We start from the raw sequence: 56,840 nt of genomic DNA, 5'->3' as shown, positions 1-56,840 counted from the left end.
GGCGACGGCGCCTACTCGGGTGCGAGCACCACGGTGCGCAAAGATGTCCCTGCAGGAGCGCTCGCCATCACCGTGGCGCCACAGCGCAACCTGGAGGGCTGGGTCAAGGCCAACCGTCCCGGCACGCCTGCAGCGCAGGCCGCCGAGGCCGCAACCGAAGGGGAACCGGCAAGTGAATGAGATTACGACGGCGGGCGAGAAGAAGCTCGTCCTGGTCAGCGGGCGCGCGAACGCCGAACTCGCTGAACAAGTCGCAGAGAACCTGGGGACCGAGCTCCTCCCCACCGACATCTACAACTTCGCCAACGGCGAGATCTATGTCCGGTTCTCCGAATCGGTCCGCGGCTGCGACGTCTTCGTCCTGCAGTCGCACAGCGCACCCATCAACGAATGGCTGATGGAGCAGCTGATCATGGTCGACGCCCTCAAGCGCGCCTCGGCCAAGCGGATCACCGTCATCGCCCCGTTCTTCCCCTACGCCCGGCAGGACAAGAAGCACCGCGGACGCGAGCCCATCTCCGCCCGTCTCGTCGCCGACCTCTACAAGACCGCCGGTGCCGACCGCATCATCACCGTCGATCTGCACACCGCGCAGATCCAGGGCTACTTCGACGGCCCGGTCGACCACCTCATCGCGATGCCGATCCTCGCCGGCTACGTCAAGGACAAGTATCCGACCGACCTCGCCGTCGTCTCACCCGACGCCGGCCGCATCAAGGTCGCGGAGAACTGGTCGAATGCCCTCGGCGGGGTCCCGCTGGCCTTCATCCACAAGACTCGCGACATCACCCGGCCCAACGAAACCAAGGCCAATCGCGTCGTCGGTGAGGTTGAGGGGCGGATGTGCGTGCTCGTCGATGACATGATCGACACCGGCGGCACCATCGTCCAGGCCGCCGACGCCTGCATGGCCGCCGGGGCCACCGGCGTCATCGTCGTCTCGACCCACGCGGTGTTCTCCGGGCCCGCCGTCGAACGCCTGTCGAACTCCGTGGCGCAGGAGGTCATCGTCACCAACACGCTGCCGCTGACCGAGGACAAGATGTTCGACAAGCTCACCGTGCTCTCGATCGCGCCGCTCATCGCCCGCGCCGTGCATGAGGTCTTCGAGGACGGATCGGTCACCAGCCTCTTCGAGGTCTGAGCCGATACGGTCCGGGCGGGCTCGGTCTGAACTGACCGTGTCTGAACCGACCAGATCCGAACCGACCAGATCCGAACTGACCCGATCTGAACCGCGGAGGCCCGACCGGCCCTCTGACGAACCCCGAACCGCACCTGCGGTTCGGGGTTCGTTCTACACTGGAGGCAACCGAGCGAAGGGAACCGCGACGATGTCGTCTCACGATTACAACCGGTACCGCGTCGACGTGACCGGCGGGCAGCTGTCCGTCGGGGTCTGGGAGCCGATGGCCGCCGAACCCGGGCGCGTGCCCACGGTGTGCGTCATCCACGGCATCACCTCGAACCATCTGTTCTTCGCCGGACTTGTCTCCGCCCTGCCCGGGGTGCGCATCATCGGCCCCGACCTGCGCGGGCGTGCGGACTCCCGGCTGCTGCCCGGCCCCTACGGCATGGCCGTCCATGCCGCGGATGTCCGTGCCGCCGTCGACGCCTTCGCCCCCGAAGGGCCGGTGACCCTCGTCGGGCACTCCATGGGCGGATTCGTGGCGATGACCGTGGCCGGCACCGCGGCGGATGCGGAATCCTCCGCCGAGGCGGCCCGTCGTTTTCGCGGACCCGTGCTCATCGACGGCGGACTTCCCCTGCCCGTTGCCGATGCGCACGGTGATCCGCTCGATGATCTCAATGATGAGGAGCTCGACACCGACGACCTCATCGCGGCCGTGCTCGGCCCGGCCGCGGAGCGTCTGGCGATGAGCTTCGCCAGCGTCGAGGAGTACCTCGCCTTCTTCGCCGCCCACCCGGCCTTCGTCGACGGACTCGACACCGTCGCCACGGAGAGCTTCGTCTACGACCTCGCGGCCAAGGACGACCACAGCTTCCAACCCTCGACCTCGATCGAGGCGATGCAGTCCGACTCGGCCGATATGTACGCAGGACAGGACTACGTGCAGGCGCTCGAGACGGTGATGGGCGATGAGCGCAGGCAGGCCGAGGTCACCTTCCTGTTCGCCGAGCGGGATCTCGTCGCCGCCGAACCGGGGCTCTACCCTCCCGAACTGGTCGCAGACTACACGGCGAGGTGGCCGGAGATGAGCGTCATCGACGTTCCGGGCACTAACCACTACGACATACTGCTCACCGAGACCGGCCTCGAAGCCTGCGCCGAAGCGGTGACCGGCCGAATTGGAAGCGGCGAGGACTCTGCCGTAGACTGAGCTGGTTGCCTCGGCGAGGGAGACTCCTGTCTCCGTGATCGACGCGGTCCTGACCCACGCAGCTGCGCGGCCCGAACACGGGCCGATGAACGCAGCCTTCCGTGCGGATGGTGGCTGTTTCGCCGTGGTGCTGATGAATACCTCACCACGAAGGAGAGAAAATGGCTGACTTCAAACTCATCGCCGAACCCCGTGACGAATTCGGCAAGGGCGCTGCCCGCCGCATCCGTCGTTCCGGACGCATCCCCGCGGTCGTCTACGGCCACGGCGGAGATCCCGTCCATATCTCGCTCGAAGGCCACGCCACCATGATGGCCCTCAAGCACGCCAACGCCCTGCTCGAGATCGAGAGCACCGACGGCTCGAAGAACGTGCTGGCCATCGCCCGCGACGTGCAGATCGAGCCCGTCCGCCGCGAGATCGAACACCTCGACCTCATCATCGTCAAGCGCGGTGAGAAGATCGAGGTCGACGTGCCCGTCCACGTCATCGGCGAAGCCGCTCCGGGAACCATGGTCTCCCAGGAGGAGTCGACCGTCGCCATCCTGGCCGATGCGACCAAGCTGCCCGAGCTCATCGAGGTCACCGTCGAAGGTCGTCCCGCAGGCGAGCACCTGCTCGCCGGTCAGATCGAACTGCCCGCCGGTGTCGAACTCGTCGCCGATCCCGAGCTGCTCGTCGTCAACGTCTCCGAAGAGGCCGAGATGGACACCGAGTCCGATGCGGATGAGACCGACGAAGAGACCGCAGAGGGCGAAGAGACCGCAGGCGAGTCGTCGGAAGGCGACTCCGAAGGAGATGAGTCCTCCGACGAGGAGTGATCTCACTCATCTGCTCCCGCGCATCGGCTGCGCCGATGTGGGGGACGCAGCCTGAGTCGAGAGTTCGGTGGGTCGTTGAGTCAACGGCCCACCGAACTTGTTCCACAAGCATACGAGGAGTGAAGGACGGCGATGACGAACGAAGCCTGGCTGGTGTTCGGTCTGGGCAATCCGGGCCCGAAGTACGAATCGACCCGCCACAACATCGGGCAGATGGTCGTTGCCGAACTCGCTCACCGCATCGGAGTCACCCTCACCCGCACGAAGCTGCGCTCGAACGTCGGCACCAGCCGGCTGCCGACCGGCACAGTGCCCGGTCTGCCCGGACCGCGGGTGGTGCTCGGCACGTCGACGGGGTATATGAACGAGTCGGGCGGACCGGTCAGACAGCTCGCCGACTTCTACTCGATCGCACCCGAGCGCATCATCGCCGTCCATGACGACGTCGACATCCCCTTCGACACGATCAAGGCGAAGCGCGGCGGGGGAGAGGGCGGCCACAACGGACTGCGCTCGATGACCTCGGTGCTGGGGACGAAGGACTATCTGCGCATCCGCGCCGGGGTGGGGCGACCGGTCGGTCGGCAGGACACCGCCGACTACGTGCTCAAACCCTTCTCCAAGGACGAACGGACCACGCTGCCGATCTTCGTCTCGGATCTCGCCGACGCCGTCGAGATGCTCATCAACGAGGGCCTCGAGGCGGTCCAACAGCGATTTCACTCGCGCTGAGACAGGCGCGGGGAACGGCTGACCGAGCCCGCGATCGTCACTTCTTCGTCGCGGCGAGCTCCGGGCGCCTGCGGTGGAGCAGCCACGCGGCGAAGACGCCGCCGGCGAAGCCGAACAGGTGGCCCTGCCAGGAGATGCCGTCGCCCTGCGGGAGCATCCCGAAGACCATCGAGGCGCCGTAGGTGACGAAGACGATGAGGCCGATCGCGAAGTAGATGATCTTGCGGATGACGTCATCGGTGAACCAGGTGCGTACGGCGAGGTAGCCGAAGAACCCGAACACGATGCCCGAGGCGCCGATGATGTGATGTCCGGGCCAGGTCGTCAGCCACGCGCCGAGGCCGGAGGCCAGTGCGGTGATGCCGGTGACCAGCCAGAATCTGCGGGCGCCTTCGAAGGCGATGAACAGTCCGAGGACGAGGAACGGGAACGTGTTGGCCATGAGGTGGCCGAAGTCCGAATGCAGCAGCGGCGAGGTGACGAGGCCGTAGAGCGAGAGCGGGTTCCACGACTGCAGGCTGAGGACATCGAGGTCGGCGGGCAGGATCGCATCGACGATCTCGACGACCCACATGATCGCCAACAGCACGATGACCGGGACGAAGCGTGAGAGGTGATGGTTGCGGTCGACGGTGGTGCGCAGCTGTGCGACCTGCGGTGATTCCGAGGAGGGGGATTCGGTGCCGAAGAGGAACTGGGATTCCGCTGCGGAGAAGCGATGGGACTGTTTGGAACTCATGGTCCAATTGTGGGTCATGAAGATTGGAGAACCCCGAAAAACCGGGGGTGCCGGACAATCGTGACCGATCCGTTAACCCTGTTACAGACTCGAGATGTTCGGGCCTGCGCACCCCTGAACCGCCGTTCGTGAGCGCAGAGAATCACCCGCACCCGGTCAGATCGAACCGACCGCACCCGGTCGGATCGATTCGGTCGTTCCCGGGTCGGATCGATTCTGTCGATCCCGCTCGGATCGGATCAGCCGTTTCCGGGCCGCACCCGAGTAGAGCCGAGCGTCTCGCCGTCGTCATCGAGGGCCTCGACGATGATCCGCGATCCTTCCGGTTCGACATCGGCGGCGGTCTCGAAGCCCTGACGGTCGACGACGGCCGTCTCATTCAGATTCTCTTCGTCATCGCCGCTGAGGATCCGCCAGGCCGCCACGTCCGTGGCACCGTTCCAGCTCATGTGGATCCGCGTCACTCCCGCCTCGGGCTCGGACTTCGTCGCCGTCGGCGGTGCCGTGGGCCTGCCGTGCCAGTCGAAGCGGTAGGCCCGGTAGTTCGACCCGCCGGTGAAGGTGAGATCTGAGAGCAGCTGCCCGTCCTTCGTGAACTCCGAGACGTAGGGCTGCGAACCCCACCCGACGACGACATTGCCGTTGTCGAGTTCCTGCAGATTTCCCTGACTGCCCGAGGACCGGTCGTCGGGGGCCGGATACTCGGTGACCACCTCGGCGCGTCTGCTCTTCTCATCCACGTCGAGTCGCAGACCCCTGGTGTCCCCGAGACGCGGAGCCGCATGATTGTCGAACAGGGTCAGGGTCCCGTCGTCCTGACGTTGGGCATCGTGCTGCCAGGCGAAGGTCGCACCCTCGCTCATCTCGAAGTCCGTGGCCTTGCCGCCGAGGACCCAGTTGAGATCGGCCGACTCCCGGTCGAGCTGGTACACGGCATGGGTGTTGCGGGCGGAGACGAGGAGGGACTTCCCACCGTCGTCGTCGGACACGGAATTGAGGTGGATGTAGTCGAAGGGTTCCTCCTCAGTGCCTTCCCCGTCCTTGAGTGGGGCCTCCGACTGATCGACGGGAACGTCGCCGAGCGAGCGCCATTCGAAGAGGGGCTTTCCGGTCTCGATGTCGACCTCCTGGACCACACCTTCCCAGACCCAGCCGTCGGTGGCCCCGCCGACAGAGCTGAGATCGGTCTGCGTCTTGATATAGGAGAGCAGGAGCATCGTGTCGTCGTCGGTGATCGTCGTCTCGTGCAGATCGGAGGTGTCCGTGGGCAGCTGACCGCCCATGCCGACGCGGGCGATCTCCTGATAGCTGTCGTCGAGCACGACGACCTCCCCGGCCGTGTGAGGGGTCTCCGCCAGACCCTCCCACCAGGTGAGCACCGGCTCATCCTGGTACTCCTGGACCCGCAGGTCCCACATCTGTCCGGAGTTCCCGCGGATCCAGAGGGGGTCGCCCGCGGAATCGAGGATGAGCCCGCCGACCCAGGAGGTGTCATCGGCGTCGGTCTGACCCTTCGGGGCGATGAAGGTCTCGAGCTCCTCGTCGTCGGACGGCATGGTCGTCGAGTCGATATCGACCTTCGGCGGGTCGAGCTCAGGGCGGGTGTGGAAGTCCCAGCGTTCGGCGACAGCGACCTCGTCATCGCCCTCGGCGGTGCACCCGGACAGCAGCAGCGCCGTCGCGGCCAAGCCCGCAAGGACGGTTCTCGTTGTGACCATGGTCTCATCCTCACACGTTTCGCTCCCGGCTTAGAGTCCAGTACCCGCCCTCCCGCGCCGAGGTGGTCCGCCTTTGCCGCGCCTGCGCGGTGTCCGTGCCGTGGACTAGAATCGTGTGGTGCTCAACGGACTCGATCTCACACGCCGCAATCCGACCATCACCCGCCTCGTCGAAGCATTCAACGATGCGAGCACGACCGGCGGAACGATCGACGCGATCAAGGGCCTGTGGCCTTCGATCCTGCGCCGCACCGTCCTGGCCGGTGCCGAAGGGCAGGCCTCCTCGGCGCCTCAGCTCATCGTCACCGCGACCACGCGAGAGGCCGAGGACCTTGCCGCGTCCCTGGCCGACTGGGTTCCGGAGTCGACGATCGCGGTCTTCCCCAGCTGGGAGACCCTGCCGCACGAGAAGCTGTCCCCGCGGTCGGACACGGTGGGCCAGCGCCTTGAGATCCTCCGCCGCCTGGCCCATCCCGTTCCGGGCCGGGAGCTGACATTCATCATCGCGCCGGTGCGCGCCTTCCTCCAGCCGCTGGCCAAAGGCCTCGGGGACATCGAACCGGTGGAGCTGGCCGTCGGTGACGACTGCGAGATCGAGGGCCTCGCGCAACGGCTGACCGAACTCGCCTACTCCCGCGTCGACATGGTCTCGCGCCGAGGGGAGTTCGCGGTGCGCGGCGGCATCGTCGACATCTTCCCGACCACGGCCGATCACGCCCTGCGCATCGAGTTCTTCGGCGACGAGGTCGATGAGATCCGCGAATTCTCCGTCAGCGATCAGCGTTCGATCCCCGCCGAGGAGGGTGATCGACCCCTGCAGCTTTCGGCCCCGCCCTGCCGGGAGCTGCTGCTGACCGAGTCCGTGCGGCAGCGCGCGGCCGATCTGGCCCCGAGCCTGCCGGCGGCGGCCGACATGCTCGAGAAGATCGCCGGCGGCATCGCCGTCGAAGGCATGGAGTCCCTGTCCGCCGTGCTCGCCGACGGTATGGAGCCGATGATCGCCTTGCTGCCGGCGGCGACGAAGATCATCGTCACCGAGCCCGAACGCGTCGAAGCCCGCGCGGCCGATCTCGTCGAGACCACGAACGAGTTCCTCGAGGCCGCCTGGTCGGGCGCCGCGGGCGGGGGAGAGACTCCGATCGACCTCTCGGCGGCGACTTTCCGCACCTTGGCCGAGATGGAGGAGGGGGCCGGCCTGATCGGTCTGGCCTGGTGGCGCCTCGGCGGCTTCGCCACCGATGAGGAGCTCGTCTCGCCGACCGAGAATGTCTTCGCGATCCCCGCACGAGCCCCGAAGGGCTACGCAGGAGACGTCGAGGCGATCCTCGCCGATGTCAAAGGCCTCGTCCACGAGAAGTGGCGCATCCTCGTCCTCACCGAGGGTCAGGGTCCGGGACGCCGCATGGTCGAGGTGTTCTCCGAAGCCGGAGTGCCCGCGACCTTCGTCGACGATCCCACCGACCTCCCCGAGGCGCTGGTCACCGTGACTACGGCCGCGTCCTTCGGCGGCTTCGTCTTCGACGACCTCCGACTCGCGGTGCTCACCGAAGCCGATGTGCTCGGCCGCGCGGCGGCCACTTCGACGCGGGACATGCGCCGACTGCCCACCCGGCGCAGGCGCAACCAGGTCGACCCGCTCAACCTCGCTCCCGGCGACTACGTCGTCCACGACCAGCACGGGGTCGGCAGATTCGTCGAGATGACCCAGCGGACCTCGGGTCGGGGTGCGGACAAGCACACCCGCGAATACCTCATCATCGAATACGCCCCGGCCAAGCGCGGCCAGCCCGGGGACCGCCTGTACGTGCCCAGCGACGCTCTCGACCAGGTCAGCCGCTATGTCGGCGGGGAGAGCCCGAGTCTGAACAAGATGGGCGGCGCCGACTGGCAGACGACGAAGGCCAAGGCGCGCAAGGCCGTCAAGGAGATCGCCGGCGAACTCGTCCGCCTCTACTCGGCACGTCAGGCCACGGTCGGCCACACCTACGGCCCCGACACTCCCTGGCAGCGGGAGCTCGAGGACGCCTTCCACTATGTGGAGACCGCCGACCAGCTCACGACCATCGACGAGGTCAAATCCGATATGGAGAAGCCGGTCCCGATGGACCGACTGATCTGCGGCGACGTCGGCTACGGCAAGACCGAGATCGCGGTTCGGGCGGCCTTCAAGGCGATCCAGGAGGGCAAGCAGGTGGCGGTGCTCGTGCCCACCACCCTGCTCGTCCAGCAGCACTATGAGACCTTCGCCGAACGCTATTCGGGGTTCCCAGTCACTGTGGGGGCGCTCTCACGCTTCCAGACCAAACAGGCCTCGGAGAAGGCCAAGGAGGATCTCGCGGCGGGCACCCTCGACCTTGTCATCGGCACCCACCGGCTGCTCAGCGGCGAGGTGCGGTTCAAGGATCTCGGGCTCGTCATCATCGATGAGGAGCAGCGCTTCGGCGTCGAGCACAAGGAGACGCTCAAGGCGCTGCGCACGAACGTCGACGTGCTCGCGATGTCGGCGACCCCGATCCCGCGCACCTTGGAGATGGCGGTGACCGGGATCCGTGAGATGTCGACCCTGGCGACTCCGCCCGAGGAGCGCCACCCGGTGCTGACCTATGTCGGTAAACGCGAGGACAAGCAGGTCAAGGCTGCGATCCGACGCGAACTCATGCGCGAGGGCCAGGTCTTCTACATCCACAACCGGGTCAGCGACATCGAGTCTGTGGCCGGCCACCTCGCCGAACTCGTTCCCGAGGCGCGGATCGCCATCGCCCACGGCAAGATGAACGAACACCGCCTCGAGCAGGTCATCGTCGACTTCTGGGAGAAGAAGTACGACGTGCTCGTGTGCACGACCATCGTCGAGACCGGCATCGACATCGCGAATGCGAACACGCTGATCATCGACCATGCCGACCGTTTCGGCCTCTCGCAGCTCCACCAGCTGCGCGGTCGGGTGGGACGCGGCCGGGAACGGGCCTATGCCTACTTCCTCTACCCGCCGGAGACGCAGCTGACCGAGACCGCCCACGATCGGCTGACGACCCTGGCCGCCCACACCGAGCTGGGTGCGGGCATGCAGGTGGCGATGAAGGACCTCGAGATCCGTGGGGCCGGCAACCTGCTGGGCGGTCAGCAGTCCGGACACATCGAAGGGGTCGGCTTCGACCTCTATGTCCGGCTCGTCGGTGAGGCGGTTGCGAAGTTCCGCGGCGAGGACACCGAGCCCGAAGCCGATATGCGCATCGAACTGCCCGTCGACGCTCACCTGCCCGCCGAGTACGTCGATCACGAGAGGCTGCGACTCGAGGCCTATCGGAAGCTTGCGGCGGCGGCGAACGAGCAGGAGCTGCAGGAGGTCCTTGACGAACTCGTCGACCGCTACGGTCCCTACCCGGAGCCGGTGGGCGTCCTCGCCGACGTCGCCCGGCTGCGGATCCGAGCGAAGGCCTCGGGCGTCAACGACATCGTCAGCCAAGGCAACTTCATTCGCTTCGGACCTCTCGAACTCGCCGATTCCCAGGTCGTGCGGCTCAAACGCCTGTACCCGAAGTCCCTGCTCAAACCCGCGATCCGGTCGGTGCTGGTGCCCAAGCCGAAGGCCGGCAGCGGTTTCGATGCGAAGGAGATGACGGACTCGGACATCCTGCGCTGGGCCCATCAGTTCCTCGACGCGATCGTGCCCGTCGTCGCCTCCGAGGCGGTCGAGGCCGGTTCGGAGTGACCGAGCGATCTCGACTCTCCTGAGGGTGGGCGGGCTCGACCGGCCGCTGCTGTGACCGCCACTGCGGTCGGCGGTCGCGGCGGTCTCTGAGAAGTCGATGGCTGTTCGCACGCGATTTCCCCCGGGCGTGCGTTCATGGCGTAGAGTGCGAAGCACGGGAAAATCCGCTCCATTCGACCAAGGAGATCTGCCATGGGCGTTGACGACAAGTTCGAGAACAAGGCCGAAGAGTTCGGCGGCAAGGCCAAGGAGACCGTCGGTGACGTCACCGGCGATGACGAGCTCAAGGCCGAAGGCGCGACCGATCAGCTCAAGGCCAAGGCCAAGGATGTCGGTGAGAAGGTCAAGGACTTCGGCGAAGACGTCAAGGACAAGTTCACCAAGTAATGAAGAAGTCGGCCCCCATCGCAGCTGCGATGGGGGCCCTTCTTGTCAGCGGACCGATGACCGGAGAGATTCGGGCGAAGTCGGTGATTCCGATGATTCCGGCGGTGTCGGAGGGAAGGGAACGGACGTGAGCCAAGCGCGGACCGACGGCGTGATCGAGGCGATGGCGACCCTGCGCAGGCGCTGCCCGTGGTCGAGCATCCAGGATCACACGAGTCTCGAGAAGTACGCCCGGGAGGAGACAGAGGAACTCGTCGAAGCCCTCGACCGCTTCACCGCCGAGGCGAGTGCAGGCAATCGGGCGGCCGTGGTCGAAGAGCTCGGCGACGTCTTCTACCAGGTCCTCTTCCACTCCGCCCTGCTCGACGAGAGCGACTCTCAAGACTACGGACACACATTGGGTCTCATCCTCGACGGCCTCGAGCAGAAGCTCATCCGCCGGCATCCGCTGGCCTTCGGCGATGACGGCAAGGACGGTGAGATGCCCGCGCTCGAGTACGTTGAGCGCGAATACCGACGGATCAAGGCCGAGGAGAAGACAGCGGGGGAGACGCAGCGGTGAGTCTGGAGCGAATCGATATCGAGGGCACCTTCAACTTCCGTGACATCGGTGGTTCCCCCACCTCGGCGGGGGATTCGACCGTCAGCCGAGGAAAGATCTTCCGCGCCGACGGGCTCGCCCAGCTGACCGATCGGGCACGGGCGGATCTCGGGTCCTTGGGTGTCGGCACCGTCGTCGACCTCCGGGACATCGGGGAGAGGTCGAAGCTGCCGGATGCGCTGACCGGACTCGACGTCGAATACATCGAACTCCCGATCTTCGGTGACCACTTCTTCCCCACCACACCGCTGAGTCGGGAGGAGATGAAGGCCGCGGCGAAGGCCACCGGGATGGACCTCAGCGACCGCTCGCTCGGTCGAATCTACGATCTGATGATCGCTCACTTCGGCGACAGGCTCGCGCTCGCCGTCGACACCGTCGCCGCACATGCAGAGACGGGAGTGGTGTTCCACTGCTCGGCCGGCAAGGACCGGACCGGCATGGTGGCCGCGTTCCTGCTCGACCTCCTCGGCGTGGGCAGGCAGGACATCATCGAGGAATACGCGATCACCTCCACGCATCTCTCCGGTGGCTTTCTCGAGTCGATCACCAGGAACTTCTCCGATGCCGGCATTTCGGGCAATCTCGCCGAGACCGCGACGGCGGCACCGCCGGAACTCCTCGATCGGATCCTCGACCAGCTCGCCGACGAGTACGGTCCCCGCGGTGTCGAGGATTACCTGCTGGCACACGGGATGGACCCCGCGACCCCGGACCGGCTGCGGTCGGCTCTGCTCGGGCCGGCGGCATCCGCGGAACCGGCGTGAGCCCGGCGGCGCGGTGCATTAAGCTGTTCGACAGGCACATGTTCCCCATGTGAAACCAATTGCGAAGGAGTAATCAGTGGCTGAGATCGTTGCCGCAAACGCCCGTGAAATCCTGGATTCCCGGGGAAATCCCACCGTCGAGGTGGAAGTGCTGTTGGCCGATGAGTCCGTCGGCCGTGCCGGAGTTCCCTCCGGCGCATCCACAGGTGAGTTCGAAGCCGTCGAACTGCGCGACGGTGACCCGGAGCGCTACCTGGGCAAGGGCGTCGCCAACGCCGTCGAAGCCGTCGTCGACGAGATCGACGAGGTCATCGTCGGCCTCGAAAGCGACGATCAGCGCCTTGTCGACCAGGCCCTGATCGAGCTCGACGGGACAGACAACAAGTCCCGACTCGGCGCCAATGCGATGCTCGGCACCTCCCTGGCCGTGGCCCGTGCGGCCGCCGTGTCCGCGGACCTTCCGCTATACCGCTACCTCGGTGGACCGAACGCCCATGTCATGCCCGTGCCGATGATGAACATCCTCAACGGCGGATCCCACGCGGACTCCAACGTCGACATCCAGGAGTTCATGATCGCTCCGATCGGTGCGGCGAGCTTCCACGAGGCCCTGCAGTGGAGCGTCGAGGTCTACCACGCGCTCAAAGGCGTTCTCAAGGACCGCGGACTCTCCACCGGTCTCGGCGATGAGGGCGGCTTCGCGCCGAACCTCGAGTCCAACGCCGCCGCTCTCGACCTCATCCTCGAAGCCATCGAACTGGCCGGCCACCGTCCCGGCCGTGACATCGCCGTCGCTCTCGATGTGGCCTCCTCGGAGTTCTGCAACGACGGCGTCTACGACTTCGAAGGCGGGAAGAAGACCGCCGAGGAGATGGCCGCCTACTACGAGGAGCTGCTCGCCAAGTACCCGCTCGTCTCGATCGAGGACCCCCTCGACGAGAACGACTGGGACGGCTGGGCGACGCTGACCGCATCGATCGGTTCAAAGGTCCAGCTCGTCGGCGACGACCTGTTCGTGACCAATCCCGAGCGCCTGCAGCGCGGCATCGACAACTCGACCGCGAACTCGCTGCTGGTCAAGGTCAACCAGATCGGCACCCTGACCGAGACCCTCGATGCCGTGGCCCTGGCCCAGACCAACGGGTACACGACGATGATCTCGCACCGTTCGGGCGAGACCGAGGACACGACGATCGCCGATCTGGCCGTGGCGACCAATGCAGGTCAGATCAAGGCCGGTGCTCCTGCCCGGTCAGAGCGTGTGGCGAAGTACAACCAGCTGCTGCGTATCGAAGAGCAGCTCGGCGACGCCGCCCGCTACGCCGGTCGCGGCGCCTTCCCGCGCTTCGACGGCTGAGGCGATGCCGCGGCTGAGGCGATGCCACGGGTCGTTCGGGGCCGCAAGCCGCGGTCCTCACGCCGCGCCGTGTGAGCTTCTAGCCGCATAACCTACCGCGAGTGACATGTCCTACGGGTGCAACTGTAGGACGTGTCACTCGCGGTTTTTGTCGTTCACGCGGGAGCCTTTCGCGACGAGGCGATGGCCCGTGAGATTTCGAAGAATCTGGCGTCTCTGAACAGCTCCTTCCAGCTGACCCTGATGATCCGCCACCCTCGATCGCGGAGCCACTGCTCACGGCGTCGCTCTTTCTCGAGCTCATCGCGAGGGACGCCCGAGCCGAGGTAGAGCTTGCCGATCCCGTCGATCTCCACGATGAGGCGAGCTGCCTGATGGCAGAAGTCCACGCGAATGGTTCGGCCCAAGGATTCGGCCCAGAACTTGACCTGGGGTTCCATGCCGCGGATGCCGTGCTGATAGAAGCGCACCGCGGCGATCGATTCCGCAGGCGATTCGCGCCGTGCGTCGGCGAGTTCGAGAGCCAGCACAGTCTTCTTCGTATTGCGCTTCTCACGGCACTGAGCCAAGACCACACGGATCCTCTCCTTCGTCGTCATCTTTCGGTGCAGCGCATCGTCGAGCATGGTCACCGAGATGTCGAGGCCATAGCTGCGTGCGACATCGACGAGGGTGCGCTCGAGCGTGGTCACTTCGCCGCCGTCGATCATTTGGTGGTGTGATCGGGGAATCATGCCGCCCCGGACATGAATGCTCTTGAACCGGCGATTGATGCCCAGCCGCATCACCTCGGCTTGCCGGGTGACCGGGTAGGCGACAGGCAGACCGTGGATGAGAGCGGCGGAGATATGTGAGAAGATCTCCGGCTCGCGAGAGGAGTCCGGATCGTCGCTGTTGCGTCGCTGTCGGACGGCGAAACGCGCCATCACCGAGGCGTTGAGTGCCGCGGTCTCGTCGCGGATGTCTCCGTATTCCTTAAATGGTTCGTGGAGATTGGCCTCGATGCTCGCCCACAGCGGTCGATGAGCCTTCTCCTCGCAGACGTGTTTGACGAGGTACACGCCGTAGGAGAGTCGACGGAGGCAACACCATTGTGCGCGGCGGATGTCTCGATGAGTGAAGCCGAGCCGGGTGATCTGGTGAGTGCGCAGCAGTTTGTACATGGTCCTAAGGTGCATCAAACGGCAACGAATGGCAATGAAAACATATAAAACTGTGGATAAGTTTGTGGAAAACTGGTATGCGGCGGGGTGGTCGTGAGGTGGGTTGTGCGAACGTCTTCGCGGCCGAATGGCGTCGTGCCTCGGTCATTTGGAGTGCTTGTGAACGGCATACCTACTTGAAAATGACATAACCTACCGGGGGCCCGCGAGGTTATGTCACATGTGTGTGTTTATGCGGCGCGCAGCGGCGACGACGATCGCAGCTACGCGACGCGCGCAGCGGCGGCGACGCGCACGATGACCGCGACGCGCGCGAGGCCGTGAGGGAATCGAACACGCCACGCGGCGCAAATCCTCGCACCTTCACCCGGGGCACGGCAGACTTGGATGTGTTGCGTCCGCCTTCCCCATCCCCGGCCGCAGAGGAAAGAGTCATGGTTCCGAGCAAGCCCAGAAGAAGCGCCCCCAAATCGGCTCCGGGCAGAGCCACTCCCCGTCGACGCCCGACACCGGTCGTCGAGGCCGACACCACCGCCGAGGTGCACCGCCGTCGGCTCTCCTGGCGCACCGGAATATTCCTCGCCGTCATCGCCATCGTGCTCCTGGCATTCCTCTCACCCATCAACTCCGCACTCAAGCAGGCCCAGCAGATCGCGGCCCTGAACAACGAGATCGAAACCACGAAGTCCGAGGTCCAGAGCCTCGAGGAGAAGAACGAGAACCTCAAGGACCCCGACTACATCAAACGCAAGGCCCGCGAGGACCAGTACTACGTGGAGGAGGGGAAGAACGCAGTCATCGTGACGAACCAGGAAGCCATCGAGGATGACGATTCGGATACGGATCGCCCGGTTCGCAAGCAAGCCTGGTACCTTGAGTTGCTGGAGTCAATTCAAGAGGTCGGCAATACAGTGGAGAAGGGCTGATGATCACAGACTGCACCGAGGCGGATTTCGCGAAGCTCGAGGACCAGCTCGGACGCGTTCCCCGCGGAGTGGTCGGCATCGCCGCACGCAGCACCTCCGGTGACCCGCTCGTGGTGGCGACCGCGCCCCGCCTCGAAGACGGCACTCCGTTCCCCACGACCTTCTACCTCACCCACCCGGCCTACGTCGCCGAATGCTCGCGCCTCGAAGCCTCCGGAATCATGGCCGAATGGACGACCGAGCTGAGCGAGGACGAAGAGCTCTCCACCGCCTATGCGCGGGCCCATTCCGCCTACCTCGCCACGCGCTCCGAGATCGGTGAGAAGGCGGGAATCGCCGAGGTGGTCGAGATCAAGGACTACTCCGCCGGCGGCATGCCCACCCGGGTCAAATGCCTCCACGCCCTCGTCGGGCATTCCCTGGCCGCCGGGCCGGGAACCAATCCGATCGGCGACCGTGCGATCTCCTTCATGACCGATGTGCCACCTGTCTCCGAGACGAAAGAGTAGGACACTCATGCGTGTAGCCGCCTTCGACTGCGGAACCAACTCACTCCGCCTGCTCATCGCCGATGTCGCCGAGGACGGCACCCTGACCGACCTGCGTCGGGAGACCCGGATCGTGCGTCTCGGCCAGGGGGTCGACGCGACGGGGGAGTTCGCTCCGGAAGCGCTCGAACGCACCTTCGCCGTGGCTCGGGAATACGCCGAGGTGGCCGCGGAGTATGCGCCGGAGAAGCTGAGGTTCGTCGCCACCTCGGCGAGTCGAGACGCACGCAACCGTGACGAATTCTTCGCCGGCATCTTCTCCATCCTCGGCGTCGTCCCCGATGTCGTCACCGGCGACGAAGAGGCACGCCTGTCGTTCCTCGGCGCCACCGCAGACCTGCCGACCGAAGCCGGCCCGTTCCTCGTCATGGACCTCGGCGGAGGCTCGACCGAACTCGTCCTCGGCACCAGGGACGTCGAGGCCGCCGTGAGCATGGACATCGGCTCGGTGCGACTAACCGAACGTCACATGCCCGTGGAGACGCCGAACGACGAGCAGATCCGAACAGCATTGACCGACATCGACGCGCAGCTCGACCAGGCGGCGCAGGTCGTCGATTTCGCAGCCCCGCGCACGTTCATCGGTGTCGCCGGGACCGTCACCACCATCACGGCCGGAGTCCTCGGTCTCGACAGCTACCAGCGGGAGAAGATCCACGGGGCCCGTCTCAGCGTCTCGGACGTCGACGCCGAGGCCCGGCAGCTGCTGAGCCTGGACCGTGAAGCCCGGGCAGCGCTGCCGTATATGCATCCCGGACGCGTCGACGTCATCGCCGCCGGCGGACTCCTGTTCTCCCGGGTCATCGCCCGGATCGCCGAGGCGGTCGAGGCCGGCGGGGGAGACCTCGACATCATGATCTCCGAAACGGACATCCTCGACGGCACAGCGCTCGATCTTGCGCGCTCGCAGTCGTGAAGCCGAACCGGCCCTCGATTCTGCGTTCCCGCGCCTCACGTGTGAGTCGCGGGAACGTCGCTGAACGGAGCACCAGGCTCACCGTGATCGGGACCCTCGTCCTCGGACTCGTCATCGGCACGACGCAGCCCGCCCTGGCCGCTCCCGAGGCAGGCCCGGGGCAGTGGTTCATCAAGGACTACGGCATCGACAAGATGTGGAAGAAGTCGACCGGCAAGGGTGTCAAGGTCGCTGTCATCGACTCCGGAGTGAATTCCGACCACGAGGACCTCGAAGGAGTCGTGAGCAAGGCCAAGGACTTCAGCGGACTCGACAAGGACGGGACCACCCCGATCGGCGGGAAGTCCACGATCCACCATGGCACCGCGGTCGCCGGTGTCATCGCCGGCCAGGGCACAGGCGCCGGGCCGATGGGCGTAGCTCCCGATGCCGACATCCTCTCGGCCTCGATGTGGTTGGGCCCGGACCGGCCGAAGGAGTCGGGGTCCACCCGAGAACAGGCCGACAAGGCGATCCGCTGGGCCGTCGATTCGGGCGCCCAGGTCATCAACATGTCTCTGGGCTGGGACGACCCGGCCTGGCCCGAGAGCTGGGACGAGGCCTTCGCCTACGCGTATGAGAAGGACGTCGTCATCGTCGCCTGCGTCGGCAATGCCTCTCAGGGAGCGACGCAGGCCTGGTCGCCCTCGACCGTTCCAGGCGTCATCGGCGTGGGCGGCCTCGGTGAGAACGGCAAGGTGCTCGCCGACTCGACGGCCCCCGGAACCGCAGTCGACCTCATGGGACCGGCCGCCGACATTCCGATCCCGTACTACTCCGGAGGATACGCGGAGGGTCAGGGCTGCTCCTTCGCCTCTCCCGTGGTCTCCGGGGTCGCCGCGCTCATCCGCGCCGATGACCCGGACCTGTCCGCCGACGAGGTCCGTGCCAAACTGCTCTCGAGCGCCGAGCCTGTCTCCGGGCACAAAGGCACGAGCAAGAAGGACAAACCCGATCCGATCGTCGGCTGGGGGCGACTCGACCCCGAGGCGGCGCTGAAGTCCGATGTCCCGAAGTCCGTGCCCTCGGCCGAAGAGGAACTCGCCGACTGGGTGAAGATGCACCGTCGCGGCGATGCCGACTCCACCGAGACCGAAACGGCTTCCCCGGCCGAGGATGAGAGTCCGAAGGCGGTGGCGCCCACAGACGTCGCGGCCTCGGAATCGACTCCGAAGCTCGGCTTCTCCGTGTTGGCCGCTGGTGGGTTGGTCGCGGTGGTGCTGCTCGTGATCTCGACCGTGGTCTTCCTCCGCCGCCGCAGGTGATTCGAGGCCCGCTGCCTCTCCTGCGCGAGCGGTCCGCGGCCCGAGCTGACGCTTCCGGTGCCTCTGATCTGGGGGATCGGCATCCGTCGCAGAAACAATTAGTGAAAGTTTTCACAAGGGCCTAGGATGGGGATATGGCACTCATCAGAAACTCAAAACTGCGTCCTCGAATCCTCGTCGTCGGTGGCGGCTACCTCGGTCTCGTCACCGCACAGAATCTGTTGAAGAACCTCGGACGGGGCGAAGCCACCGTCACCGTGGTCGATCCCAACCCGTACATGACCTACCTGCCGTTCCTCCCCGAGGTGGCAGCCGGTTCGATCGAACCTCGCCACGCCGTCGTGCCGCTGCGCCGCAACCTCAACGGCGCCGAGGTCATCACCGCCAAGGTCACCTCGATCAACCACGCCGACAAGTTCGTCACCGTTGAGCCTGAGAACGACGAGGCCTTCGAGCTCGACTACGACCACATCATCATGGCCGCCGGCTCCGTCGCCCGCGCCCTGCCGATCCCGGGTCTCAAGGAGCACGCGATCGCGCTCAAGCGCATCGAAGAAGCCGTCGCCCTGCGTGACCACCTCCTCTCGCGTCTGGCCGATGCCTCGCTGATGGAAGATGACGAAGAGCGTCGCAAGGCACTCACCTTCGTCTTCGTCGGCGGCGGCTTCGCCGGCATCGAGCTGCTCACCGAGCTCGAGGACGTCGTCCGTTCCGCCGTGGCTCAGTACGAGACGCTGACCGAGGCTGATGTGCGCTTCGTGCTCGTCGAGGCCCTCGATCGTGTGATGCCCGAGGTCGGCGAGGCTCAGGCCCGCTGGGTCGTCGAGCACATGCGCGAACGCGGCATCGACGTCTACCTCGAGACCTTCCTCCAGGACTGCACCGACAAGCACATCAAGCTCTCCAACGGTGAGGAATTCGACGCCGACACGATCGTCTGGTCGGCCGGTGTCAAGGCCAACCCCATCCTCGTCGATTCCGATCTGCCCCTGGACGAACGCGGTCGCGTGACCGTGCGTGCCGACCTCCGCGTCGAGGGAGACGACGGCGTCGTCGAGGGCGCCTGGGCGGCCGGCGACAATGCCGCCGTGCCCGATCTCTCCGGTGGCGGCGTTGGCGGCTACTGCGTGCCCAACGCACAGCACGCCGTGCGTCAGGCCCCGGTGCTGGCAGCCAATGTTCTCGCCGCTCTGCGCGGAGAGACCGAGTTCAAGCAGTACTTCCATAAGACCATTGGCACCGTCGCTGGCCTCGGACTGTACAAGGGCGTGTCCCAGATGGGCGACTTCGAGGCTCGCGGAGTCCTCGCCTGGCTCATGCACCGCGCCTACCACGGCTACGCGATCCCGACGGTCGACCGCAAGGTCAAGGTCTTCGGCAACTGGATCATCAATGCCGTCGTCGGTCGCGACAGCATGCCGCTGGCCGATCTCGATGTGCCGCGGAAGAACTTCGTCGAGGCGGCGAATTCGAAGCCGGCACCGAAGAAGGAAACCGCAAAGGCCTGATTGCGTGAAATCTCAGCCGGGCCCGCTCGGCTGAGAACTCTGATGAACCGCGAAACGCCGGGGATGCTCAAGCAGCATCCCCGGCGTTGTCCGTCTCCGCGATCAGTTGGCGACGGTGAACCTCGCGTCGATGTGCGCAGGTGTGACGATCTCATCGACCATCGCCACGGCGAAGTCCTCCGCTGAGATCGAGTCTCCCGCGGGGACCTCGAGTTCGGTCTTGTAGCTGCCGGTGCGCTCACCCGGGCCGATCTCCGGTGCGGGGGAGATGAGCGTCCACGGTGACCAGCTGCCCTCGCGCAGCAGTTCGAGTGCACGGGTGCCGGTCTCCGATTCCGTCTTGTATTCGGCCGGGAATCCCTCGGTGTCCTTGAGCATGGTGTCCCCGACGAAGAGGGAGCCTGCTCCGCCGACGACGAAGATGCGGGTGTCGCCGCTGGCCTCGGCCAGCGTCTTGAGGGCGTCGAGCCATTCCTGGTGGTCTCCGCCGGCACGGCTGGGGCCGGTGGTCGAGACGATGACATCGTGGTCGGCGGCTATCTGGGCATCGAATTTCGCATCGCCCATATCGCCCTGCAATGAACGCAGAGCTCCGGGAACCTCGGCACCCGAGCGGGTGATGGCGGTGACTTCGAGTCCGCGCTCGGCGGCTTCCTTGGTGACGCGGGATCCGATCATTCCGGATGCTCCGAAGAGTGCGATCTTCATGTTCGTTCCTTTCCTGCGGCTGCGCTGTCGCGGTGCCGCCGAGGTGGGTGCTTGTGCCTGACATCACGACACTATCGTTTGGATACCGAGTACCTCAAAGATACTATTGGTTCATGACCATGAATGTTTCCTGGGAAGGCGATGCCTTCGATCCGGACTGCCCGACCCGAGTCGTTCTCGATCGGGTGGGAGACAAGTGGACGGTGCTCATCATCTTGATCCTCGATGAAGGTCCCAAGCGGTTCAACGAGATTCGCCTGGCGATCGGCGGCATCACTCCGAAGGTGCTCACTTCTACCCTGCGCTCGCTCGTCGCCGACGGGCTGGTGACCAGGGAGGTCTTCGCCGAGGTGCCTCCACGTGTCGAATACGGCCTGACGGATCTGGGCCGTTCCCTGCTCGAGCCGGTCGCGGCCCTGAGCAAGTGGGCCGAGCGCAATGTCGCCTCGATCGAAGCGAACCGCGAACTCAGCGCGTCATGATCTCGCCGAGGACGGTGACGAACTCACGGAGCTGACCGGCCACCCGGTAGACGCGGGGAGACCCCGAGTAGACCCAATTGTTCGTGATGATCGAGGCGCTGCCGCCGTTCGTCGCCGTCTTGAACTCGGAGACATCGAGCGTGGCCAGTGGATCATCGATGAGACGCTGTCTCAGCTGAGGCGTCATCTGAACCCAGTGGTCGGCGGCCTCGTAGCCGATCTCGACCCAGTGGCCACCGGATTCGCGACAGGCGTGCGGGCGGCCGGCGAGCGCGTCCCTGACCGAGGGAGGACTCCCGGAGGCGCCTGGTTCGCCGGATCCTGCGGACGACGCGGCATCCGGGGACTCGGAATCGAGGACGACGGCCGGTCCGGCCGTGCTGGGGATCGCCCGGTCGTCAGCGCCGTCAAGCGAGCGGACTGTGAAGCCGGGGGCGAGGAGATACAGTGCCATGCGTCGATCATGCCGCAGGAGAGGGCGGTTTGCGAAGCCGACCGGGGATCGGCATCAGTCTCGTCTCCGGCAAGGATCGCGACCCGCTGGGGGAGTCGTCCGCGACGATCGTGGTCCCCCCACTGGGACTCGAACCCAGACTGAATCGATTTTAAGTCGACTGCCTCTGCCGATTGGGCTATAGGGGGAGGTGCCAGCACTCACTGTATAACCAAATCCCGCCTGCCGCGATCTGAGACGCGCGGACCCTGTGCGCGGCGGCGGACTACCCTCGAGCCTATGACCGAGACTCCGCCCAGCAGACAGGCCTGGGTGATCCTCGTCATCGGGGTGCTGACGCAGATGGCGGCCACCGTCGCCATCACAGGCCCGGCCTTCCTCATCCCGCACATGCACCGTGACCTCGGCTATACCCTCACCCAAGCCGGGACCGTCGCGGCCGCACCGAGCTTCGGACTCATCCTCACGCTCATCGCCTGGGGCGCCTTCGCCGACAGATACGGCGAACGCCTCGCAATGACCTTGGGCATCGGACTGACCGCTGTCGCCACGGCGTTGGCCCTGCCCATCGCAGGCTCGCCGATCTGGCTGATCATCGTCATCGCCGCCTCGGGAGCCGCGGCGGCCTCCGTGAACTCGGCCAGCGGACGCGTCGTCATGGGATGGTTTCCCCGGCACCGCCGCGGCCTGGCGATGGGCATCCGGCAGATGTCCCAACCCCTGGGGACGAGCGTGGCCGCTCTCGCAGTCCCGCCGATCGCGGCCGCCGGCGGGTTCTCCGGCTATCTGTGGTTGATCATCGGCGTCACCGCTGCGATGACGCTCGTCTGCTGGGTGCTCGTGCGGAATCCGCCGCGCACCGAAGCGACCCGCACCGAGGTCACCGATGCCGAGCCCGAATACGAGAACGAATCGGAACCCGATCCCGCGCTGGGACGCGAGGATTCCGCTCAGGCGGGGGCCGCCTCGGCGGGGGAACCTGCGTCGGCGGACCTGGGCAGGACCAACCCCTACCGAGCCGATTCCTTCCTGTGGCGGATCCACGGAGTCTCCGCGCTGCTGGTCATCCCGCAGTTCGCCTTCTCCACCTACGGCCTGATCTGGCTCATCGCGAACCAGCACATCAGTGCCGGAATCGCAGGCGGCATCGTCGCCGCCTCCCAGATCGTCGGTGCGTTGGGTCGCATGGTCATCGGGGGACTCTCGGACCGCTTCTCCTCACGGGTCGGACTGCTGCGCATAGTGGCCGTCGCGGCCGCCGTGCTCGTCGCGGCGATCGCCCTGATCTCGCTGACCCCGATGCCGGTCGTCGCGGCCATCGTCTTCATCCTCGCCTCGACGGTGTCGGTGGCCGACAATGGTCTCGCGTTCGCCTCGGTGGCGGAGGCGGCCGGCCCGCGCTGGTCGGGCAAGGCGATGGGGGCGCAGAACACGGGGCAGTTCGTCATGTCCGCGATCCTCGGGCCCGGATTCGGCGCCCTGGTCACGGTCTTCGGTTACCCGCTGTCGTTCGGAATCGTCGCTCTCGCCCCGCTGATCGGGCTGGGAATCATTCCTAAACGTGACGTCGATCGCATAACCTGATGTTCACCTCGGCGCGTTACGTTGCCGAGGTGCGAGAGCACGACGACGGCGCGAGTGCGTTCGGCGTCGGGGATGAGAAGGAGAGATCTTGTGAACAACCTGCTCCAGGAGAATCTGCGGGAGTACATCGACAAGCTCCGGCTCGAGGGCTACACGGTCCAGGACAGCCACACCACGGATCCGCACCTCATCGATCCGTTGGGGCGGGCGGTCGAAACCTGGCGTGAGGGCTACCCGTACTCCGAGCAGATGAACCGTGAGGACTACGAGCTCGAGAAGTATCAGCTGCAGGTCGAACTCCTGAAGTTCCAGTACTGGGGGCAGGACACGGGCTCCAAGCACGTCATCCTCTTCGAAGGCCGCGATGCCGCCGGCAAGGGCGGAACGATCAAGCGGTTCACCGAACATCTCAACCCGCGAACGGCGCGCGTCGTGGCCCTGAATAAGCCGTCCGACACCGAATCCGGACAGTGGTACTTTCAGCGCTACGTCAGTCACCTGCCGACCGCCGGTGAGATCGTCATGTTCGACCGTTCCTGGTACAACCGGGGCAATGTCGAACGCGTGATGGGCTTCTGTAGCGACGACGAGTACGAGACGTTCATGGAGCAGGCCCCGGTGTTCGAGAAGATGCTCATCGATTCGGGCATCCATGTCACGAAATTCTGGTTCTCCGTGACTCAGCGAGAACAGCGCACACGGTTCGCGATCCGCCAGATCGATCCCGTGCGGCAGTGGAAGCTCTCGCCGATGGACCTCGAGTCGCTCGACCGCTGGGACGACTACACGAAGGCGAAGGAAGAGACGTTCCGCCGCACGGACACCGACCACGCCCCGTGGGTCACGATCAAGAGCAATGACAAGAAGCGGGCCAGGCTCAATGCGATCCGCTACTTCCTCAACCAGTTCGACTACGAGGGCAAGGACTCCTCGGTCGTCTATGATGCCGATCCGCTCATCGTCCGTCGTGGACGGGACGCCGTCGACGACTGAGCGCAGGTTCGGCCGGTGCAGCTTCAGTCCGGGGGCTCGGGGTCCTCGTCATCGGACTTGGAATCCCCGCCGCGGACGTCCGGGCGTTCCTCGGACGCACGCGTGTCTTCGTCCTTGGCCGCGTCGACGTCGCCGTCGATATTGACACCGTGTTCGGATGCGATGCGGTCGAGCTTCTGCTCCGGAGTCTCATCCGGTGAGCCCGAATCCATGGCCGTCGTGGACTCGTCCTCGATCTCATTCGACTCGCCCGTGGGTTTCGGCGTGTTCGTCTCGGCATTCATGACTCTGCCTCCTGTTCGCATGGACTCATCGTTCGGCATGGACGGTGGGTTTCAGATTGGTCGCGGATCGGGTGCAGACATCGTGCACTGTGGCCTCTCCGCTGTCTTCCGACGCTAGTCTCCTTCGCCCTGCGCATCAAGATATCGACGGACGGCACAACGAATTGTCATCCTGTGTGCATCGAGCGGACAGGACCACCAGCGCGGATGTACGCTGCGGCTTCGGCCGGGCGAACGGAACTCGGCCGGGCGAACGGAACTCGTCCGGGCGAAAGGAACTCGAGCGAGACTCGGCCGGGGGAAAGAAATTCGGCCGGGTGGAAGGGGAAAGACCACCCGGCCGGGATTATGGGGCGGGCCGAAGCCCGCTGATTGCTCAGACTCGAAGCAACTCAGGCCTCGGCGTCTCGCAGCGCCTTCCGACGTGCGCGGCGCTTCTTGTGCCCGGCGAAGCTGAGGCAGAAGAGGACGATGGCGAGGAGGACGAAGAGTCCGCCGCCGCCGATGCCGGCATCGACCCAGAACTGCGGCGGGAACAGGCGGATGAGCGAATCATCGGAGTAGAACTCCCAGGTTCCGTCCTTGAAGAAGATCGAGTGGAAGCCGCGGAAGAAGCTGTCCCAGCCGAGCACTGCGACGACCGCGATCGCGGCCATGAAGATGATGCTGAAAATCGAGCCGAGGCGGACCCCGGTGTGGATGCCCATTCCGTTCCTCCGGCACATGTAGAGGCCGAAGAGGATCGCTCCGATGAGCCCGATCAGGGCAACGAGGTAGAGGAGCGAGATGAGGCCTTTGACATCGGCCATGTGGTTGAGCTCTTCGGAGATGAAGATCGGCTCGCCGTTGGGCATGATGACGTCGGCGAGGTAGCGGCGAGAATCCAGATTGTGCAGATAGTCGATGACATAGGTGCCGTAGTGCTCGCGGTCGGCCTCACCGAAGCCGAACTGATCGGCCGGGAAGCCGGGACGGAAGTACTCGAACTTGAGGAACAGTCCCGAGGCGACGAAGCGCACCGCCAGGGCCAGCAGGATGAACGGGGTGGCGAGCATGATCCAGATCGTGCCGATGACGTCGAGCGCGCTGCGGCGACGTTCGGGAACCTCGGGTTCGTGGGTGTCCCTCTCCGTCGCAGCCTTGGTCACGGCCGCCCATTCCGCTTCGCTCATCACCGCGGTGCGACCGTCGCTCGGAACCTCACGGGTCCGGGCGACCTCGGCATCGGGGGCCGAGGTGCTGTCGGCTCCGTGCCCGGCGTAAGCGGGTGTCGCCGAGGCGGCGGGATGAGGGTTCGACGAATGGGCAGGGGTGACGCGAACCGGGCCGGTCGAGGGCTTCGCATCTGCGGAATGCTTCGGGCCCTCCTCGGCGATGGGATCGGTGATCGGGTCGAACGCCTCGGTGTCGGTCGAGGGATCGTTGGCGGCCTCCAGAGAGGACCGCGACTGCTTTTCGGCAGCACTGCCCGACCCTGAGCTCATTCGTCTGCTCAGAAGGTCTTCGGTCTCGTTCTTCTCGTCTCCAGCCACATCCCCATTGTCAGTGACCCCACCGTCCAACCGGGGGAGGACACGCCACAAGGGCCGATATCGCCGAGGTTGGGCCCGGGACCGCGCGGAACCGGGCTAACCGAGGAGCGCGGCGACGATGACGAGGGCCGGGACGGCGAGGACCGTGGTGATGAACACGGCATCGCGCATCAGCGCCTCGGACTGCCGGTACTGCATCGAATAGATGTAGACGTTCTGCGCGGTCGGCAGGGCGGAGGTGACGACGATGGCGAACAGGTCGATGCCGTCGTAGCCGAGCAGCGGACCGCCGATGACCCAGGCGATGACCGGCTGGAGGACGAGCTTCGCGAACGTGATGTAGCCCAGCTGGGACCGGGTGCCCTTGACCGGCAGGGCCCAGCCGTCCTTGAGGGAGATCCCGAAGGCCAGGAGCGCTCCGGGCACGGCCGTGGCTCCGATCATGTCGATGGGTTCGAAGACGAAGCGGGGCAATTCGAAGCCCGTCGCCGAGGCGGCCACTCCTGCCGCTGCGCCGAGCACGATGGGATTCTTGATGACCTGCAGCGGCGCCGAATACCAATGCGAGTCGTGCTGCTTCTTGCCTGCACCGTCGAGCACGGCCATGCCGATCGGGGCGAGGATGAGCAGCTGGAACAGCAGCACGGGAGCGACGTAGCCGATGTCGTGGAGGACGTAGGCGGCGATGGGGATCCCGAGGTTGCCGATGTTGACATAGCTGGTCGCCCAGGCCGAGAACATGGCCTCGCCGGTGCTGCGTTTGCGGATCCAGCGGGTGAGGACGAAGAGGAGGAGACCGACGACGATCGCCGAACCGCCGGTGGCGAAGAGGGCGGTGTTGAAGATCAGCCCGAGGTCGGTCTCGGAGACGGTGACGTAGAGCAGGGTCGGGGTGCCGGCGTAGAAGACGAGCTTCGCGATGACCTGCTGACCGTGCGGTCCGAGCACGCCGGTGCGGCCGAGGATGAACCCGACGAGGATGACTCCCGCGATGACGGCGAAACCTTCGAAGACAGCCAGCATGGCCTACCCGTGGCCCTCGCTTTCTTAGAGCAGTGGAAGTTGCCTAACTGCGCAGCTGTGGTCTGAGCTGCGATGAATGGAGCGGCGGCTCAGTTCGCGTCGGCGGCATCCGAGGCCAGGTAGGCGGCCGCGGCGCTGACCGCGCTGACGGTGAGCACCGAGGGCCAGGCGCCGATCTTCTTCGCCAGGGGATGAGAGGCGCCGAAGCCGCCGAGGTAGGCCAGTCCGAGGCCTGTGGCCACGGGCCAGCCCTTCTTCACGTACCACGAGCGAGCGGCATAGGCGCCGGCCGCCGCGAGCACGACACCGCCGAGCGGGCGGATGCCCGTTTCCCGGGCGGTGAGGAAACCGCCGACGAGTCCGACGGCGACGAGTGGAGCGGTGGAGACTTCGCGTGCATCCTTCATGGCCACCAGTCTAGGCAACGCCGCCCGGCGACCGAACGGCGGTCTCACAACGAGGAACGCAGGATCGCTCCGCACCGCTCGCGTGAACGGTGCGCATGAGCGGTTCGCGCGGGCCGCTCGGGTGAGGGCGATCCGGTTCGGGCGGGCACGATCCGGCTCAGGTGAGGGCGATCCTGATCACCGAGGCGATCCCGAGGGCGGCGACGAGGCACACCGAGGTGGCGAGGAAGAGCACGGCCATCGGCGTGGGCCGGCCCCGCTCGGCCCGAATCGAGACCGAACCGAGCCGGTAGCGTCTGACCTGCATCGCGATTGCGGTGATCGCCAGGCCGAGGCAGATGACGAAGATCGCCACCGACAGGCCGCCGAAGACGTGGATGAAGCGGATGAAGAGGAGGCTGACGACGGTCATCGTCAGACTCGTGCGCAGCCACGACTGGGTGGTGCGCTCGGGTTGAAGACCCGGATCCGCGTGGGGCTGCGGGTGCCGGGGCGGGGGAGTGCTCACAGCAGTCCGGCGAACACCAGCACGAGGAGTCCTGCCCCCAGCGCCGAGGCGAGGCTGACGATGGGAATGATCAACGGCAGCGGCAGCGAGGTCTTGTGCCGCATCGCCGATTCGATCCGGTACCAGCGGAAGGCAGCGCCCGCGGCGAGGATGAATCCGATGACCATGAGGACGATCGACAGGGTCGCCCGCAGGCCGGGAGTGAAGATCGCCGAGGTGAATGCTTCGACCGCGATGCCTCCGCCGATGAAGGCCAGAGCGGTGCGGATCCAGGACAGGAAGGTCCGCTCGTTGGCGAGCGTGAAGCGCGGATCCGGGTCCTCCCCGTCGGGGAAGATCCTCCGGGCGATCCGGCTGCGTGAATCGTCTTGGGTCACACCTCGAGGATAACGGCAATTCGGTCCGCGTGTTCGCCGGACCCGTTCGACGGAGCTGTTCCCCGGGGCCGATGATTCCGGCAGACTTAAGCCATGGTCGACGATGACGCGATGAAGACGGTGCTCGCAGCCTCCCTGGCGACGGCACGGAGCAGCCTGCTGTTCAAGCTCGATGGGCTGAGCGAACGCGAACTGCGACTGCCCAGGACCCCGACCGGGTTCAACCTCCTCGGCGTCGTCAAGCACATGTCCCAGGTCGAGATCGGCTACTTCGGCGACACTTTTGATCGGCCCTGGCCGAACCGCGCCGAGGTGGTCACCCTCGTACAGATCGACGCCGATCCGCAGGCCGACTGGTACGCCACCGAGGCAGAGACCGCCGAGTCCGTGTTCGACCTCTACCGACGCGTGATCGAATTCGTCGAGACGAGCGTCGACTCCCTGCCCCTCGACGCGGTGGGCACTGTCCCGCATTGGTCGGCACCGGAGAACAGCGTCACCCTGGGCCAGATCATGGTCCACGTCCTCGTCGATCTCACCCGCCACCTCGGGCAGGTCGACATCATCCGCGAATCCATCGACGGCCAGGTCGGTCTCAGCGCCGCCAGTCCCAACATGCCCAAGGGCCATGACTGGGACGCGTACTCGCAGAAGCTGCGCAGGATCGCCGAACGCTTCTGATCCTCCAGCCGCTAAACTTGAAGGGCAATGGCAGAAGAGAACCCCACCCCGTCGCCTCGGACCTCGGAATCGAGCACTCACCAGCCGCCTCGGCGCAGGAAATCCGGCCGTGGCAAGCCGCGCCGGAAGACCGGTGCCGCGCACCATCATGAGCGCCGTGCCCGCCTCAAGGCTGCCCGGGAAGCTGGACAGGTCGCGATCACCTACCCGGCCGAACTGCCGGTCAGCGGGGCGAAGGACGAGATCGCCGCGGCGATCCGGGACAACCAGGTCGTCATCATCGCCGGTGAGACCGGCTCCGGCAAGACCACCCAGCTGCCCAAGATCTGCCTCGAACTCGGCCTCGGCGTCAACGGGCTGATCGGGCACACCCAGCCTCGGCGGATCGCTGCGCGCACCGTGGCCGAGCGTATCGCCGATGAACTCGGCGAGGAGCTGGGATCCACGATCGGCTACCAGGTGCGCTTCACCGCGCAGGTCGCCGACTCCACCCGGGTCAAGGTGATGACCGACGGAATCCTGCTCTCCGAACTCTCCCGCGACAAGCTGCTGCGCGACTACGAGGTCATCATCATCGACGAGGCGCACGAACGCAGCCTCAACATCGACTTCCTCCTCGGCTATCTCAAGGAGGTGCTCGGCAAACGTCCGGACCTCAAGGTCATCATCACCTCGGCGACGATTGACCCCGAGTCCTTCTCCGCCCACTTCGACGATGCTCCGATCATCTCCGTCGAGGGCCGAACGTACCCTGTGGAGGTCCGCTACCGTCCGCTCATCGACGAGACCGATGACGACGACGTCGACGGATCCGGGGAGTCGGGCAGCTACGAGACCGGCGTGGAGGAGCAGACCGAAGGCATCATCTCAGCCGTCGACGAGCTGACCGCCGAAGCACCCGGGGACATCCTCGTCTTCCTCTCCGGAGAGCGGGAGATCCGCGACACCGCCGATGCGCTCGAGGCCCACCTGCGGAAGAAGCCGAAGCTGGGCAGCTGGGAGGTCGTGCCGCTCTTCGCCCGACTCTCCGCCGGCGAGCAGCAGAAGGTGTTTCGACCCCACTCGCGCCCGCGCATCGTGCTGGCCACAAACGTCGCCGAAACTTCCCTGACGGTGCCCGGCATCAAGTACGTCATCGACGTCGGCACCGCCCGGATCTCCCGGTACTCCAACCGCACCCGAGTCCAGCGTCTGCCGATCGAACGCATCTCCCGGGCCAGCGCGAACCAACGCAAGGGCCGCTCGGGACGTACGAGCGAGGGCATCTGCATCCGCCTGTACTCGGAGTCCGACTTCGAGGCCCGGCCCGAGTTCACCGACCCGGAGATCTTGCGCACCAACCTCGCCAGCGTCATCCTGCAGATGGCGGGCCTCGGCTTCGCCTCCAGCGACCAGGAGATCCTCGAGTTCTCGTTCCTCACCCCGCCAGAGGCCAAGGCCGTCCGCGACGGGCGGACGATGCTCGCCGAACTCGGGGCGCTGACCAGCGACAAGACCGGCACGATCGCGGTCACGGAGATCGGGCGGAAGCTGTCCGTGCTCCCGATCGATCCGCGCCTGGCTCGGATGGTCATCGCCGGCGCCGAGGCGGGATGCGGGGGAGAGGTCACCGTGATCGTCGCGGCCCTGTCCATCCAGGACCCCCGCGAACGCCCGACCGAGGTGCGGGCGGCCGCCGACGAGAAGCACGCCCGGTTCACCCACCGCGGCAGCGACTTCCTGTCACTGCTCAACCTGTGGAACTACCTCGAGGAGCAGCAGGCGGCGCTGACGAGTTCGAAGTTCCGTCGCCTCTGCAAGGCCGAGTTCCTCAACTTCGTGCGGATCCGCGAATGGCAGGACCTCGTCGGTCAGCTGCGGTCGCTGCTCGGCTCCGCCGGCATCCGCGTCGACCGCTCCACCTGGCGCCCCGAGCGCAGCCAGGAGGCTGCCGGTGATCCCGGGGCCGACGAGGCCACCGGATCGGGCAAGTCCGGGAATGCTGCCTCAGCCGGCGCAGCGGTGGCGGCTCGGTCCGCAGGCGGTGCGCGGTCGCGCGGTGCTGGGTCTACCGGTGGCGCGTCGACCGGTGCTGGGTCGTCCGGTTCCACGTCGACTGGCGCCAGGCAAACGGCCACGGGTGCGAGCGGCAAGATCGGATTCGCCGAGCTCAGCGCCGCCAAACGCAGCGCCAAGAAGAACGGCGGCGCCGATGACGGCAAGGGTGCTGCGCAGGCGGTCGCGAACGTCAAACTCGACCCCCATGCGGCCGCGATCCACCGCGCGCTGCTGGCCGGACTGCTGTCGATGATCGGCTCCCGCTCCGAGCGGCAGAAGGACTACCAAGGTGCCCGCGGCACCCGCTTCGCCATCTTCCCGGGCTCGGGCCTATTCAAGGTCAAGCCCGACTTCGTCATGGCCGCCGAGCTCGTCGAAACCTCCCGGCTGTGGGCCCGCACCGTCGCCGCGATCGACCCGGACTGGGTCGTCGAGGCCGCCGGTGACCTCGTGACCCGGCAGCATTCCGACCCGCACTGGTCGAAGAAGGCCGGATCGTCGATGGTCTACGAGAAGATCTCGCTCTACGGGGTGACCCTCATCAGCGACCGTCGAGTCGGCTACGGAGCCATCGACGCCGAAGCGGCCCGCGACATGTTCATCCGCAAGGGGCTCATCGAGGGCGACTGGAACGAACGCTTCGGCTTCCTCGAGCACAATGCCGAGGTCATCGCGGAAGCGGAGGATCTCGCTTCCCGCACCCGCAACCGCCGAGTGCTCGACCAGGACGATGCCCTCTTCGAATTCTTCGACGAGCGGATTCCGGCCACAGTCACCTCGGCGGCGGACTTCCGGTCGTGGTGGAAAGGACAGAAACGTCGGGACTCGCACCTGCTCGACCTGACCACAGCGGTGCTGCTCAGCGACGACAGCGAGGAACTGACCGCCTCGGCGGCCTCCGACTTCCCACTGGAATGGGAACTGGCAGACGGCACCCGGGCCAAACTCCGGTACTCCTTCGACCCCGGCAGCACCGAAGACGGAGTGACCGTGGAGATCCCCGCCGAGGCGGTGCCGCTGGTCGACCAGGACGAATTCTCCTGGCAGGTGCCCGGCTTGCGGGAGGAACTCGTCGGTGCCTATATCCGCTCGCTGCCGAAGGGCAAGCGCCGCTACTTCGTGCCCGCTCCCGATGTCGCCCGCGACATCCTGCCCAGCCTCACGCCGTACCGGGGGAGCCTGCCCGAGGTGCTCGCGGCACATCTGAGCGAGCGTGCCGGTGGGGGAGGCCTCCACGACCTCGTGCCGATCACGGTCGCCGCCGATGATTTCGACCGGGACCGGATTCCGCCGCATCTGCGGATCCGCTTCCGGGTCATCGACGGGGGCCGAACCGTGGGCGTCGGCGAGGACCTCGCCAAGGTGACGACGAAGGCGAAGCCGCAGGTGAAGAAGGCGCGGGCGAAGCAGCTCGACTTCTCTCCGCGCACCGGGCTGAGCACGTGGAGCTTCGGCACCCTGCAGAACCCTGACGAGGCCGAACCGGGCGCGATCCCCGGACTGGCTGATCGCGGCACCCACGTCGATCTCGTGGCCTTCGACACGGCGGCCCAGGCCAGGGCCGCGAGCCGGGAGGGACTCATCACCCTGCTCGGGCTGCAGGCGAACGAGGCGCTGAAATACCTGCGGGACGGGCTGACAACCGAGGAGAAGCTCGTCCTCGCCGGGCACCAGAAGTTCGCGGACGAACTGCTGCAGGCGTTGCTGAGGGTCGGCATCCGTGGTCTTGTGGCCGAGCACGTGGGGCCCGTCGAAACCACGTGGGTCGGTGATGCCGAGGCTTTCGCGCAGCTGAGCAGATCCGTTCAGGCGGGGCTGCCCGAGCTGTGCGTCGCGCTGCTGCCGTCCCTGCTCAAGGCGCTGCGGGCGGCGACCGAACTCGACCGACTGGTGTCGAAGGCCTCGTCGTTGGCGATCCTGTCCAACCTCGCCGATGTGCAGGCTTGGCGTGCCTCTCGGGTGTCCGGACCGGCGGTGGCGGCGCTGACGCCGCAGCTGCTTCGCGACCTGCCGCGCTGGGTGCAGGCCGAGGACGTGCGCATCGGCGGAATGCAGGATTCTCCGATCCGGGACAAGCAGCTCATGGACCGTGTCACCGGCAGTCAGGACGCCGTGGACAAGAAGGTGGCGAATCGGTTCCCGGAGCTTGCGAAGGCCGACTGGTCGCAGATCCTCGTCGCGCTTCCGAACGATTGGAGTGAGGTGCTCACCATGGTCGAAGAGTTGCGGGTGAGTCTCTACGCGAATTCTCTGGGTACCGCACACCCCGTGTCGGAGAAGCGCATCGCGAAGGCCCTCGCGCAGCTCTGAGCGTCGTGGTGGCGTCGCAAGCTCCCGCGCAGCGTCGCTATAACCTACAGCGAGTGACACATCCGAGCGGTGCTCCCGTAGGGTGTGTCACTCTCGGGGCGTTACGGCTCAGTAGCGGGGCGTTACGGTTCAGTAGTAGCCGAAGACGAGCCACCACAGCGGCATGATTCCCGCGGCGAGAAGTGCCGCGCCGGCCCACCAGAGGCGCCACTTCCACGTGCGGCGACGGCTGCCGATGAAGAGGAACGCGAGCCAGAAGATCACGCAGAAGGCACCTGAGAGGCTGAGCAGCACCATTGCGGTAGCCTCCAACCCCGAGGTGCCGATGTCGAAGATGTAGCTGGTCACCTGCGCGATCGAGAGCGAGAACATGATCGCCAGGGCAAGGCACGGGATCCCGAGCAGTGCGGCGACGATGAGCGGCAGGGCCTTGAGCCACCGTTCCTTCGGTTCGGTACGGCCCGCGTAATCAACAAATTCCTCAGTCATCGCCCACCAGCATAAAGGCGGAATCCGACAGGATGCTGGATGCGTCCGCGGCGTCGTTGCACCGCCGCGGAGTCGTCGCAGGCACACGCCGTGTGGCCGTGCACGGTCTCTGTGACTGACCGGACACGCGACCGGAGGCGCGGCCGGGTGGAGAAGGGCGATAGGATATTGCGGTGACTTCCGGCCAGTATTCCGATAAAGACATTCGAACCCAGGCGGCCCGCCGCCGCACGTTCGCCGTCATCTCCCACCCCGACGCGGGTAAGTCGACGACGACCGAGGCGCTCGCCCTGCACGCCCGGGCGATCGGCCAGGCGGGAGCCACCCACGGCAAGGCCGGCCGACGCGCCACCGTCTCCGACTGGATGAAGATGGAGCAGGACCGCGGGATCTCGATCTCCTCGGCCGCCCTGCAGTTCGAATACCGGGACGCGGTGTTCAACCTCGTCGACACCCCCGGCCACGCCGACTTCTCCGAGGACACCTACCGCGTCCTCTCCGCCGTGGACTGCGCCGTCATGCTCATCGACGCCGCCAAAGGCCTCGAGGCGCAGACGATGAAGCTCTTCGAAGTCTGTGCCCACCGCAACATCCCGATCATCACCGTCGTCAACAAGTGGGATCGACCGGGCCTCGACGCCCTCGAACTCATGGACGAGGTGCAGGAGCGCACCGGCCTTCTGCCCACCCCGATCACCTGGCCTGTCGGACAGTCCGGAGACTTCCGCGGTGTGCTCGACCGGATCACCGGCGACTACACGAAGTACACCCGCACCGACGGCGGGGCGACCATTGCCGGGGAGGAGACCTTCCCCGCAGAGAAGGCCGCCGATCTCGAAGGCGATGCCTGGTCGACGGCCGTCGACGAATCCGAGCTGCTCGACATGGAAGAGCAGAACCACGACCAGCAGACGTTCCTTGCCGGTAAATCGACCCCGGTGATGTTCGCTTCCGCGGTGCTCAACTTCGGTATCCACAAACTCCTCGACATGCTCGTCGACCTCGCCCCGGCCGCAGAAGCCCGCGAGGACAAGAACGGCGAACCGCGCCCCGTCGACGCCCCGTTCTCCGGCTTCGTGTTCAAGGTCCAGGCCGGCATGGACTCGAATCACCGCGACCGACTCGCCTACATCCGCGTGTGTTCCGGAGTGTTCGAACGCGGCAGCGTGCTCACCCACGCCGCCACCGGCAAGCCCTTCGCCACGAAGTACGCCCAGCAGGTCTTCGGCCGCGACCGCGACGTCGTCGACGAGGCCTTCCCAGGTGACGTAGTCGGTCTCGTCAACGCCTCCGCCCTGCGGGTGGGTGACTCCCTCTATCTTGAAAAGAAGGTCGAATTCCCCGGCATCCCGACCTTCTCTCCCGAACACTTCATGGTCATCCGCGCCAAGGACTCCTCGAAGTACAAGCAGTTCCGCCGCGGCATCGAACAGCTCGACCACGAAGGTGTCATCCAGGTGCTGCGCTCCGACCTGCGCGGCGATCAGGCGCCGGTGCTCGGAGCGGTCGGACCGATGCAGTTCGAAGTCGCCGAGGACAGGATGGTCAACGAGTTCAACGCCCCGTGCGCGCTCGAACGTCTCAACTTCTCTCTGGCCAGGCGCACCACCCCCGAGTGCGTGTCCACCCTGTCCCGGGAACGCTCCGTCGAGGTCCTCCACCGCTCCGACGGAGAGCTGCTGGCCCTGTTCTCGGACCGCTGGCGCCTGCACGGAGTGCAGAAGAATCACCCTGATCTCGTGCTCGAGCCGCTCGTCGTCAGCTGATCGGCCGCACCGTGATCCCCTGGGCCGCGGGGTCCGGGCGATCACATGCCTCGCCACTTTGACGAGGAGTTTAAGATGAATAGTCGGGTCTGGTCGAAAACCTGACCCCGTCAGGAATATCCGAGGTTCGAAACCCCTTGAATCCTCGGGACACTTGGCACTCGGGGAGACCCGAAACAATAAAGGAGAAGTCACAGACGTGGGAACGAAATCGATTCGAGTCGCGATTGCCGGATTGGGCAACTGCGCCTCATCCCTGATCCAAGGTGTTGAGTACTACCGGAATGCGGCTCCGGGGACGAAGGTGCCGGGTCTCATGCATGTGGAGTTCGGGGATTATCACGTCGGTGACATCGATTTCGTCGCCGCCTTCGACGTCGACGGCAAGAAGGTCGGATCCGACATCGCCGAGGCGATCACCGCCAGTGAGAACAACACCATCAAGCTCGCCGACGTCGAACCCACCGGCATCGAGGTGCTGCGGGGACCGACCCTCGACGGACTCGGCGAGTACTACCGCGAGACGATCGTCGAATCCGACCGCGAAGCCGTCGACGTGGTCAAAGCTCTCAAGGACGCCGAGGCTGACGTCCTCGTCTGCTACCTGCCCGTCGGATCGCAGGAGGCCGTGGAGTTCTACGCTCAGGCCGCCATCGACGCGAAGGTCGCCTTCGTCAACGCCCTGCCCGTGTTCATCGCCGGGACGAAGGAATGGGACGAGAAGTTCCGCGCCGCCGGCGTCCCGATCGTCGGCGACGACATCAAGTCCCAGATCGGAGCGACCATCACCCACAGGGTCATGGCCAAGCTCTTCGAAGACCGCGGAGTCGTCCTCGACCGCACCTACCAGCTCAACGTCGGCGGCAACATGGACTTTAAGAACATGTTGGAGCGCCAGCGACTCGAATCGAAGAAGATCTCGAAGACCCAGGCCGTGACCTCGAACACCAACGCCCAGCTGGCCGACCGCGACGTCCACATCGGACCCAGTGACTACGTCGAATGGCTCGACGACCGCAAATGGGCTTTCGTCCGCCTCGAGGGCCGCAACTTCGGTGACGCCCCGGTGTCCCTGGAATACAAGCTCGAGGTCTGGGACTCCCCGAACTCGGCCGGAGTCATCATCGACGCCGTCCGCGCCGCGAAGATCGGCCTCGACCGCGGCATCGGCGGAGCGCTCATCTCCGCGTCGTCCTACTTCATGAAGTCACCGCCGGAGCAGACCGACGACGACTCCGCCCACGAGGCCGTCGAGGCCTTCATCCGCGGAGACATCGAACGCTGATCCCACACTGACGGCAGCGCACCGACTCAGCGCGCAACGTTCACGGAAGCCCCGCCTCGGCGGGGTTTTCCGTCCCCGCCCCCGCAGCCGATCGAGCCCCCAGGTGAGCAGGCCGACTACGGCTCCGACGATGGTGCCCGTGAGCAGGCTCGAACCGATGGCGAAGACGCGGACGATGAGGCTCGAGAGGCCGGGATCGAGTCCGGCGAACCTTCCGCCGAGGCGGGGCAGGGCACCGTCGAACTGTGCAGTCCAGAAGAGCTGATGTCCCACGGCGAGGACGAGACCATAGATGATCCCGACGGTCAGGAGGGTGAGGAAGGCGTTCGGCACTCTCGCCCACAGGGTCACAAGCACCCAGACGAGCAGCGGGACGGCAACGAAGAGCGCGTTGATTCCCGTGCCCTCGCTGATGATGCCGAGGTCGTGGAGGACCATGCGGGGCGCGGCGAGCAGAGCCAGGGCGATGATCGCCCAGACCGGCAGGCCGAGTCGCCGAGGTGGTCGTGAGGTCTCATCGGGGGTCCGGTGGCCGTCGGAGGAGTGGCCGTCCTGAGGGCCGTCGAAGGCGGGATGTGCGCTCATGTTCCGAGCCTAGGGAGGCATACCCCCGGACACAGTCGCCGAGGAGCGACAGTGCTGTGCGCCGCTCGGCGACATCCAGAATATGAGATTCCTTTGTTGCAATCGATCCTGTCCATAGACTGGTGACTTCCCGCGTGATCGCGCTCACAGAGCGAATCGCGGCCTGGGGCGCCCACCGGTGCCGACACGACCGAGGAGAACCCATGTCGAGCAACTCCGCCGCCGTCGACGAGAAGTCGAACGCACCCTCCGACCTCAACTGGCTGATGCGCCTGTTGGTCATCATCGAGAGGGCCGGCAACAAGCTGCCTCACCCGTTCTGGCTCTTCCTGTCGCTGGCCGTGATCGTCATGATCCTCTCGTCGATCTTCTCCGCCACCGGGCTCAGCGCGGTCAATCCCGCCACCGATGAGAAGGTGACGGTGACCAACCTCTTCTCCACGGAGTCCCTGCGCGAGATCGTCGCCGGAGCGACGAACAACTTCGTCACCTTCCCACCGCTCGGGCTCGTGCTCATCGTGCTCATCGGCGTCGCCGTCGCCGAACAGTCGGGGCTCATCCCGGCGATGCTGCGCGGGAGCATCGCCGGCGCCTCGCCGAAGTGGATCACCTTCATCGTCGCCCTCGCCGGAACCGCCTCGTCGATCGCCTCCGACGCCTCGTACATGATCATGATTCCGCTCGGCGGACTCGCTTTCAAAGCGGTCGGCCGTAACCCGCTGCTCGGCTGCCTCGTCGCCTATGCGGCCACCTCGGGCGGCTATTCTGCGGCTCCGATGGTCAACTCGCTCGACACGATCCTCGGCGGACTCTCCACCTCGGCGGCGCAGATCATCGACGCCGACTATACGGTCAGCCCGGTCGCGAACTTCTACTTCAACTTCGTCTCGATGTTCGTCGTCGCCGCTGCCGTCACCCTCGTCACCGAACTCCTCCTGTCCAAGCGGGCAGACCAGATCGAACTCGACGCACCCGATGAGAACGATCCCGAGAACTTCGACGTGAAGATGGAGCTCGACGCCAACGAGAAGCGGGGCATGGTCTTCGCGGTCATCAGCATCGTCGCCTGCGCGGCCATTCTGTTCTTCCTCGCCCTGCCCGCTGGCTCCTTCCTCCGCGACGAAGCCGGCGGCTTCGGACCCGAGTCGGGGCTGATGGCGGGAATCGCGGCCATCATCGGCTTCGGTTTCTTCATCGTCGGCATCGTCTACGGCTACGCCACCGGATCGATCAGGAAGACCTCGGACATTCCGGACATGATGGGCAAGGGCCTGCTGCCTTTCGTCCCCGTCATCGTCCTCTTCTTCGCCGCCAGCCAGTTCCTCGCCCTGTTCAAGATGTCGAGCCTCGGCGAGATCCTCGCCATCCGCGGTGCGGAGTTCTTCGGTTCGCTCAACACCGGGCCCTTCATCATCCTCCTCGGCGGGTGGCTGCTCGTGGCCTTGGGTGCGATGTTCCTGACCTCCGGGTCGGGGCTGTGGACGCTCATGGCTCCGGTGCTCATTCCGATGTTCATGCTCCTGTCCATCGCCCCGGAGACCACCCAGGCGCTCTACCGGATCGGGGATTCGACGACGAACATCATCTCCCCGATGAGCCCCTACTTCGTCGTCGTCCTCGGCTTCATTCAGCGTTATAAGCGCGATGCCGGCATCGGCACAGTCCTCTCGTTCACGATTCCGCTGTCGTTCGCGATGTTCATCTTCTGGGGGCTGCTGTTCTTCATCTGGTGGGCCACCGGAATCCCCTGGGGACCGGGCGCGGCCACCCACTACCAGATGGGCTGATCCCGACCGCCGGAATCGGTGGCTGCGCGGCGGCTATCAGCAGCGCCGTCCAGGCGCGACTGCCCCGGGGAATGCCGGGCATTACGATCGTGCAACGCTCGCCGTTCGGGGCCTGGGAATTTCAGTGTCCGCCCAGGTGTTATCGCTAGACTTGAACCGTGAATCACCACTCGCGTGACACCGCGTCACCGCGAAGTCTACTCAGATCGAAAGGATCTCGACCGTGAGTAACCCCATGATGAACCGGGCGATCAACCAGGGCGCCCAGGCGGGCCGCAATCAGCCCGTCATGTCCGATCAGGAACTCAACAACCTGTTCAATCAGCCGGCAGCGGAGAACCGCAACGCCGGACCGCAGGTCGCCGACCGTGCGATGACCTACGACGATGTGATGATGAAGACCGGCATTCTCTTCACCATCCTCCTCGCCGGTGCCGTGCTCGGCTGGTTCGTGCCGGTCCTCGCCTTCCCCGCGATGCTCATCGGCCTGGTCCTCGGCCTCGTCAATGCCTTCAAGAAGGAACCGAGCAAGGCGCTGATCATCGGCTACGCCGCGTTCGAAGGCGTGTTCCTCGGCGGGATCTCCGGAATCTTCGAGAGGATGTACGACGGCATCGTCATTCAGGCGGTCCTCGCCACCCTCTGCGTCTTCGGCGTCATGCTCGCCCTCTTCAAGTTCAAAGGCGTGCGCTACGGCTCGAAGATGAAGAAGTTCATGTTCATCGCCGTCGGCGGTTATGCGATCTTCTCGCTCATCAACTTCGGCATCGCCATGTTCACCGGAACCGGAGGAGCCCGCAGCATCGAGGTCTTCGGCATTCCGCTGGGAATCATCATCGGCATCGTGGCCACCGTGCTCGCCGCGATGACCCTGATCATGGACTTCCAGATGATCGAAGAGGGCGTCAAGCACAAGATCCCGGAGAAGTACTCCTGGATGTGCGCCTTCTCCCTCATGGTCACCCTCATCTGGCTCTACATCGAGATCCTGCGCCTCATCTCCTACTTCAGGAACTAGGCCGGTCGCCGGTCGAAGCAGCAAACGCTTCGTCCGCAGCACCACGTCCTCAGGGCGGATTCCCCTTCGGGAGTCCGCCCTGCGGCGTTTCCGGGGAGACAGCGTGTGCAGAACTCCGAGGAGACAGCGTGTGCAGAACTCCGGAGGGATCGTGTGCAGAACTCCAGATCGCTGTGGAGAATCGGCTATTGCCTGTGATCACAGGCTTGCCTAGGGTCGGAGCAACGAGGTTGCCCGCCGTCACCGAGGCTCGGCTGCCTCGAAACTGAGAGCGAAAGGACCATTCGATGACGAATCCGATGCGCGGCGTCTTCGCCGTACCGACCACCCCCTTCGACGAGGACGGAGAACAGCACCTCGACCGACTCGCCGCCCGGGTCGACGAAGTCCTGGGCACCGGCGTCGAAGGCATCCTCTGCCTCGGCGCCACCGGTGAGGCCCTGGCACTCAGCGACGCCGAACGGGAGGCCCAGATCCGGGCGATCGTCGACGCAGCCGGAGGCCGCGCCAACATCGTCGTCGGCTGCATGGCCTACACGCCCGCGCAGATGAGCGAACACATCGCGAACGCGCAGGCGTGGGGCGCCGATGCCGCCATGATCACTCCGCCCTTCTACGGCGGCCTCGAACCCGACTCCGCGACCGCCGCCCTGCACCAGGTGATGACGAACTCGCCGCTGCCGGTGATGGTCTACAACAACCAGCATTCGACCGGCACCGATCTGCTCCCGGAGCACCTGGCCACCCTCGCCGACACCGGGGCCCTCTGGAGCGTCAAGGAGACCTCCGGGGCGGCCACCCGAATCCGCGAGCTGCGCCGCGAACTCGGCACCGAGGTGGAGGTCTTCGTCGGGGCCGACGGAATCGCCCTCGAAGGCTTCAGCCAGGGAGCCAGCGGCTGGGTGGCCGCCTCGGCGTGGCTGCTGCCCCAGCAGTGCCAGACACTGTGGGCACACGCCCGGGACGGACGCTGGGCGGAGGCGATCGAGCTGTGGAACGGTCTGTCCGACGCGCTCGCGCAGATCGAGGACAACCCTGCGTTCATCTCTCTGATCAAACAGTCGCTCAGCCGCCGCGGCATCGACCAGGGGCCGGTGCGCCCACCTCTGCCCACCGCCGATGCCGAATCGCTCGAGGGCCTGCTGGCAACGATCACCGCGCTCGAGGAGGGACTCTGACATGGCTGACTCAGACACCGGCCGACAGGCACTTTCCACCATCATCGACAACAACCTCGGCGTCTTCACCGACGGTCGAGCGACCACCGGGCAGGGCCCGGCACTCGACCTCATCGCCCCGGCGAACGGCGAGCTCATCGGCACGATCAACGAAGCCTCCGAAGACCAGCTCGACGCCGCGGTCGCCTCCGCCCGCCGGACCTTCCGGGAAGCATCCTGGGCCGAGGACGGAGATCAGCGGGTGCAGGTGCTCCGCCGCCTCGCCGACCTCGTCATCGACAATGCCGAACAGATCGCCTACCTCGACGGAATCGAGGCCGGCAAGGTGTTCGCCGGCAGCGTGGCCGAAGACGTCGAGGACGTCGCCGCCAACCTGCGCTACTGTGCCGATCTCATCTCCCGCGATGACGGCCGGCACCTGCAGGGTCCGGACGGCTGGGGCTGGGTGCGTTCGGTGCCGATCGGCATCGTCGGTGCCATCCTGCCCTGGAACTACCCGATCGCGATGCTCGGCTGGAAGGTCGCACCGGCGCTGGCGGCCGGAAACGCGATGATCATCAAACCCTCCGAGGATTCCACGCTCAGTGCCCTCCACTTCGCCGGACTGGCCAAGGAGGCCGGAGTCCCGGACGGACTCTTCCACGTGCTCATCGGCACCGGGGCGAACATCGGGGCCGTCATGGGACTGCACCCGGACATCGACGTGCTCACCTTCACCGGATCCGGGCCCGTGGGACGCTCCTTCCTCGAGTCCTCCGCACGGTCGAACCTCAAGAAGGTCTCCCTCGAACTCGGCGGACGTGCGGCCTATATCGTCGATGCTGAGTTCGCCTCCGACTTCGACGCCATCGCCGCCGACATCGCTGGAGCCGCCTTCGGCACGAGCGGACAGAACTGTACCGCCGCCTCCCGGGTGATTGTCGTGGGTGACGATGACGCCCGGTTCGACGAGTTCCGGACCGCTCTGATCTCCGCCGCCGAGGCGGTCACCGTCGGCGATCCATTCGCCGACGGCACCGACATCGGCCCGGTCATCAACGTCAAGGCCCGCGACAGGATCACCGCCTGGGTCGACGAAGCCGTGGGCAAGGGCGCGCGGATCCTCAACACCCGCGCCGAGGTGCCCACCGCGGGCACCTGGTATCCGCCGACGGTCATCGAGGGCGTGCCCGATGACAGCGAACTCGGTCGCGGCGAGATCTTCGGACCGCTCACCCAGCTGCTGCGCCGGTCGACTCGCGCCGAGGCGGTGGCCGCGATCAACGACGAACCCTTCGGACTGGCCTCGAGCGTGTGGTGCGAGGATCTGGGGACCGCGAAATGGTGGGCCGATCGCATCCGCGTCGGCACCCTCGCGATCAACGGCTACAGCGAAGGCACCGCGGCGACCCCGTTCGGCGGACATCGCCAATCCGGATTCTGGGGACGGGACAACGGCCCCGAGGCGCTCGACACCTACCAGGAGACGATGACGGTGTGGATCGCCCCGAACTGAGCCGGATCCCGCCCGGACCGACCCCGCCGGCGACTGACTGAACCGGAACCCGCCCGAACCGGGACCGCCCGGAGCGGGCCCGCCGTCGATCGACTGAACCGGTCACCGCGGGACCTGGCAGCCGCCTCGGCGGGGTAGAGTCGAAGACCGAACCCGAGACGAGGAGGAGCCGACATGGGAGTCGACGCGGAAGACGTGCGGTACTTCCACGTCCTCGCCCAGGCCGGCACCCTCGTCCGGGCCGGGGAGGAACTCGGGGTCGATCACACAACGGTGAGCCGGCGCGTCCAACGACTCGAACACGCCCTGGACCAGCGACTATTCACCCGCACCCGCAGCGGGTGGGCGATCAATTCCAATGGGGAGAGGCTGCTGCCTGCGGCTCGGATGGTGGCGCTGGGCAGCGACGCTTTCTCCACCGGGGATCCGACCCGGCTGGGACCCGAGGAATGGACGATCCTCAGCCCCGACGGGTTCGCCGCCAGCGTGCTCACTCCGGCGAGCGCCCAGCTGTTGGCCACCGAGGCCGTCGCCCTCCACATCCTCTCGGCACCTTCCCTGGCCTCCCGCGAGGGCAATGCCTTCGACGTCGCCATCGTGCGCTCGCAGCCGTCCTCGTCGACGGTGCGGGCACGCCGGCTCGCCGACTACGAGATCGGGGTCTTCGCGCACAGAGACTATCTGCACAGACATCGGCCGATCACCGAGCCGGCAGACCTCGACGGACATGTGCTCGCCTGGTACGCCGATGATCCCATCGCCGGAGTCCCCGAATTCGAGGCGCTGCGCCCACAGCTGCCCACTGAGATCCGACTGCAGTCGAACAACCTCAACGTCCATGAGCAGGCGGCCCTGTCCGGAGTGGGCCTGGCGATCATGCCGACCTACACAGCGGCCCGCCACGAATCGCTCGTGCGCGTGCTGCCCGAGGCCATCGGCTTCCGCGGCCACTACTGGGCGGTCGTGCCCACTACCCAGCTGCGCGAGCGGACCACGCAGCGCGTGCTCGACTTCCTCACCGCCGCAGTCGCAGCCGCCGGTCTCGAACGAACGGAACTATGATGGCCCCATGACTGAGACCGCGGACATCGAGACCGAGATCCGGCGTCTGCGTGTGCGCATCATCGGACTGACCACCGTCCAGCTCGCCGAGGCGGGGGAGAATTCCCCCGTCGCTGACTCAGGTGAGCGGCTGAGCAGAAGAGCGACCATCGCCGAGGCGCTCGCCGAGTTCTCCGCGATCGGCTCCGAGGGCCGGCCGGTTCCCGAGCTGAACGACGAGAGTCTGCCGGACCAGGTCGTCGTCCTCCTTAGCCACGGTATGCGCACTGCTTCCGAGCTGACCGAGCCCGATCGTGAGGAGATGCTCGCCGCACTCCTCGACGCCGCCGTGCGTCTGCGCCGGGCACTGGCCTGAGGCCCGCGATGAGCGCACACCGACTGCCGATCTTCATCCTCGCAGGCGCCGTCGCCACCCTCATCTACTTCGGCGCGGCCGAGTTCATCGCCGCTGCCGTGGCGGTCACTTCGGCGCCGCTGCTCATCCTCGGTCGGGCCGTCATCCCGCTGACCCCGACAGCTCTGATCAAGGTCGCGATCGCGCTGTTCGGCACCCACGACAAGTTGGCCCTCGTCATCACCATTGCCGTGGTGGGCACGATCCTCGGCGGCCTCATCGGGTGGATCGGTCTGCGCCGGCGCGGGCTCTCACTCGTCCTACTCATCGGCTTAGGGATCCTGCCGCTGGTGCTCACCCTGGGCACGGGCGGAGGGGTCATCGACATGCTCCCGACGCTCGGGGGAGTGGTGCTGGGAACTGCGGGCTTCCTCGGGCTCATCCGCCTCGGCGACCGGGGGACGGCGGTCTCGGAAGGGACGTCGGTTTCGGAGGGGGAGCAGGTGGAGGAGCCTTCGGCCCCGGACGGGGCGCCGGACCGGCGGACCTTCTTCGGTGTGGCCGGCGGGCTCGGTGCCCTCGGCATCGCCGCGATCGCCGCCGGACAGTCGACGGCGGTCCTGGCCAGGAGTGCGGCAGGCACGGTGACGAAGCTGCTGCTGCCACGGCCGGCCACCTCGGCACCGGAGATTCCTGCCGGTGCCGATCTCGACATCGACGGACTCGCCCCCATCGTCACCGCCAGGGATGACTTCTACCGCATCGACACCGCACTCATCCCGCCGGCCGTGTCCGCGCAGACATGGTCGCTGCGCATCCACGGGATGGTCGAGGAAGAGGTCACGATCACCATGGATGAGCTGCTGGCCCTGCCTCTCGAAGAGCACTACTTGACCCTCACCTGCGTCTCGAACGAGGTCGGCGGAGACCTGGTCGGCAACGCGAAGTGGCTGGGCTATCCGGTGCGCGAGCTGCTGGCCCGGGCCCGACCGCAGGCCGGAGCCGATATGGTCCTCTCGACCTCCGATGACGGGTTCACCGCTTCGACCCCGCTCGAGGCGCTCACCGATGACCGGGATGCGCTGCTTGCGGTGGGGATGAACGGTGATCCGCTGCCGCGCGAGCACGGATTCCCCGCCCGCCTCGTCGTCCCCGGACTCTACGGATTCGTCTCGGCGACGAAATGGGTGACCGAGCTCGAGGTCACCCGGTTCGCCGACAAGCAGGCCTACTGGACGACACGAGGCTGGTCTACGCACGGGCCGATCCTCGTCGCCTCCCGTGTGGATGTGCCGCGCGCCGGTGCCCGCGTCGAATCGCGCGACGGCGGCGGCATCGTCACCGCGGGCATGGCCTGGGCACAGCACACCGGGATCGCCGAGGTGCAGGTGCGCTTCGATTCCGGTGACTGGCACACCGCCGAACTGAGCGAGGAGCTCACCGTCGACACCTGGCGGCAGTGGCGATTCGTCGCCGACGATCTCGACAAGGGCACCCACACGGTGACCGTGCGCGCTACGGATGCCGACGGCAATGTGCAGATCTCGCAGCACCGTCCGCCGATCCCCGGCAGCGCCACAGGCCTGCACGACCGTCAGTTCACGGTGGTGTGAGCGCGAGAAGTCTGTGAACCGCCAGGTGGGTGCTGTCCTCAGCCCCAGTTCTTCGCATCTGAGATGCAGAAGGGGTGCCCGGCGGGATCGAGGAGCACGACCCAGGTCTCACCCGGCTGTGGTTCGGCCCGAGCGGCACCGAGTTCCACACAGCGAGCGGCCGCGGCTTCGACGTCATCGGCGGCGAGGTCGAGGTGGAACTGCTTGTGCCCGTCGTCGGGCCAGTTCGGCTTCTTGAAATCGGGAATCGTGCCGATGCCCAGCGCGTGGCTGGGTCCGGCGAGCATCGCATAGTTCTCGTCGGAATGGACCAGCGGCCACCCCAGAACCTCGGCATAGAAGCGTCCGAGCTCTGCCGCATCGGGAGCATCGAGGGTGACCATGGCCAGTTTCGCGACCGGCGCCGACTCGGAAGCGGGAGCGACGGGGGCGTCTTTCATCTCTGTGTCAGTCATGTCTGCCATTCTGGTCCCATGGACGATGTCGTCGATAGGAAAAACCCGCCACTCGTGACCCGCGCCCCCGATCACTTCTACGGTCGCGTGCTCAGACCGGGGGAACTGCTCGACCACGCCCGCTATTCGACGGTGCGGGTGGTCCCTGAGACGCTGCGGCCCTTCGTCAAACGCTTCTGGGCGGTCGACTGGGACCTGGAGCCCGGCGAGAAGTATCAGACGGCCACGGTCTCCGAACCGACGATCAACCTCACCTTCGAATACGGCGACATCCGCCGAGCGTCGACGACCGGCCCCGGAGCCTGGATCACCGGACCCATCACCCTGCACCGCTTCGACGTGGGAATCTATGGTCGCGGCGGGGTGTTCGGCGTGAACTTCCACCTCGGCGCGACCCTCGCGTTCTCGGACCAAGCTCCGTCCGATCTCCGAGAGAAGACCGCGTCCGGCAGCACATGGTTCCCGCAGATCGAGGATGACCTCGACCTCGCCGAGGTGCTCGTCGGTCCCAGCCCACCCGACGTGTCCCATCTCGCCGAGGCGGTCGAAGCGTGGCTGCTCTCGCGCCGTCCGCAGGTCACCGACAGTTACGCCCGCTTCCGCCGAGTCCTCGAGGTGCTCGAGGACCCCGCGGTGATCAGTCTCGGCGAGCTCTCGAGTCGGGTCGAGATGAGCGAGCGCTCACTGCAGCGGATGTTCGACCGTTACTGCGGAGTGGGGGTGAAGAAGCTGCTCACCCGGGCCCGCGTGATCGACGCCGTCTCCGCCCTCGACCGCGGGTGGGACGGCACGTTCGCGGAGCTGGGAGCCGGCCTCGGCTGGTTCGATCAGTCGCACTTCAACTCCGATTTCCTCCGCATCACCGGGTACCGGCCGGGGGAGTATGTGCAGCAGATCAGGCGGTAGCCGGACGCCAGGTGTGCGGCGGCCCGGTACGTGGCGGCTCGGCCCGGTGCGCGGCGGCCAGGTGTGTGGCGGCCCGGTCGCGGCCCGCTCAGTCGAACGTGCCCGTGACCAGCAGCTGTCCGTCCCTGATGGTCTGTCGGCCCAGGGCAAAGGCATGCCGGATCGAATGGTCGGCATCGAGGAGCAGCAGATCGGCGTCATGACCGGGCGCGATCCGACCCTTGCGGGAGAGTCTGAGGGCATCGGCGGTATTGGCGGTGACGAGGGCGAGCGCCTGGGACACGTCCAGCTCGAGGGAGTCGGTGCAGGCCCAGACCTGTTCGAACAGAGTCGACTGGTTCGCCACCGCCAATTCGACGAGCCGCCCCCGGTCATCGAACTTCGGCAGGCTGCCGTTGGCGTCGGAGGACAGCGTCAGCTGGTTCAGGTCGCCGCCGAGTTCGCGGTACCTTTTCACCGATTCCACGGTCGAGGCTCCGGCCGTCATGTCGACGAACGCCCCTTTTGCCGCCAGGTCCACGGCGTCGGCGAGGAGCTCATCGTCTCGGGTGATGTGGGTGGCATAGACGGCCGGAGGCGCGATCGGATACTCATCGAGGAGTCGGTGCAGCGGGGCGAGCCGACTCGCATGCGATCCGACGTGGAAGTGGGTGACTCCGGCCTTGCCGCTGAGCAGCCCGCCGACATGACATTGGCTGACGATGTCGGCCAGCGCCTCGATCGTCGGTTGGAAGGAGCGGCGTTCGGAGACCGCGATCTCCCCGGCGCCGATGACCTTGTCGATGAGCACGATGTCATCGACGACCGAACCGGTGATCGTCCGTGCCGGAAGCTGGTAGCTGCCGGTGTAGACGAAGGTGGTGATCCCCTCCTCTTCGAGGCCGCGGGCCTTGGCGATGAGGTTCCCGTGGGAGCGGGTGACGGAGTCGGTGCCGAGGCAGCCGACCACGGTGGTCACTCCGGCACCGATGATGTCGGTGATGGTGATCTCGGGAGTCCGCGACGCATATCCGCCTTCACCACCGCCGCCGGTGATGTGGACATGCGGATCGATGAGACCGGGGGCGGCGGTGAGTCCCGAGGCGTCGATGATCTGAGTTCCCGGCACCTTCTCGAGCGCCTCCACGGCTTCTGCGGTGAGCTCGCCGAGGTGGGAGATCCGATGGCCCTCGACGAGGATGTCCTGCCGTCCCATCCGTTCGGGAGCATAGGTCTCCGCCCCGCGGATCACCGTGACCATCGGACCTCCTCGTTGCGTTCGCGGCTGAGCCTCAGCCGGGGATGATTCCCTTGCCGTCGACGCGGGGGATTGCCGCGAGCAGTTTTTGTGTGTACTTGTGTTGCGGATCGTTCCAGATCTGCTCGGTCGACCCTACCTCGACGATGCGTCCGGCCTCCATCACGGCCACCCTGTCGGCGATGTCGCGGACGACTGAGAGGTCGTGGCTGATGAAGATCATCGAGGCCCCGGAGTCGATGGCCAGATCCCGCATCATCCGAGCGATCCTCGCCTGCAGGAACGCATCGAGGGAGGCAATCGGCTCATCCCCGACGAGCGCCTTCGGCCCGGCGGCCAGCGCCCTTGCGATCGCGATCCGCTGGCGTTGGCCGCCGGAGAAGGAATGGGAGTATCGCTGGGCGGAGTCGAGCGGCAGATCGACCGCCTCGAGCAGGGATTCGACGGTCCACGTTCCACCCGGGTCGAGTGCGAGGGCATCGCTGAGCTGGTCGCGGATGCGCCGGCGCGGGTTGAGTGAGGCGTACGGGTTCTGGAACACCATCTGGATGCCGAGGAGGTGCTTCGGGCGTCTGCCCAAGCCCAACGGCTTCACCGGGTGCGCATCGAAGGTGATGGCACCGCCCGCGGGCTTCTCAAGTCCGCAGATGAGTTTGGCCAGCGTGGACTTCCCGCAGCCCGATTCCCCGACGAGACCGAGCACTTCGGAACGACCGAGGTGGAGGGAGACGCCGTCGACGGCGCGAAAGCGTCCGCCGCCGCCGAGCTTGTATTCGCAGGAGACATCGTCCAACTCGAGCAGGTGGTGTGTCTGCGCCGGAGGGCTGTCATGGTTCGGGTTCCGGTCCAGGGTTCCCGGCTCCGATGTGCTCGTCATTGTGAGACCTCCGCTCCGGGCAGGGATTCGATGAGGGAGCGGGTGTACTCGTGCTGCGGGGCGGTGATGACCGCCTCCCGGTCTCCGGCTTCGACGACGACTCCCTCCTTCATCACGACGATCGTGTCCGCGACCGAGGACAGGACGCCGAAGTCGTGGGTGACGAGCAGGACCGCGAGTTCGAGGTCGTCGCAGAGTTCACGCAGCAGCCGCAGAATCCCCGCCTGCACGGTGACATCCAAGGCGGTGGTGGGCTCGTCGGCGATGAGCACCTTCGGATCGCAGATGATCGCCGAGGCGAACGCGATCCTCTGCAGCTGCCCGCCCGAAAACTGGTGCGGGTACTTGCCCACAGCCTCGGTGGGGTGGGGCACCTTCGTGCGTTCGAGGATGTGCACGGCCCGTTCGCGGGCTTCCCTCTTCGAGACCTTCTGATGGTGTCTGAGGTGGTCGGTGATCTGGTCGCCGACGGTGAGCATGGGATGGAATGCCGAGGCGGGATCCTGGAAGACCATGGACAGCTGCACTCCGCGCAGTCGGTTGTGCGCCTTGGCCGGCATGTTGACGAGTTCGACGCCGTCGAAGTCGATGCTTCCGCTCAGCTGGGCACCGGCAGGGGAGAGGCCCATGACGGCCAGTCCGGTCTGGGTCTTGCCTGATCCGGAGGCTCCGGCGACACCGGTGATACGGCCGGCCTCGAGGTCGAAGGAGACGTCCTTGAGGATGTGCTTGGTGGTCTTGCCCGTGGTCACGGACAGGTTGAGGTCTCTGATGCTGATGACGCTCATGAGGTGGTCTCACCCACTTCCTGTGCGGTGTGCGGGTCGAGGGTGTCGCGGAGGCTGTCGCCGATGAAGTTGAAGGCCATGACGATCGTGAGGATGCACAGGCCGGGGAAGAAGGCGATCCACCAGGCGGCGAACTGGGAGACTCCCTCACTGATCATCGCTCCCCAGTCCGGAGTCGGTGGGACGACGCCCAGAGACAGGAAGGACAGACCCGCCATGGTCAGGATCGCCGATCCGACATCGAGGGTGGCGAGCACGACGACGGGGGAAACGACGTTCGGGGCGATCTCGCGGGTGAGTGACTTTCCGGCGCTGAATCCGAGGAGCCTGCCGGCGATGACGTATTCGCTGTTGCGGGCCGTCATCACCAACGACCGGGTGACACGTGCATACGAGGGCCAGGAGACGAGCAGGATCGCGATGATCGCGTTCTTCAGACCCGGTCCGAGGGCGGCGGCGATGACCATGGCGAGGATGATCGTCGGGAACGCGAAGACGAGGTCGGCGATGCGCATGATGATCTCGTCCACGGCTTTGCCGAAGTAGCCGGCGATCGCACCGAGGACCGAACCGAGAACGGCCGAGCAGATGACGACGAATACGGCCGCCGGCAGCGTGGTGCGAGCGGAGACGATGATGCGGGAGAACACGTCTCGGCCGAGGGTGTCGGTGCCGAGGATGTTCTCACCCCCGGGCGGTGCCAGCCGGGAAAAGCTCTGGGCGAGCGGATCGAAGGGGGCGATGAGCGGGGCGAAGATCGCCAGGAGCAGCCAGACGGCGAGGATGACCGCACCGACGAATCCCAAAGGGGTGCGCAGGGACTTCGGGAACCGGATCGTCCACCGTCTGACCCCGGGGTCGACGGGATTGCCCGGATTTCCGGGGCTTCCGGGATTGCCGGGAACCGCCTCGGCGCCGGGGTTCGTGTTCGTCGGCGGCTGTTTGGGTGTGCCGATGCTCATCGCACCCTCACTCTCGGATCCACGAAGCCGTAGATCAGGTCGACGATGAAATTGACGAGGATGTAGACGATGCCGATGACGAGGCCGACGCCCATGATGACGGGCAGGTCGAGTGTCGTGGCGCCGCGGAACGCGTATTGGCCGATGCCGTTCCAGGCGAACACGGTCTCCGTGAGCACCGCCCCGGAGAGCAGGGACCCGAAGGCGAGGCCGACGACGGTGATGATGGGGACCAGGGCGCCGCGGAAGATGTACTTGAAGACGACGGTGCCGGTGGGCAGCCCCTTGGCTTTGGCCGCGGTGACGTAGTCGAGCCTGATGACGTCGAGGACGCTGGATCGGCTGAACCGGGTGAGCAGGCCGATGGTGAACAGGGCGAGCACACAGGAGGGCAGGACGAGGTGGCCGAGCGCGTTGGTGAACGTGGCCATCTGCCCGGAGAGCAGGGCGTCGACGGTGTAGAGTCCGGTGACCTTCGGCGGGGGAGTGATCCACGGGTCGAGGCGTCCGGCGCCGGGGACGACGCGGAGTTTGAAGAAGAAGACGAAGTAGCCGACGGTGGCGATCCAGAACGTCGGCGCGGAGATGCCGATGAGGCTGAGGGTGCGGATCGCGTGGTCGAGGATCGTGTTCTGCTTGAGTGCGCTGAGGAGTCCGAGGAGGAGGCCGAGGATGACGGAGATGAGGATCGCTCCGATGCCGAGTTCGATCGAGGCGGGGAAGACCTGCCCGATCGAGTCGAGCACGGGTGTGCGCGTCTGATTCGAGACACCCAGATCACCCTGGAGCAGATTGCCCAGGTAGGTGAAGTACTGGACGATGAGCGGCTGGTCGAGGCCGAGCCGCTCCCGGGTCTGGGCGACGATCTCCGGGTCCGCGGCGGCCCTGTCGCCGAGGATCGCGGCGACCGGGTCGGTGGGGACGAGGTTCGTGAGCAGGAACGTCACGATGGTCACGCCCCAGATCAGGAGGATCGAGATTCCGATCCGCACGAGGACGTATCGCAGCAGCGGGTGGATCTTCGGGGGTCTGATCCGCTGCGCGGCGTCACCGGCGGAGGCACCCGGACCGGGCACCGCCTCGGCGAGGGTCGACCCTTCGTTCGCGGCTTCCGCCATCCTCACTCGGCCTGAGCGAAGTCGAACGAGGTGTCGGCGTTGGAGACGTACTTCTTCACGCTGTTGCCGACGACGATGGTGTCGACGGGCTGTACCAGCGGAATCCACACACCGGTGTCGGAGAGTGACTTGTACATCTTCGCGTAGGCATCGCCGCGCTTGTCCTCATCGGCCTTCTCGGCAGCCTCGGCGAGCTTCGTGATCTCCGGTGAGGCGTCCTTGTCCCAGTTGACGCGGTCGGCGACGCTGCCGCCGGGGACGAAGACGTTGTAGTTCGACGGATCCGGGAAGTCCGCGCCCCAGGTGCCGATGCCCATGGGCTGCTCGCCGGCACGGAAGCCGTCGAGCTGAGTGGCGCTCGGTGCGGGTTTGAGGGCGAGGTTGATGCCAGCCTCCTTGAGCTGAGCCTGCAGCGTCTCGGCCAGCTGGGCGAGGTCGACGCCGTTGACGGACTGGTCGCTCGAGTAGTGGAAGGGGATCTCCTCGCCGTCGTAGCCGGACTTCTCAAGGAGTTCCTTGGTCTTGTCGAGATCGCGTTCGGGTGCCTGATCCTTCGGCACGGCGCCGTTGAACTCATTCGGTACGAGACCGGCCATGCGCTGGGCTCCGTCTCCGGAGAGTTCGAGGATCTTCTCGTAGTCGATGGCCGAGGTCACGGCCATGCGGAAGTCCTCATTGGTCGTGATGTCGCTGACCTTGTCGTCCATATTGTTGAAGATGTAGAGGCTGCGGGTCGAGGGCAGCGAGGCCTTCTGCGCCATGCTGTCATCGATCGAGTTCGCCTGGTCGGAGTTGAGGTCGTAGGCGACCTGGGCCTGCCCGGACTGGATGTCGGTCAGCTGCGTTTCGGCCGAGACGTTGCGCAGGACGATGCGCTTGTACTTCGGCGCCGGACCGTTGTAGTTCTCGTTGGCGGTGAGCACGACCTGACTGTCCGGGTCGTAGGTGCCGATCTGGTACGGTCCCGAGCCCTGTGAGTTCTCGTTGAGGAACTGCTCCGCTTCGTCCTTCTCATCGGTCGTGCCCTTGTTCTCTTTGACGACCTTGGAGTTGACGATGCCGATCGAGGAGTTGGGGAGGATATAGGGCAGTGCCGGGTTGGGCTTCTCGCTCTTGAGTTCGATCGTCTCGTCGTCGACCTTCTTCACGTCGACCCCGTCGAGGAAGAAGGAGGGATTGCCCTTGAGTCCCTGGAGGCGCTCGAAGGAGAAGACGATGTCATCGACGGTGACGGGATCGCCGTTGGAGAACTTCGCGTCCTTCTGCTTGAGCTTGAGCGTCATCGTCTTGTCGTCATCGGACATCTCGAAGGAGCAGAGACCATCAGTGGGCTTCGTGAGGTCGCCGTCTTCGAATTCGAGGGCGGTCTGATAGACGGCGTTGTCGATCGTCGACCCGGTGAACTCGAACTGCCGATGGGGATCGATGGTCGTGAGGCTGAACGCGGTCTCGGCGACGAGGGTGTCTCCGGCTCCACCGGCCTGATCGTCGTCGCCTCCGCTGCAGGCGGCCAACCCCAGCGTCAGGGCCAAGGTGGAACAGATCGCGACAGTCGCTCGAGCCAGACGCCTCATGATGTGATCTCCATAACAGTAGGTGTTGTCAGTCACATTAGAGATGTTTGGCTATCTGTGCAATTCAAGTTGCCACAACGCTGAGGACGCTCGGCTGTGCGATTCCTCCAATGGAGTCACAGGTCAGAGGCGGTGAACTGGGGTGAGACGAACAATCCGCTCACAGTCTGGGGCGGGCTCCCGTCGACGAAGTGTCCGCGCTCGCCGCCTGGAGCCCGAGGGCCGGATCGGTGGCCGCGAATGAGCCCGCGACCGCCTCGGCGTCCCAGGTGCTGCGCTCCATATCGGGGATCGCGCGTTCCATGGTCGCCTGCCAGTCGCGGTGCCACTGTCCCGGGAACGATCGCCGGAGCAGATCGAGCATGATCGGCACGGCCGTCGAGGCGCCGGGGGAGGCCCCGAGCAGTCCCGTCATCGACCCGTCGGCGGAGACGATGAGTTCGGTGCCCTGTTGGATCACGCCGATCCGCTTCGGATCGGGGATGACCAGCTGTGCCCGCTGACCGGCGGGGACGAGCTGCCATTCGTTGAAGCGGGCGCGGGGGAAGTATCGGCGCAGACTCGCGAACTTCTTCCGCGGACTCGCGGCGAGCTCTCCGATGAGGAAGCGCACGAGATCGAGGTTCTGCAGGCCCGCGGCGGCGATGACGTGGAGGTTGTCCCGGCGCAGGGTGGTGAAGAAATCGGTGAGCCTGCCATGTTTGAGCAGCTTCGTGGAGAACGTGGCGAAAGGGCCGAAGAGCAGATGCTCCTGCCCGTCGATGACACGTCGGTCGAGATGAGGCACCGACATCGGGGGAGCCCCGACGGCGGCCTGACCGTAGACCTTGGCTTCGTGGCGGCCGACGACGGCGGGGGTCGAGGAGCGGTAGAAGGCCGCGCCGACGGGGAGGACCGCATAGCCCCTGACCTCGGGAATGCCGGCCTTCTGCAGGAGTCTCAGCGCAAAGCCGCCGGCGCCGACGAACACGGTCTTCGCCCGGATCGAGAATCGCCCGCGCGGGGCCGACCCGGTGATCGTCCAGCCGGCGTCGTTCGAGCGCAGGCCGGTGACCCGGTGTTCGAGGTGCAGTGCGTTCCCCGCCGAGGTGTCGGCTGCGGTGCTGGTTGGGCCGCCGGTCGGGGCGCCGGCTGAACTGTCGGCAGGAATGCGGGCGTAATCCCCTGTGATGATCCTCGTCAGCGCCCGGGTCAGGGCACCGAAGTCGACGTCGGTCCCGCGGGGATGGCGGGCGGCGGCGATCGGCTCTCCGTCGTCGGCCCGACCCTCCATCGTCAGCGGTGCCCAGCCGGAGATGACCTCGCGGTCCTCCGTGTACTCCATGCCGGAAAACAGCGGATCACGGCGCAGGGTCTCCACCCGATGCCGCAGATAGGCGACGTCGTCGGCGCCGAAGACGAAGTTCATGTGCGAGGTGGAGTGGATGAAGTCCGCGGGGTCGAGCAGACCGCGCTCGGCCAGGTGTGCCCACCATTGGCGGCTGAGGTGGAACTGGCCGGCGATCGCTGCGGGCTTCGTGCCATCGGCGGGGTCGGCCATGTAGTTGAGTTCGCAGAATCCCGAGTGTCCGGTGCCCGCGTTGTTCCAGGGATCGCTGCTCTCTCCGCCGATCTGTTCGGCGGCTTCGAGCATGACGATGCGCAGATCGGGGTCAAGGAGGGTGAGCATCGATCCGAGTGTGGCCGACATGATCCCGCCGCCGATGAGGACGACGTCGGCCTCAGGGATCGGGGTCATCTGTGCTGCGGTGTGAGTGTCCATGGCTTCACGATGCCTCCGGCTGATTCATCCGTCTAATGAAGAAAGTGGACGATATGATCGATATATGGATGATCTGCTTCGCGGTCAGTTCCCGCAGCTCTCCGTCCTCGTCGAACTCGTCCACCAGGACGGGCACATGACCGAGGCGGCCGCCTCCCTCGGCATTCCCCAGTCGACGGCCAGTCGACGCCTCCATTCGCTCGAGGACCACCTCGGCGTGGCTCTTGTGGTTCCCAGCGGGCGGGCGCTGTCTCTCACGCCCGCCGCCCGTGAGCTCGCCGCTGCCGTCCGTGCACCGCTGCACGAGATCGGCACGGCGCTGGCCGACCTCGCCGAGGCGGCCGATCCCGACCATGGGGTGATCAGGTTCGGATTCCCGCTGACGATGGGCACCGGGGTGATTCCGGATCTGCTCGCGGAGTTCGCGGCGGTGCACCCCGGCATTCGCCTTGACCTCAAGCAGGCTCACGGTGCCGAGCTGGTGACGGATCTGCGGCGGGGCGATCTCGACCTGGCGATGATCATTCCGCCGCCGGCCGAGATGCCGCACGAGGTGCTGGCCCGGCAGACCATCGTCGCCGCGCTGCCGGTCACGCATCCGCTGGCGAAGCGCAGAAGCATCGACCTCGTGCAGCTCGCCGACGACCGGTTCATCGCCAATCCGGACACGTACAACCTGCGCCGGCTCACCGATCGGTGGTGTCGGCAAGCCGGCTTCGCCGTGCAGGTCAAGACCGAGGTCACCGAGTTCCAGACCATCCGCGAATTCGTCAGTCGCAGTATGGGCGTGGCACTGCTGCCGCGTTCGGGTCGACCACTCGACGGCCTCGCCGAGGTGGAGCTGCGCGGCTCGGGCTACGTCCGTGAGGTTTCCCTGTGCTCAGCCGTGCGCAGGCCCGGCCGGGTGGTCGAACGGCTGCGGGACTTCATCCGGGATCGCGCAGGGGAGTGAGAGCAGCGGCATCGAAGCCAACCGCGCGTCAGAAGTGCAGGCGTAACGAACTAGTCCTATACGCAGGGACTTCTGGCAAGCGGTTGAGCCGGAGCGGCACCTGCAAAGCGCCCAAGCAGCCGCGCCCGTGACCCTACGCCCGGGAGCGGGCCAGCAGGTAGACGAAGTAGGGTGCGCCGATGAGGGCGACGATGAGACCGGCCGGGATCTGCGCGGGAGCGATGATCGTGCGCCCGATTGCATCGGCGATGACGAGGCCGAAGGCTCCCAGCAGCATCGCCACCGGGACCACACGTCCATGCTGTGCCCCGACCAGGGCGCGGGCAGCATGCGGGGCGACCAGCCCGATGAATCCGACCACGCCGACGGCCGAGACGCTCACGGCGGCAAGCACCGCGGCGGTGATGAGCACGCCGAGACGCACGGGTTCACGGGCCACGCCGACCAACCTCGGCGTGTCATCGTCGAGAGCGAGCAGGTCGAGCTCACGGGTCCACACGAACGCCAACGGCACGGCGACGACGAGGACGAGGGCCACGGGTGCGACATCGGACCACACCCGGCCATAGGTCGATCCCGACAGCCACGTGAACAGGGTCGGGGTGTCCCACGGGTTGGCGCGGATGAGGAAGAGCGTGGTCAGGGAGGTGAAGCCGTACCACATGCCGATGCCGAT

The 56,840-nt window shown here is 66.1% G+C and carries 53 protein-coding genes and 1 tRNA gene (2 of these 54 cut by a window edge); 31 read left to right on the top strand and 23 right to left on the bottom strand.

The features are described 5' to 3' along the window. From glmU to pth, 5 genes are all read left to right on the top strand, one after another. Positions 1-180, top strand: partial view of a bifunctional UDP-N-acetylglucosamine diphosphorylase/glucosamine-1-phosphate N-acetyltransferase GlmU gene (gene glmU / locus ACH82I_RS04910; RefSeq protein ID WP_413335896.1) — the end only. Its footprint begins 1,278 nt before the window's first position; only the last 180 of its 1,458 coding nucleotides appear in the window; its start codon lies off the left edge, out of view; the stop codon is at positions 178-180. Further along, on the top strand, positions 173-1,144 hold the full coding sequence (locus tag ACH82I_RS04905) for a ribose-phosphate diphosphokinase (RefSeq protein ID WP_230743440.1): 972 nt from the start codon (positions 173-175) through the stop codon (positions 1,142-1,144). Before glmU ends, ACH82I_RS04905 begins: the two co-directional genes overlap by 8 nt. Before the next feature lie 190 nt (positions 1,145-1,334). Further along, positions 1,335-2,342, top strand: a complete 1,008-nt coding sequence (locus tag ACH82I_RS04900) for an alpha/beta hydrolase (protein ID WP_413335894.1) — start codon at positions 1,335-1,337, stop codon at positions 2,340-2,342. 161 nt (positions 2,343-2,503) lie between these two features. Further along, positions 2,504-3,163 (top strand): 50S ribosomal protein L25/general stress protein Ctc, encoded by a 660-nt coding sequence (locus tag ACH82I_RS04895; RefSeq protein ID WP_413335893.1) that lies wholly within the window; start codon positions 2,504-2,506, stop codon positions 3,161-3,163. Between the two features lie 132 nt (positions 3,164-3,295). Further along, positions 3,296-3,895, top strand: a complete 600-nt coding sequence (gene pth / locus ACH82I_RS04890) for an aminoacyl-tRNA hydrolase (RefSeq protein ID WP_230743443.1) — start codon at positions 3,296-3,298, stop codon at positions 3,893-3,895. A 37-nt stretch (positions 3,896-3,932) separates the two neighbouring features. On the opposite strand, the gene ACH82I_RS04885 is transcribed toward pth, so the two are convergent. Together ACH82I_RS04885 and ACH82I_RS04880 are read right to left on the bottom strand one after the other, a co-directional pair. Further along, entirely contained in the window at positions 3,933-4,634 is a 702-nt protein-coding gene (locus tag ACH82I_RS04885; RefSeq protein ID WP_413335890.1) for a rhomboid family intramembrane serine protease, read from the bottom strand. A 239-nt stretch (positions 4,635-4,873) separates the two neighbouring features. After that, positions 4,874-6,352, bottom strand: coding sequence for an arylsulfotransferase family protein (locus tag ACH82I_RS04880; RefSeq protein ID WP_413335888.1), 1,479 nt, complete (start codon positions 6,350-6,352; stop codon positions 4,874-4,876). A 115-nt stretch (positions 6,353-6,467) separates the two neighbouring features. Here ACH82I_RS04880 and mfd point away from each other — a divergent pair, with 115 nt between their 5' ends. The 5 genes from mfd (at position 6,468) to eno (ending at position 13,176) form a co-directional block, all read left to right on the top strand. Next, positions 6,468-10,064 carry a transcription-repair coupling factor gene (gene mfd, locus ACH82I_RS04875; RefSeq protein WP_413335885.1) on the top strand — a complete coding sequence of 1,199 codons (3,597 nt, stop codon included), beginning with the start codon at positions 6,468-6,470 and terminating at the stop codon, positions 10,062-10,064. Positions 10,065-10,256: 192 nt separating this feature from the next. Next, complete coding sequence (locus ACH82I_RS04870; protein ID WP_230743447.1) at positions 10,257-10,451, top strand: CsbD family protein; 195 nt, start codon at positions 10,257-10,259, stop codon at positions 10,449-10,451. Between the two features lie 127 nt (positions 10,452-10,578). Beyond that, the gene (locus ACH82I_RS04865) at positions 10,579-11,013 is read left to right on the top strand and encodes a MazG nucleotide pyrophosphohydrolase domain-containing protein (protein WP_230743448.1); all 435 of its coding nucleotides are present in this window, start codon (positions 10,579-10,581) and stop codon (positions 11,011-11,013) included. Then, on the top strand, positions 11,010-11,819 hold the full coding sequence (locus ACH82I_RS04860; protein ID WP_413335883.1) for a tyrosine-protein phosphatase: 810 nt from the start codon (positions 11,010-11,012) through the stop codon (positions 11,817-11,819). The genes ACH82I_RS04865 and ACH82I_RS04860 overlap by 4 nt, the downstream gene beginning before the upstream one ends. 76 nt (positions 11,820-11,895) lie before the next feature. After that, positions 11,896-13,176, top strand: a complete 1,281-nt coding sequence (gene eno / locus ACH82I_RS04855; RefSeq protein WP_413335881.1) for a phosphopyruvate hydratase — start codon at positions 11,896-11,898, stop codon at positions 13,174-13,176. Positions 13,177-13,331: 155 nt separating this feature from the next. On the opposite strand, the gene ACH82I_RS04850 is transcribed toward eno, so the two are convergent. Beyond that, entirely contained in the window at positions 13,332-14,339 is a 1,008-nt protein-coding gene (locus tag ACH82I_RS04850) for a DUF559 domain-containing protein (protein WP_413335879.1), read from the bottom strand. Positions 14,340-14,773: 434 nt separating this feature from the next. Here ACH82I_RS04850 and ACH82I_RS04845 point away from each other — a divergent pair, with 434 nt between their 5' ends. The 5 genes from ACH82I_RS04845 (at position 14,774) to ACH82I_RS04825 (ending at position 19,541) form a co-directional block, all read left to right on the top strand. Then, on the top strand, positions 14,774-15,265 hold the full coding sequence (locus ACH82I_RS04845; protein WP_230743452.1) for an FtsB family cell division protein: 492 nt from the start codon (positions 14,774-14,776) through the stop codon (positions 15,263-15,265). Further along, complete coding sequence (locus tag ACH82I_RS04840) at positions 15,265-15,774, top strand: DUF501 domain-containing protein (RefSeq protein ID WP_230743453.1); 510 nt, start codon at positions 15,265-15,267, stop codon at positions 15,772-15,774. Before ACH82I_RS04845 ends, ACH82I_RS04840 begins: the two co-directional genes overlap by 1 nt. Before the next feature lie 7 nt (positions 15,775-15,781). Beyond that, entirely contained in the window at positions 15,782-16,729 is a 948-nt protein-coding gene (locus ACH82I_RS04835) for an exopolyphosphatase (RefSeq protein ID WP_413335876.1), read from the top strand. 83 nt (positions 16,730-16,812) lie between these two features. After that, positions 16,813-18,033 carry a S8 family serine peptidase gene (locus ACH82I_RS04830; RefSeq protein WP_413335874.1) on the top strand — a complete coding sequence of 407 codons (1,221 nt, stop codon included), beginning with the start codon at positions 16,813-16,815 and terminating at the stop codon, positions 18,031-18,033. 134 nt (positions 18,034-18,167) lie between these two features. Next, on the top strand, positions 18,168-19,541 hold the full coding sequence (locus ACH82I_RS04825; RefSeq protein ID WP_230743456.1) for an NAD(P)/FAD-dependent oxidoreductase: 1,374 nt from the start codon (positions 18,168-18,170) through the stop codon (positions 19,539-19,541). 102 nt (positions 19,542-19,643) lie between these two features. Here the strand turns inward: ACH82I_RS04825 and ACH82I_RS04820 are convergent, their stop codons facing one another. Beyond that, a complete protein-coding gene (locus ACH82I_RS04820; protein ID WP_413335871.1) occupies positions 19,644-20,249 on the bottom strand; it encodes an NAD(P)-dependent oxidoreductase in 606 nt (201 codons plus the stop codon). A 113-nt stretch (positions 20,250-20,362) separates the two neighbouring features. Here ACH82I_RS04820 and ACH82I_RS04815 point away from each other — a divergent pair, with 113 nt between their 5' ends. After that, the gene (locus ACH82I_RS04815) at positions 20,363-20,731 is read left to right on the top strand and encodes a winged helix-turn-helix transcriptional regulator (protein ID WP_413335869.1); all 369 of its coding nucleotides are present in this window, start codon (positions 20,363-20,365) and stop codon (positions 20,729-20,731) included. Here ACH82I_RS04815 and ACH82I_RS04810 read toward each other — a convergent pair. Both ACH82I_RS04810 and ACH82I_RS04805 read right to left on the bottom strand, forming a co-directional pair. Next, on the bottom strand, positions 20,718-21,185 hold the full coding sequence (locus ACH82I_RS04810; RefSeq protein ID WP_413335867.1) for a hypothetical protein: 468 nt from the start codon (positions 21,183-21,185) through the stop codon (positions 20,718-20,720). The genes ACH82I_RS04815 and ACH82I_RS04810 overlap by 14 nt on opposite strands. Before the next feature lie 111 nt (positions 21,186-21,296). Then, a tRNA-Leu gene (locus tag ACH82I_RS04805) sits at positions 21,297-21,373 on the bottom strand. A gap of 91 nt (positions 21,374-21,464) precedes the next feature. Between ACH82I_RS04805 and ACH82I_RS04800 the strand changes: the two genes are divergently transcribed. Together ACH82I_RS04800 and ppk2 are read left to right on the top strand one after the other, a co-directional pair. Further along, positions 21,465-22,769: an MFS transporter gene (locus tag ACH82I_RS04800; RefSeq protein WP_413335865.1), complete on the top strand. Its 1,305-nt coding sequence runs from the start codon at positions 21,465-21,467 to the stop codon at positions 22,767-22,769. A gap of 90 nt (positions 22,770-22,859) precedes the next feature. Next, a complete protein-coding gene (gene ppk2, locus ACH82I_RS04795) occupies positions 22,860-23,762 on the top strand; it encodes a polyphosphate kinase 2 (RefSeq protein WP_413335863.1) in 903 nt (300 codons plus the stop codon). 23 nt (positions 23,763-23,785) lie between these two features. Here ppk2 and ACH82I_RS04790 read toward each other — a convergent pair whose 3' ends face one another. The 6 genes from ACH82I_RS04790 to ACH82I_RS04765 all read right to left on the bottom strand — a co-directional run bounded on the left by ACH82I_RS04790 (position 23,786) and on the right by ACH82I_RS04765 (position 27,893). Next, a complete protein-coding gene (locus ACH82I_RS04790; protein ID WP_230743460.1) occupies positions 23,786-24,046 on the bottom strand; it encodes a hypothetical protein in 261 nt (86 codons plus the stop codon). A 392-nt stretch (positions 24,047-24,438) separates the two neighbouring features. Then, positions 24,439-25,578, bottom strand: a complete 1,140-nt coding sequence (locus ACH82I_RS04785; RefSeq protein WP_230743461.1) for a TIGR01906 family membrane protein — start codon at positions 25,576-25,578, stop codon at positions 24,439-24,441. Between the two features lie 96 nt (positions 25,579-25,674). Continuing rightward, positions 25,675-26,601 (bottom strand): AEC family transporter, encoded by a 927-nt coding sequence (locus tag ACH82I_RS04780; protein ID WP_230743462.1) that lies wholly within the window; start codon positions 26,599-26,601, stop codon positions 25,675-25,677. Between the two features lie 89 nt (positions 26,602-26,690). Further along, a complete protein-coding gene (locus ACH82I_RS04775; protein ID WP_230743463.1) occupies positions 26,691-27,008 on the bottom strand; it encodes a hypothetical protein in 318 nt (105 codons plus the stop codon). A 157-nt stretch (positions 27,009-27,165) separates the two neighbouring features. Continuing rightward, complete coding sequence (locus tag ACH82I_RS04770) at positions 27,166-27,516, bottom strand: DUF202 domain-containing protein (protein WP_230743464.1); 351 nt, start codon at positions 27,514-27,516, stop codon at positions 27,166-27,168. After that, the gene (locus ACH82I_RS04765) at positions 27,513-27,893 is read right to left on the bottom strand and encodes a YidH family protein (protein WP_230743466.1); all 381 of its coding nucleotides are present in this window, start codon (positions 27,891-27,893) and stop codon (positions 27,513-27,515) included. Before ACH82I_RS04765 ends, ACH82I_RS04770 begins: the two co-directional genes overlap by 4 nt. Positions 27,894-27,986: 93 nt before the next feature. Between ACH82I_RS04765 and ACH82I_RS04760 the strand changes: the two genes are divergently transcribed. Both ACH82I_RS04760 and hrpA read left to right on the top strand, forming a co-directional pair. Next, positions 27,987-28,574: a DinB family protein gene (locus tag ACH82I_RS04760; protein ID WP_413335859.1), complete on the top strand. Its 588-nt coding sequence runs from the start codon at positions 27,987-27,989 to the stop codon at positions 28,572-28,574. A gap of 27 nt (positions 28,575-28,601) precedes the next feature. Further along, positions 28,602-32,921, top strand: coding sequence for an ATP-dependent RNA helicase HrpA (hrpA, locus tag ACH82I_RS04755; protein WP_413335857.1), 4,320 nt, complete (start codon positions 28,602-28,604; stop codon positions 32,919-32,921). A gap of 129 nt (positions 32,922-33,050) precedes the next feature. Here the strand turns inward: hrpA and ACH82I_RS04750 are convergent, their stop codons facing one another. Next, positions 33,051-33,410, bottom strand: coding sequence for a hypothetical protein (locus ACH82I_RS04750; protein ID WP_413335855.1), 360 nt, complete (start codon positions 33,408-33,410; stop codon positions 33,051-33,053). A 173-nt stretch (positions 33,411-33,583) separates the two neighbouring features. Here ACH82I_RS04750 and ACH82I_RS04745 point away from each other — a divergent pair, with 173 nt between their 5' ends. After that, the gene (locus tag ACH82I_RS04745; RefSeq protein WP_230743470.1) at positions 33,584-35,176 is read left to right on the top strand and encodes a peptide chain release factor 3; all 1,593 of its coding nucleotides are present in this window, start codon (positions 33,584-33,586) and stop codon (positions 35,174-35,176) included. Positions 35,177-35,375: 199 nt separating this feature from the next. After that, positions 35,376-36,461, top strand: a complete 1,086-nt coding sequence (locus ACH82I_RS04740; RefSeq protein ID WP_230743471.1) for an inositol-3-phosphate synthase — start codon at positions 35,376-35,378, stop codon at positions 36,459-36,461. Here the strand turns inward: ACH82I_RS04740 and ACH82I_RS04735 are convergent. Next, on the bottom strand, positions 36,384-37,046 hold the full coding sequence (locus ACH82I_RS04735; protein WP_230743473.1) for a hypothetical protein: 663 nt from the start codon (positions 37,044-37,046) through the stop codon (positions 36,384-36,386). The two genes, ACH82I_RS04740 and ACH82I_RS04735, sit on opposite strands and share 78 nt — an antisense overlap. Positions 37,047-37,249: 203 nt before the next feature. On the opposite strand from ACH82I_RS04735, the gene ACH82I_RS04730 reads away from it, so the two are divergent. The 7 genes from ACH82I_RS04730 to ACH82I_RS04700 all read left to right on the top strand — a co-directional run bounded on the left by ACH82I_RS04730 (position 37,250) and on the right by ACH82I_RS04700 (position 45,533). Beyond that, positions 37,250-38,833, top strand: a complete 1,584-nt coding sequence (locus tag ACH82I_RS04730) for an AbgT family transporter (RefSeq protein WP_413335852.1) — start codon at positions 37,250-37,252, stop codon at positions 38,831-38,833. 235 nt (positions 38,834-39,068) lie between these two features. Beyond that, positions 39,069-39,851: a Bax inhibitor-1/YccA family membrane protein gene (locus ACH82I_RS04725; protein WP_230744366.1), complete on the top strand. Its 783-nt coding sequence runs from the start codon at positions 39,069-39,071 to the stop codon at positions 39,849-39,851. Between the two features lie 287 nt (positions 39,852-40,138). Then, positions 40,139-41,029 carry a dihydrodipicolinate synthase family protein gene (locus ACH82I_RS04720; RefSeq protein ID WP_413335850.1) on the top strand — a complete coding sequence of 297 codons (891 nt, stop codon included), beginning with the start codon at positions 40,139-40,141 and terminating at the stop codon, positions 41,027-41,029. Between the two features lies 1 nt (position 41,030). Next, positions 41,031-42,524 (top strand): aldehyde dehydrogenase family protein, encoded by a 1,494-nt coding sequence (locus ACH82I_RS04715; RefSeq protein ID WP_413335848.1) that lies wholly within the window; start codon positions 41,031-41,033, stop codon positions 42,522-42,524. A gap of 174 nt (positions 42,525-42,698) precedes the next feature. Next, the gene (locus tag ACH82I_RS04710) at positions 42,699-43,586 is read left to right on the top strand and encodes a LysR family transcriptional regulator (protein WP_413335846.1); all 888 of its coding nucleotides are present in this window, start codon (positions 42,699-42,701) and stop codon (positions 43,584-43,586) included. 7 nt (positions 43,587-43,593) lie between these two features. After that, the gene (locus tag ACH82I_RS04705; protein ID WP_230743479.1) at positions 43,594-43,941 is read left to right on the top strand and encodes a hypothetical protein; all 348 of its coding nucleotides are present in this window, start codon (positions 43,594-43,596) and stop codon (positions 43,939-43,941) included. A gap of 8 nt (positions 43,942-43,949) precedes the next feature. Beyond that, complete coding sequence (locus ACH82I_RS04700) at positions 43,950-45,533, top strand: molybdopterin-dependent oxidoreductase (RefSeq protein ID WP_230743480.1); 1,584 nt, start codon at positions 43,950-43,952, stop codon at positions 45,531-45,533. 38 nt (positions 45,534-45,571) lie between these two features. On the opposite strand, the gene ACH82I_RS04695 is transcribed toward ACH82I_RS04700, so the two are convergent. Beyond that, the gene (locus ACH82I_RS04695; protein WP_230743481.1) at positions 45,572-45,988 is read right to left on the bottom strand and encodes a VOC family protein; all 417 of its coding nucleotides are present in this window, start codon (positions 45,986-45,988) and stop codon (positions 45,572-45,574) included. An 18-nt stretch (positions 45,989-46,006) separates the two neighbouring features. On the opposite strand from ACH82I_RS04695, the gene ACH82I_RS04690 reads away from it, so the two are divergent. Beyond that, positions 46,007-46,894, top strand: a complete 888-nt coding sequence (locus tag ACH82I_RS04690) for a helix-turn-helix domain-containing protein (RefSeq protein WP_230743483.1) — start codon at positions 46,007-46,009, stop codon at positions 46,892-46,894. 88 nt (positions 46,895-46,982) lie between these two features. Here ACH82I_RS04690 and iadA read toward each other — a convergent pair whose 3' ends face one another. From iadA to ACH82I_RS04655, 7 genes are all read right to left on the bottom strand, one after another. Further along, positions 46,983-48,134 carry a beta-aspartyl-peptidase gene (gene iadA / locus ACH82I_RS04685; RefSeq protein WP_413335842.1) on the bottom strand — a complete coding sequence of 384 codons (1,152 nt, stop codon included), beginning with the start codon at positions 48,132-48,134 and terminating at the stop codon, positions 46,983-46,985. Between the two features lie 31 nt (positions 48,135-48,165). Continuing rightward, positions 48,166-49,008: an ABC transporter ATP-binding protein gene (locus ACH82I_RS04680; protein ID WP_230743485.1), complete on the bottom strand. Its 843-nt coding sequence runs from the start codon at positions 49,006-49,008 to the stop codon at positions 48,166-48,168. Then, a complete protein-coding gene (locus ACH82I_RS04675; RefSeq protein WP_230743486.1) occupies positions 49,005-49,796 on the bottom strand; it encodes an ABC transporter ATP-binding protein in 792 nt (263 codons plus the stop codon). Before ACH82I_RS04675 ends, ACH82I_RS04680 begins: the two co-directional genes overlap by 4 nt. Further along, positions 49,793-50,758, bottom strand: coding sequence for an ABC transporter permease (locus tag ACH82I_RS04670; protein WP_230743487.1), 966 nt, complete (start codon positions 50,756-50,758; stop codon positions 49,793-49,795). The genes ACH82I_RS04675 and ACH82I_RS04670 overlap by 4 nt, the downstream gene beginning before the upstream one ends. After that, positions 50,755-51,876: an ABC transporter permease gene (locus ACH82I_RS04665; RefSeq protein ID WP_230743488.1), complete on the bottom strand. Its 1,122-nt coding sequence runs from the start codon at positions 51,874-51,876 to the stop codon at positions 50,755-50,757. The genes ACH82I_RS04670 and ACH82I_RS04665 overlap by 4 nt, the downstream gene beginning before the upstream one ends. 2 nt (positions 51,877-51,878) lie before the next feature. Then, complete coding sequence (locus ACH82I_RS04660; RefSeq protein ID WP_413335838.1) at positions 51,879-53,450, bottom strand: ABC transporter substrate-binding protein; 1,572 nt, start codon at positions 53,448-53,450, stop codon at positions 51,879-51,881. Positions 53,451-53,610: 160 nt separating this feature from the next. After that, positions 53,611-55,212 (bottom strand): malate:quinone oxidoreductase, encoded by a 1,602-nt coding sequence (locus ACH82I_RS04655; RefSeq protein ID WP_413335836.1) that lies wholly within the window; start codon positions 55,210-55,212, stop codon positions 53,611-53,613. Between the two features lie 64 nt (positions 55,213-55,276). On the opposite strand from ACH82I_RS04655, the gene ACH82I_RS04650 reads away from it, so the two are divergent. Further along, positions 55,277-56,164, top strand: coding sequence for a LysR family transcriptional regulator (locus tag ACH82I_RS04650; protein ID WP_413335834.1), 888 nt, complete (start codon positions 55,277-55,279; stop codon positions 56,162-56,164). 133 nt (positions 56,165-56,297) lie between these two features. Here ACH82I_RS04650 and ACH82I_RS04645 read toward each other — a convergent pair whose 3' ends face one another. Then, positions 56,298-56,840, bottom strand: partial view of an iron ABC transporter permease gene (locus tag ACH82I_RS04645; RefSeq protein ID WP_413335832.1) — the end only. Its footprint extends 1,566 nt past the window's final position; only the last 543 of its 2,109 coding nucleotides appear in the window; the start codon falls outside the window, past its right edge; it ends in the stop codon at positions 56,298-56,300.

Origin of the sequence: Brevibacterium sp. GP-SGM9 (assembly GCF_047300845.1) — a bacterium.
Classification (GTDB): domain Bacteria; phylum Actinomycetota; class Actinomycetes; order Actinomycetales; family Brevibacteriaceae; genus Brevibacterium.
This window is presented reverse-complemented; position numbering and strand designations above follow the sequence as displayed.

Excerpts from the sequence above, each read along its gene's own strand:
- ACH82I_RS04675 (WP_230743486.1), bottom strand. The coding sequence starts at position 49,796 with ATGAGCGTCATCAGCATCAGAGACCTCAACCTGTCCGTGACCACGGGC.
- pth (WP_230743443.1), top strand. The coding sequence starts at position 3,296 with ATGACGAACGAAGCCTGGCTGGTGTTCGGTCTGGGCAATCCGGGCCCG.
- ACH82I_RS04895 (WP_413335893.1), top strand. The coding sequence starts at position 2,504 with ATGGCTGACTTCAAACTCATCGCCGAACCCCGTGACGAATTCGGCAAG.
- ACH82I_RS04810 (WP_413335867.1), bottom strand. The coding sequence starts at position 21,185 with ATGGCACTGTATCTCCTCGCCCCCGGCTTCACAGTCCGCTCGCTTGAC.
- ACH82I_RS04820 (WP_413335871.1), bottom strand. The coding sequence starts at position 20,249 with ATGAAGATCGCACTCTTCGGAGCATCCGGAATGATCGGATCCCGCGTC.
- ACH82I_RS04815 (WP_413335869.1), top strand. The coding sequence starts at position 20,363 with ATGACCATGAATGTTTCCTGGGAAGGCGATGCCTTCGATCCGGACTGC.
- ACH82I_RS04735 (WP_230743473.1), bottom strand. The coding sequence starts at position 37,046 with ATGAGCGCACATCCCGCCTTCGACGGCCCTCAGGACGGCCACTCCTCC.
- ACH82I_RS04715 (WP_413335848.1), top strand. The coding sequence starts at position 41,031 with ATGGCTGACTCAGACACCGGCCGACAGGCACTTTCCACCATCATCGAC.
- ACH82I_RS04700 (WP_230743480.1), top strand. The coding sequence starts at position 43,950 with ATGAGCGCACACCGACTGCCGATCTTCATCCTCGCAGGCGCCGTCGCC.
- ACH82I_RS04900 (WP_413335894.1), top strand. The coding sequence starts at position 1,335 with ATGTCGTCTCACGATTACAACCGGTACCGCGTCGACGTGACCGGCGGG.
- ACH82I_RS04800 (WP_413335865.1), top strand. The coding sequence starts at position 21,465 with ATGACCGAGACTCCGCCCAGCAGACAGGCCTGGGTGATCCTCGTCATC.
- ACH82I_RS04840 (WP_230743453.1), top strand. The coding sequence starts at position 15,265 with ATGATCACAGACTGCACCGAGGCGGATTTCGCGAAGCTCGAGGACCAG.
- ACH82I_RS04885 (WP_413335890.1), bottom strand. The coding sequence starts at position 4,634 with ATGAGTTCCAAACAGTCCCATCGCTTCTCCGCAGCGGAATCCCAGTTC.
- ACH82I_RS04650 (WP_413335834.1), top strand. The coding sequence starts at position 55,277 with ATGGATGATCTGCTTCGCGGTCAGTTCCCGCAGCTCTCCGTCCTCGTC.
- ACH82I_RS04790 (WP_230743460.1), bottom strand. The coding sequence starts at position 24,046 with ATGAATGCCGAGACGAACACGCCGAAACCCACGGGCGAGTCGAATGAG.
- ACH82I_RS04655 (WP_413335836.1), bottom strand. The coding sequence starts at position 55,212 with ATGGACACTCACACCGCAGCACAGATGACCCCGATCCCTGAGGCCGAC.
- ACH82I_RS04705 (WP_230743479.1), top strand. The coding sequence starts at position 43,594 with ATGACTGAGACCGCGGACATCGAGACCGAGATCCGGCGTCTGCGTGTG.
- ACH82I_RS04850 (WP_413335879.1), bottom strand. The coding sequence starts at position 14,339 with ATGTACAAACTGCTGCGCACTCACCAGATCACCCGGCTCGGCTTCACT.
- ACH82I_RS04680 (WP_230743485.1), bottom strand. The coding sequence starts at position 49,008 with ATGACGAGCACATCGGAGCCGGGAACCCTGGACCGGAACCCGAACCAT.
- ACH82I_RS04835 (WP_413335876.1), top strand. The coding sequence starts at position 15,782 with ATGCGTGTAGCCGCCTTCGACTGCGGAACCAACTCACTCCGCCTGCTC.
- hrpA (WP_413335857.1), top strand. The coding sequence starts at position 28,602 with ATGGCAGAAGAGAACCCCACCCCGTCGCCTCGGACCTCGGAATCGAGC.
- ACH82I_RS04710 (WP_413335846.1), top strand. The coding sequence starts at position 42,699 with ATGGGAGTCGACGCGGAAGACGTGCGGTACTTCCACGTCCTCGCCCAG.
- ACH82I_RS04845 (WP_230743452.1), top strand. The coding sequence starts at position 14,774 with ATGGTTCCGAGCAAGCCCAGAAGAAGCGCCCCCAAATCGGCTCCGGGC.
- ACH82I_RS04695 (WP_230743481.1), bottom strand. The coding sequence starts at position 45,988 with ATGACTGACACAGAGATGAAAGACGCCCCCGTCGCTCCCGCTTCCGAG.
- ACH82I_RS04660 (WP_413335838.1), bottom strand. The coding sequence starts at position 53,450 with ATGAGGCGTCTGGCTCGAGCGACTGTCGCGATCTGTTCCACCTTGGCC.
- ACH82I_RS04775 (WP_230743463.1), bottom strand. The coding sequence starts at position 27,008 with ATGAAGGATGCACGCGAAGTCTCCACCGCTCCACTCGTCGCCGTCGGA.
- iadA (WP_413335842.1), bottom strand. The coding sequence starts at position 48,134 with ATGGTCACGGTGATCCGCGGGGCGGAGACCTATGCTCCCGAACGGATG.
- ACH82I_RS04760 (WP_413335859.1), top strand. The coding sequence starts at position 27,987 with ATGGTCGACGATGACGCGATGAAGACGGTGCTCGCAGCCTCCCTGGCG.
- ACH82I_RS04880 (WP_413335888.1), bottom strand. The coding sequence starts at position 6,352 with ATGGTCACAACGAGAACCGTCCTTGCGGGCTTGGCCGCGACGGCGCTG.
- ACH82I_RS04670 (WP_230743487.1), bottom strand. The coding sequence starts at position 50,758 with ATGAGCATCGGCACACCCAAACAGCCGCCGACGAACACGAACCCCGGC.
- ACH82I_RS04665 (WP_230743488.1), bottom strand. The coding sequence starts at position 51,876 with ATGGCGGAAGCCGCGAACGAAGGGTCGACCCTCGCCGAGGCGGTGCCC.
- ACH82I_RS04690 (WP_230743483.1), top strand. The coding sequence starts at position 46,007 with ATGGACGATGTCGTCGATAGGAAAAACCCGCCACTCGTGACCCGCGCC.
- ACH82I_RS04730 (WP_413335852.1), top strand. The coding sequence starts at position 37,250 with ATGTCGAGCAACTCCGCCGCCGTCGACGAGAAGTCGAACGCACCCTCC.
- ACH82I_RS04870 (WP_230743447.1), top strand. The coding sequence starts at position 10,257 with ATGGGCGTTGACGACAAGTTCGAGAACAAGGCCGAAGAGTTCGGCGGC.
- ACH82I_RS04750 (WP_413335855.1), bottom strand. The coding sequence starts at position 33,410 with ATGACTGAGGAATTTGTTGATTACGCGGGCCGTACCGAACCGAAGGAA.
- ACH82I_RS04825 (WP_230743456.1), top strand. The coding sequence starts at position 18,168 with ATGGCACTCATCAGAAACTCAAAACTGCGTCCTCGAATCCTCGTCGTC.
- ACH82I_RS04725 (WP_230744366.1), top strand. The coding sequence starts at position 39,069 with ATGATGAACCGGGCGATCAACCAGGGCGCCCAGGCGGGCCGCAATCAG.
- ACH82I_RS04780 (WP_230743462.1), bottom strand. The coding sequence starts at position 26,601 with ATGCTGGCTGTCTTCGAAGGTTTCGCCGTCATCGCGGGAGTCATCCTC.
- ACH82I_RS04720 (WP_413335850.1), top strand. The coding sequence starts at position 40,139 with ATGACGAATCCGATGCGCGGCGTCTTCGCCGTACCGACCACCCCCTTC.